Consider the following 55,115-nt stretch of genomic DNA (forward strand, 5'->3'; position numbering starts at 1 on the left):
TTGCCGAGCGTTTGCTCGAGGCTGCGATCTGGATTCAGGCTGAGCCGGACATTGCCGATCTACCGTTGGGGCTGTTCGGTGCGAGCACCGGCGCCGGGGCGGCAATGTTGGCAGCTGCCGAACTTCAAGGCCGCGTGGCAGCGGTAGTCTCGCGCGGCGGGCGCCCTGATCTCGCCGGGCCGCGTCTGGCCGAGGTCGAAGCACCGACCCTGCTCATTGTCGGCGGCGATGATCGGGAGGTTCTTACCCTGAACCACAAGGCACTAAATGCACTCGCATGTGAGAAGCTGCTCAAAATCGTTCCTGGAGCCACGCATCTGTTCGAAGAACCTGGTGCGCTTGAAGCGGTGACCGACTTGGCAAGTGCCTGGTTCGAGCATTACCTGTTGACGCCCAACCAGCCAGCCTCCGCGATACCTCAGTCAATCTCACAGACATCGGCAGTGGCCGTGTTGCGGACTGCGGCCGAGCCACTGCCTTCGCTGGAGGACGCGAATTTCGCAGCCGTCTTTGACCGGTTCGCTCAAGCAAGGGTCGTGTTGCTTGGCGAAGCCTCCCACGGTACTTCGGAATTTTATCGGGCTCGCGCCGCTATCACGCGCCGTCTGATCGAGCGGCACGGCTTCACGATTGTCGCTGTGGAGGCTGACTGGCCCGATGCCGCCGCAATCGACCGCTATGTTCGGCAAAGCCCGCATCGGCCAATGCACTCAACACCGTTCGCGCGATTCCCCACCTGGATGTGGCGCAACAAGGATGTCGACGCCTTCATCAGTTTCCTGCGCGATCACAACGCCACGAAACTCCAAGGTGAAAAGGTCGGTTTCTATGGCCTGGATCTTTACAACATGACGGCGTCGATCGCCGCCGTGCTCGCCTATCTAGACCGCGTGGATCCCAAGGCCGCGCAAATTGCGCGTGAACGGTATGCCTGCCTGTCGCCGTGGTCGCGGGAGCCGGCTGCCTATGGCCGCGCATCGCTGACTGAAGGTTATGCACTGTGCGAACGGCCGGTGACACGCATTCTCATCGACCTGCTGCAGAAGGAGCTCCAATACGCCAAGAACGATGGCGCTGAGTTCTTCGACGCGATGCAGAATGCCCGTCTTGTGGCTGACGCGGAACGCTACTATCGGGCCATGTATTACGGGGCCCATGAATCATGGAACCACCGCGACCAGCACATGTTCAACGCGCTGCAGAATATCCTCGCATGGACAGGTCCAAAAGCGAAAGCGGTTATCTGGGCACACAATTCCCACATCGGAGACGCGCGGTTCACCGAAATGGGTATGGAGCGCGGCGAGCTGAACATCGGCCAGTTGTGCAGACAGGCGTATGGACGCGATGCAGCGCTGATCGGCTTTGGCACACATTCCGGTACCGTCGCGGCGGCATCGGAATGGGATGGGCCGATGGAAATCAAGGCCATACGATCGTCTCGCCCAGGCAGTTACGAGGACTTGTTCCACAACGTCGGCGCCGACCGCTTCCTGGTAGATTTTCGCGCAAAGGAGCACGACAATCTCCGCCGCGTCATCGCTGCCCCGCGGCTTGAACGCTACATTGGTGTCATCTATCGGCCCGAGACGGAGCGATGGAGTCACTACAGTTACGCGTCGTTGTCCGACCAGTACGATGCGTTCGTGTGGTTCGATCAGACCTGCGCAGTAACTCCCTTGCCGACTGAGGTGGCCGCCGGAGAGGATGAGACTTATCCCTTCGGTCTATGAAGCGCCGCTATCCTTCAGTTTTTCTCACGCCACTTCAGGAGGCTGTTCAAGTCTATGTCCCAGCCTCAAAACCGTGGACGCGACGAGTCCGTCACATAAGGCGTCACCACGTCAAGATCCAATGACAGCCATCCGGATCTAAAGGCGAAGCATTTTTGCCAGGCATCCGAAACGAAAAAGGGTCGCCACATCGGCCCATTGGGAAGAGCCAAAGCTCTCACGGCACCCCTTCCGATTCATCTCAAATTGCCTCGACACCATGCCTGCCCGAAATCTCTTCAACCCAAATTCCAAAGAAAATCGGCTCGCGTGGCTTTGCGGCGGTCCCATCTTCAGGGGTGAGCGCGCCAGGCTCCCACCACCCGCTGTCCTTCTGCAGAACACTCCAGGCGTGCTGACGTTCACTGGCAAAGCCATTCTTATCTGGAAATTCTTCGAAGCGTCCGGAGGCAATCACGGAACGCCATGAGCCACGGGATGTATGTTCGTGGACCAGCACGCAAACTTGGGGATTTGCGCGCATCCAGTCGATTTTCTTTCCCTCGAGCGAGAAGGCGTAGATCTTTCGTTCCTCGCAGGCAAAGGAGATCGGCACGAGATAGGGTTTGTTCTCATGGCTACATGCCAATATTCCCGTTTTCGCGTGGCGAAGCATATCGAAGCAATCGTCTGTGTTCATTTCCTTAATCGTCACGCTCATCGTCGTCGCCTCCAGCCGAGTATTGAGACAATGCCACACTGCTCGCCACAAGACCTTGCGATAGCTCAATTCGCCACAGATTTCAGGAACAACGCACCAGGCGGGTTCCGTTAGAATCTGATCTCGTTTGAGAGAGGAGGCGCCGCGACAGTTTGCCAACGCAGGAGTTTTCGAGCGCGCACGAGCAAGTCTTCGACAGTGCAAGGCCAATTCTCACGGGCCGGAGCGTTTGATCTGTCGCAATGTTCTCCAGCCGTCCGACATCTATAGTTCGTTAGATCTTTGCTCCTCATTGCAGCGGGAGGGCAAGCGGTGTGAGCGACTTTACGGTAGCGCCGGCTCAGGAGTGCGATTGGCCGGACCTCGAGCGGTTTCTGGATGCGGGAGGCGCAATGCCGCCGCCGGCTGTGTGGCAGGAACTCAAGCAGCTGACCGTCGAATATCCAGCGGGCATGACCCATCGGGGCTCAAACCAAATGCTCATCGCCGTCGATAGAGTTGGCATGATCAGAGGCTTTTGTTTGCTCCAACGCACGCAACAGTGGCCTTATCACGAGGTGCTGGACGTGCCGGTTCTTATTGTTGAAGAAGGCGCAAACCAGAATGCCATCTGCCGCGCGCTGTATGACTACGCAACCGAGATTGCGAGAAAGTACGCGGTTCGTACTGTACATTTTCGCAGATTGGCAAAGGATTGCTGGTGGTCTGCTCCACAATGCCAGCCGGCCTCGAAAGGCAGCGTGATTGTACCAATTGCGGGAAGCTCGCTTGCAGGCCGCTGACAACGAAAGGCGCATTATATTTGTGGCCGAGTCTGCTGCGAATACGCACCTGTTGCCGTAACGGGATGATCTGGAGGCATGGACCTTATTATCCCGCCGTCGAACGGGCCCCGCCGGACCCATCTGCTCGACAAGCCGTTGCCTGTTACCAACTGTTACAAATTCGCACCATCTTTAACACGCGCGGCATCGGCGTGTCACCGGCGGCTGGTCAATTGTCGTCATCAACAGCACGGAGGGATGGACATGCTGCAGGTCGCCAATTTTCACCACGCAGAAGGCGTCACGAGCGCGACCTTTCCTGGCTCCGCGCCGACCGGCCTTCAGGCACTTTTCCAAAAACAGCCCGTCGAACGCGTCGCCGCGGGCCAATCGCTGTTCTTCGAGGGGGATGCCGCCACGCATCTCTTCGAGGTTATCGAGGGCAGCCTGCGGATCTTCAAGATCATCTCCGATGGCCGCCGCGTCATCACCGGTTTCCTGCATGACGGCGACATTATCGGCGTATCGCTAAAGAGCCACTATCTCTACAGCGCCGAAGCGGTCACCGATATCAAGGTCCGCCGCATCTCACGCAGGGCTTTCGAGACAGCGGTCGACAAATCACCGGATCTGCGGCCTGAGGTCTTTGTCCATCTCTGCGACGAGATGGCAGCCGCCCAGGATCAGATGGTGCTCCTCTCCCGCAAGAATGCCGAGGAGCGCGTTTGCAGCTTTCTATTGAAGGAACTCCTTCGCGATGCCGACCGCCGCCAGTGCGATGCCATCATCGAGCTGCCGATGACCCGGCTCGATATTGCGGATTATCTCGGCCTGACCATCGAGACGGTTTCGCGGACGATGACGAAGCTGACGAACAAGGGCGTCGTCGCCCCCGCCGGTCGTCATTCAGTCAGGATCGTCAAGCGCTCCGCTCTGGTGCTACTGGCGGGCAATGACGACGAATACGTCGACAACATGGTGGAATTTGCCAGCTATGCAAGGGGGGCGCACCACTGAACGCCAGCGGCGGGAAATAGATGTGACAACGAACATACATCATGGAAGCTGACCATAGCTAAAACGAGCTATTGATCTGGGCGGGCGTGAGACTAAAATGGGCGTTCCCGCTGTCCGGAACAGGTCTAAGACCATGGACCCTTATGTCATCCAGCAGAACATCAGGCGATTTCAGGACATGCTCGAACTGGTGCGAGATCCTGTAGAGCGTGAAAAACTAAGTCGGATGATCGACCAAGAGCAAGCGCAGTTGGAACAGGCGATTGAGAAAAAGGCTGACAGCTTCAAGAGGTCCTGACTATCGCTATCCTTGGTGTGGTTTGAACCGGCGGCTCTTCGCCGGCGCACGGCTAAGCTTTGCAACGTACCTTCCGTTGCACTGGTGCCTCTACAATTTGCCTTCCATTGCGGCAGCCGAGCTCTCTCCGAACTGGTCGAGCGCCTCTTCGAGGTAGTCCGGCAGCAGCGGCAGGCCAAGAAGGTAGGCAGCCGTGCGATTGTTATGCGCTTCGGCAGCCTGATGGCGCAGATCGTCCCATTCGCTGGCGTCGCCATCACCGCGACCGAGCCAGGCAAGAGCGACAAGATCAATCTGCTCGTCTTCGTTGAGCGCCCAGATCGCGCTTTCCAGCTCCTTTTCGACGACGTCATCCGGATGCTCTTCCAGGATTTCAATCATATTGTTCATCGCGGCTCTTCTGCTCCTTGTCGCCCACTCCCGCGGCCGGTTTATCCCCAGACGGATGTTGTCCTGGCCGCCTATCGCGAGAACTGCGGACATGCTAGCCAAAGTCAGGCGCGACTTGCTGAGCGACGGTACCGTTCTGGCTCAGGCAACGGCCTTACAGGCAGCGATCTTTCTTCTCGACGCTGCAACGTTATGGCTCGCGCTACGGGCAATTGGCGTGCACATCGAGCTGTCGAACGCCCTGGTCTGTTTCATTCTGGCCTCCGTCGTCGCGACACTTTCGCCGCTACCACTTGGTCTCGGTCCCTTCGAAGGAAGCTGCGTCGCTCTCCTTCACCTGCTCGGGGTGCAGGTCGAAATGGGACTCGCGGCGACACTTATGCTGCGAGGCTTCACGTTCTGGCTGCCGATGCTGCCTGGCCTCTGGCTTATTCGCCGAGAAGCCCGGGGGAAGCAGACATCCTAATCGCGATGGGTTCAGCCAGGAGAAGACGCCAGTAGTGAAATTCCATGGTGCCTGTCGCGGAGGTCGCCGTGGCAATGTCGGCATACACGAGACCAAACACTTAAAACGCGTCGCATGAATCGATGCGACGCGTGAGGCCCGATCTGCGGCATTCGGTCATACACGGCGGCTCGACTTCAGCCAGGCCGATATGCTGCTTGAGCAGACGCCGAGCCGTCGCCTGACGATTCCCTTCCCTTCCCTTCCCTTCCCTTCAGTGCACCGCGATGCGGTTGTCTACCTTGGTCACGCCGGGAACAGACCAGGCAGCGCGTTCAGCGGCGCGACGCTCGTTCAAGGAATGGACATCGCCATTGAGGACAACGCTGCCGCCGGCCACGTCAGCGCGAATGCCGGACGCCTCGATCTCGGCATTGCGGCGCAATGCACTCTCGATACGCTCCCGAACGTCAGCCGCGCTTGCGGTCGGCCGAATGGTCACACGATTGACGATCGCCAGAACCCCGCCCAGTTTGCGGACGGCATTTTCCGCCGCGACGCGCTGGAAGTGCCACGGCACCTCGCCCGTCAGCGTAACGCAGCCGCGCTGGACGGTCACGCCGATAGCGGCATCTGGAAGTGCTGTATCCCAACTGATGATCTTCACCGCCCGGGCAGCAATTTCGTCGTCGGCATGCTTCTTCCGCTCCGGATAGCGAATCTCGATTTCCTCGGCAATTGCCCGTACACCTCTCACACGTCGCGCCGCTGCTTCGGCAGCGGCCTTTTCCGCATAACTCTCGACGTGGCCTGACAGGGTGACGATCCCATTTTCGACCGCGACGCCGATATTGGCAGCATCAATGCTTGGCTCGAACTCAAGTTCGTCCAGAACGTCCTGTTGTATGGTACTGTCGTGCATCTGATCTCTCCACTTTTGAAGATGATAGAGGGGGACCCTCGGAGGCAACTCTGTCCCTTTCCCGGCAGGACTGCATTGCGGTCGATCAAAGAAAGCTTGCGACTGCGCGTTTGATATCCGATTGCAATTTCCCTCATGAACTCTTCCGCAGGCGCCTGATTTGACCGATCTCAAGGAAAGGCGTCGCCAAAACTCCGATAAACTCAAGAAATCATGCATGTGGATGCTGAGATCGAGCCCGACCGCTGATGAAGGTTTGCGTCACATAGGGCGCCAAAAAGAGATTGTTCGGCAGATGGACGATGAGAGCCACACGATCATTTTGAAAGTCGATTGCGCCGCGCGCCTATTCAACTCCCTCGACCCCACGCCATTTCGTGAGCGGGACCTTGATCCAGACGCGGAGCGCTTCATCGTCGAATGGGCACAGGAAGCACCGAGAAGCGCTCGGCTGGAGATCGTCGTTCAGCTGCCAGTTCAAGAACTCGCAACCGACTCGGCTGCAATGATATGCGAGGCAATTCAACATAACTTCGGCGATCGAGCCGTTCAAACTCGCCGCGAATTGCGGGAGCTCCTACGGGAAGGGCGACGTGAACTGATCGTTGGCATTCCGACCCTGGCGTTGAGCATCGTTTGCAGCCAACTCATCATCAACGTGATGGGATCGGACACCCTTGGAAAGGTCCTGAGCGAAAGTCTGCTTATTTTCGGCTGGGTTGCGAATTGGCGCCCGCTCGAGATCTTCCTTTATGATTGGTGGTCCATCGCCCTTAAACGCCGCTTCTATCAAGGACTCGCGGCAGCCGATGTGAAAGTCGTTGCAGCATGATTATCCAGATCCGGCCCGCTCCTCCCCGCAATCACCCACGCAACAGGTTTTCCCGCGTGGCAGCACCGACGAGAAGTTTCGGGAACCCCAGCGAAAGGCGAAGTCAATCGAGGAGCTCACGGAGCCGGAACGCCAACTCACGGGCGGTATAAGGCTTCTTCAGCCAGCTCCCGGAAAGGGCCAGCTCCCGGCCTGCGATTGCCGGCTCCGCGTACCCAGACGTGAACAGGATCTTGATCCCGGGCTTCCGCGCCCTCACTTCGTTGGCGAGCTCATCGCCGGTCATGCCGCCTGGCATGACGATATCGGTGAAGAGCAAGGCGATATCATCATGTTCGTCCAGCCGCTCCAGCGCTTCCCCACCATTCGCGGCCGAGACGACCGTGTAACCTGCGGCTGCCAGACGGGAGACAGCGACGCGGCGCACGCGCGGATCGTCCTCGACGACGAGGATTTTTTCGACGCCGCCCGGAATGCTCGGTTGGAGGCGCTCTTTCGCTCCCTCTTCGCCGGCGCCTTCTGCCGCCGCGCGCGCGGCTGGAAGGAAGACGCGCACACTCGTACCCCGGTCGATCTCGCTGTAAAGCTGGATAAAACCGCCGGATTGCTTGGCGAAGCCATAAACCATCGAAAGGCCGAGCCCGGTTCCGGCGCCGACGCCCTTGGTGGTGAAGAAGGGTTCGAAGGCCCGCTGCTTGACCTCGGCCGTCATGCCGCCGCCGGTGTCGGTGACCGAGATCAGCACGTAATCGCCGGTGCGCACCTCGGGATACATCTTGGCATAGTCGACATCGAGCTTGACACGCGAGATCTCGATCGAAACCTGCCCGCCGCGGGGCATCGCGTCCCTGCCATTGAGCACGAGGTTCAAAAGCGCATTTTGGAGTTGCGAGCTGTCGACGAGCGCCTTGTTGTCTACGCCGGTGACGATGGTACGGAACTCGATCGCCTCGCCCACAGTGCGCCGCAGCAGCTCGGAAAAGCCTGAAACCAATTGCGCGACATCAACGAGCTTCGGGTTCAGCGGCTGCCGGCGGCCAAAGGCGAGCAACTGGCCCGTAAGTTTGGCGCCATCGTCAGCAGCATTCTGCGCCTCACGCAGGAGCGGCCGCAGCCTTTCGTCGGTCAACTTATCCTCGATCATCTCGAGATTGCCGATGACGACGGTCAGAAGATTGTTGAAGTCGTGCGCCAGTCCTCCGGTCAACTGACCAATCGCTTCCATCTTCTGCGATTGGCGCAGTTCCTCGTCGATCCTCTGGCGGCTCGTCAGATCACGGATGAAACCGGTGAATAGCTGCTTGCCATTGGCAATGGCCTCGCCGACAGCGAGCTCCATGGGAAAGACGGAGCCGTCCTTGCGCTGCCCGGTCACTACCCGGCCATAGCCGATGATGCGCCGTTCGCCAGTCGTCATGTAGCGAGAGAGATAGCCATCATGCGCGTCGCGATCAGGCTGCGGCATCAACATCTTGACGTTCCGGCCAAAGACTTCCTCGGAGGAATAGCCGAAAAGTCGCTCGGCCGCGGCGCTGAAAGAGGAGATGGTGCCGGTACTGTCGATGACGATCATCGCCTCGGGAACGGTATCGAGGATGGAGCGCAAATGCGCCTCCCGTCCTGCGAGATCATCCTGCACCCTCTTCATACTGGTCACATCATTGTTGGTCTGGACGATCATGCCCTTGGAGGAAGATGGGTCGATCCCAATCCAGCGAGTAGCGATGAAGAGGGTGCGCCCGTCCTTGTGGCGATGCAGCACCTCGCCTTCCCAGGCGCCTTCGCTTCGCACCGCTTCGCGGATTTCTTCCACCGGCCGGGGGAAATGCGTTGCCAGAAGCTCATGTACGACCTTGCCGAGAGCCTCTTCCCGCGACCAGCCGTAAAGTGCTTCGCAGCCGCCGGTCCACCGGCTGATGACGCCATCGAAACCATGGATGATGAGATTAGCTCCATCGAGCAGGCGCGCGAGCTCGACGAGCTGGGTTTCGCTGGTGGATCTGGTCGTCATGTCGCCGTTCATGGCACTTCTTCATCAAAAGACAGGTGGCGCGGCTTCGATCGTAAGATCATCCGACATTCGCCGCCATCAAGAATGCACTATCGTGCCACATTTTGCGAGACAGCGTCGGGTGCCGGCCGACAACAGGTTATCCCACGGCCGCCTACCGGCTACGAGAGCGTCTCGCTTTCGGGTCAAGACTGCGGCAACCGCTCAAGGCGTCAGAACGGCGGCCCCGTTCACCCGGCCTAGCCGAAGATCCTCAAGCGCTCTGTTGGCATCGACAAGCGCATAGACAGACGTATGGGTCCTGACCCTGGCCTTGCGAGCGACCGGAAAGAATTCCTCCGCGTCGGCGCGCGTGAGATTAGCGACCGAGACCACGCTTCGCTCGCCCCAAATAAGGGCATAGGGCATCGCCGGGAGATCGGTCATGTGGATACCGCCGCAAACGACCCTGCCCCCCTTCCGCACTGCCTTCAAGGCAGCCGGCACGAGCTCGCCGACAGGCGCGAAGATGATCGCCGCGTCGAGTGGGACCGGCGGACTTTCGTCCGAACCTCCCGCCCAGACGGAGCCGAGGCCGAGCGCGAAATCTTGCGCCGCCTCGTCGCCGGGGCGTGAGAAGGCATAGACCTCGCGACCCTGCCAGCGACAGATCTGGGCGATGATATGAGCGGCCGCGCCAAATCCGTAAAGACCGATCTTGCCGGCATCGCCGGCCTTCTTCAGCGAACGCCATCCTATAAGGCCGGCGCACAGCAGCGGCGCAAGCGCAACGGGGTCGGCATCGTTCTCCAGCGCAAAGGCATAATCCGCATCTGCAACGACATGTGTGGCAAAACCGCCATCGCGCGTGTAGCCGGTGAATTCAGGACGGTCGCAAAGGTTCTCCCGTCCGGCGCGGCAGAAGGAGCAGGACCCGCAAGTGTGTCCCAGCCACGGCACGCCGACCCTTTGCCCGAGCCGCGACGAAGCGACACCCCCGCCGACGGCCTCGACGATGCCGACGATCTCATGGCCCGGAACGAGCGGAAGCTTTGGATCGGCCAGATCGCCGTCACAGACGTGAAGATCGGTTCTGCAGATGGCGCACGCCTCCATCCTCAGCATTAGTTGCCCATATCCCGGCGCGGGATCGGGCCGCTCTTCCGAGCGCAGCGGAGAGCCCACCCTTTCGAGGACCATTGCCTTCATCAACGCCTCCTCACCTCTGTGACGCGACTCTGGTCGACGAACATCACTTAGCCGGCATTGATCGCCCGGAGTAAGACGGGATCGGATTGGACCGGCATGCGGCGCGCGATGACATGAGCCTCGGTGGCGTGCCGTCGAGATTGTCGCCGAGCGAGGCACCGATCATCAGTGTGATCTTCAGCGGATCGCGTCTTGTCCGTTCCGCCAGCGCCAGCGGCACGGCCTTGGCCTCGCCGGCTCTGGTGAAGCCGCTCATGCCGACGATCATGCCATCGGTGATCAGCTGCGCGGCCTCCGCGGCATCGACGATACGATCCCACAGCCGATCGTTCAGAAGCCGGTCCTTGAACGTCATGCACAGGCCCCTTTTATTTACCGGTCCTGCCTATTGCCGCCAGAACGCCTGCATCTCCTCGGGCGTGACCTTGCCGTCTTTGTTGGCATCCACGCTGTCGAAAATCCGCTTATGGATGGCCGTGACCTCCTCGAATGACAGCGCACCATCCCCGTCCACGTCGGCAATTGCGAACATGATCTTCATCATCTGACCGCGCATGCCCATCTGGGGCATGCCTCCCATCATGCCGGGCTGCATCATCATACCCTGCCCCATCATTCCGCCGGGCATCATGCCGGAGCCGGGCATGGACTCCTGGCCCTGTCCGTTCGTCTGTGCGACCGCGAATCCCGCAGCGCCGAGGGCGATCGTTGCGGCCAAAACGAGAGTGTTTGGAATTCTTGTCTTTCTCATGTCCTTCCCCTTTGGTGGATCTGTCTACTCGCCTGTTTCCGAAGTGGAGCAGGACGATTTCGAATGCCGGATCCGTCGGATCCGGCGCCGGGTCATCCAGTTGACAACTTGCCGATGCTGACCCGAGGCCATGACACTGCGTCCGTCGCAGTGATCGGCGACAGGCGCAGTCCGAAAGCCCGGATAACGCACGCCTGCGGTAATAGAAACGCCAGCCTCAGATGAAAACAGAAGCAGGTTCTGGCGAAATTGCTCACGTAAGCTGAGGTTGCGCCCAAGCTCCACAGATCGCCTTCATCAGCCAAAACGTCGGCTGATGAAGTTGAAGATAATAGCGATCAATGCTCCCGCGTAGCCGCCGAAGATAACGCTTTGAATCGTCCCCAGGGCCAGGCTTCGAAGATCAAAGCCGGTCAGACCCGAAAAGAACTGCAGCCAAGGCCGATGCAGCCCCCAGTCGGGAGCTACGAAGCCGAGAACCATGCAGAGCAGGAATGAGATGGTTACGAAGGCGGCCAGTGTCGTGCCAAGCACCAGCACGGAGACATGAATCGGCATTGCAGAGTAGGTTGACGGTTGCGCATGCAAGGTAGTGTTCGCCATTGAATGATCCTCCGCATATGACCGCGAAGCCGCGGCCATGACGATAGAGCCATCATCTGTCTATCGGGCGTGAGCCCCATTGATTCAGGTCAACAATGGCAACGCTTTTGCTTTCAGGGAGCTTAACGTCTCGCCCCTCTTACGAACGGTTCAGCAGGAAATCTGCGGCATCCGGATGCTTGGTTGAAGCCCCTCAGCAAGACGGTGGCCAGTTTCCAGATTCTCAGCCTGGTTGCGCCGCGGCCTTGACGAAGCGCAATGCAGACTCCCTCTGCGGCAGGCATCATGACGGCTGTTTAACCTCAGGAGGCCAGCATGCACCCGCAGTTCCATCTTCCGTTGTCGACCTATCCCGACGCAAGTTCCTTCACCATAATCGACAATGCAATTGACCTGGCTCGGCAGAATGACGCCCATCTGGTCGCCAGCATCCCGCAAGTTCGCATCCCCCAGGTCCACCAGCCCTTTCCGACAGTGATCGATGTCGACACATGGCGGGGGCAAGCAGAGCAGTATAGCCGGGACAGCGGGACTGCGCTGCGGGAACATCTCACCCACGCTGTTTCGGAGACTGACGTCCGAATACGAATCCATGGATTCGAGGCCACGGAGCCGTTCGTATATGAACGACTTTCCGAAATTGCCAGGTGCCACGACCTGTCCATCATCGAGTCCTCGGAGCTCTCCCGCCAGCTTTCCGAGACGCTGCTGTTCGGAAGCGGCCGTCCCCTCGTTCTATTTCCCGCCACCAGCGTCTGCTCTCGCGTAGACACGATCGCCGTTGCCTGGGACGGCAGCGCCACCGCCGCGCGTGCCCTATCCTGCGCCCGCATTTTCTTCGAGCGGGCGACCAAGGTGCAGGTCATCTCGATCACCGACGACAAGCAGACCGACGAGGTGAACCGCGCCCTTCTCATCTCGTCTTTGAAGCACTCTGGATTGGATGTGGAAGACGTATCGATCCAGGCAGGTGGAGAGACCGCGACCGCGGCCATCCAATCGGCTGCGCTGGAACGAAAAGCAGACCTCCTGGTTGCGGGCGGTTTCGGCCATTCCCGGCTTCGTGAATTCATCCTCGGCGGCGTTACTCGCGAATTGCTCGTCCACGCTGAGCTCCCGGTGCTTCTCGCCCATTAGAGGAACCGAAGAGCGTTGCGGATGACCGCCACGTCGACCGCCTCCTGAGGCAACACCCCGCCGCCGGGCTGAAACTGACGAGGTCCTGAGGCAGCATGCGACGGATGAGATTGCCGATTTGATCGTCATGGGCGCATACAATCACGCTCGTTGGCGGCAGACGCTGTTCAAGGCGTGACGCACAACATGATAGGGCAAAGCAGCATGCCAGTTTTCCTGGCGCATTAACCGAGGGCGGAACATGACCGCGCCCCGTCCCTCTGCTTTGCGCCTTACCCCGACACCAGCGTCCCCCGGTTCCGATGCAAAATGTAAGCAGCAACCACGAAGATGAGCGCTGCGAAGAGGCGGTTGAGGATGTTCTTGTAGGCGCTGAGCCGCGTGGCGAGCAGCATGCCAAAAACGCCGCCGACAATGCCGCCGCCGATGAACTCGGCGGCAAGCCACCAGTCCACAAGGCCCGAACTGGCATAGTTCAGGGCGGTCGCCAGTCCGAACGCACCGACGGAGAGGAGAGATGTGCCGATCGCGTTGATCATCGGCATGCCCGTCGCCAGCATGAGGCCGGGCACGATCAGGAAGCCCCCGCCGATCCCGAAGAAACCGGATGCGGCGCCGGCGGCGAGTGCCACGGCCGCGGTGGCGAGGCACATCCTGAGGTCGACCGGGCGGCCGTCGACGGCCACCGCCTTCCGGGGTTTCAGCATCAGAGCGCCAACGACCACCATCACGATCCCGAAGAAAAAGATCAGGCGATCTCCGTCTATCGCCTTGCCGAGGCTGGAGCCGCCTACGGCGCCGGCGATGCCGAGTGCAGAGAAGACGGCCGCGCAGCGCCACCAAACGTGACCCTTGATCGCGTGGCTGGCAAAATTTGCGAATGCGTTCGCCGAAACAGCGAGCGCTCCCGTGCCGATGGCAATGTGCGGCTGGGCCACTCCCACCACATAGAGCAGAAGGGGCGTTGCCAAGATCGATCCGCCTCCACCCAGGAGACCGAGCATGAAGCCGACGAGTCCGCCGGAGCCGACTGCCGAAACGATAGGATAGTTCACGCCCGTCCGCCCCATACTCTGTCATACAAGGTCATCCCGCCCAGCATCGCGACGACGAACAGGATTGTCGGAGGAAGACCCATTGACAGGGATGCGACTGCCGGACCTGGACAGAAGCCGCCGATCCCCCAGCCAAGGCCGAACAAGACGGAGCCGATAACCAGCGGCGCATCGATCCGGCGGCTCGCCGGCACATGGAAGCTGTCGTCAAAGGCTGGGTGCCGCATCCGCTTCATCACCTGCACGCCGATGGCCGCGACCGCAACTGCACCGCCGAGAACGAAGGCGAGGCTCGGATCCCAGGCGCCGAAGACGTCGAGGAAGCCCTGGATGCGGACGGGGTTCAGCATGCCGGACAAGGATAGCCCGAAGCCGAAGACGACGCCCGCGGCGAGCGCCGCGACGATTTGGTAGACTTTCCTGTTCATGACCCGACACCTCGCAAAATTGCGACGCCGATCACACCGGCGGTCAGGAACGTGGCGACCGCCACCATCGATCGTGTAGAAAGGCGGGCAAGCCCAAGCACGCCGTGTCCGCTGGTGCAGCCCGAGCCCATGCGTGAGCCGAAGCCGACAAGCAGTCCCGCCACGATGAGCAGCGGCCAGCCGGCGGTGATCTGCACGACCGGCCAGCCGCCGAACACGAGGAGATAGGTGAGCGGCCCGAGCATCAGCCCGAGCACAAAGGCAAGGTTGGTCGTCAAGCCGATCCCTTGCGCGAGACGCCCGACGATCCCGCTGATCCCGGCAATCCGGCCGTTGAGGAGCAGAAGCATGACGGCCGATGTCCCGATCAGCATGCCGCCGAGCAGAGATGGGAGATAGGCGCTCATTTTTCTTCCTTCACGCAGAAGATGTCATAGAGGGCGGCAACCAGTTGCGCGGCCTTTTCTTCCGTCAGACGGTAGAAGATCTGTTTCCCCACCCGCCGCGTTTCGACGATGCCGGAGCCACGCAGTACCGTCAGGTGCTGCGACAGATGCGGCTGGTGGACGTCGACTTTCTCTTCAAGCTCCCCGACCGAATACTCGTCTTCCACCAGGGTGCAGACGACCATCAGACGCGCCGGATGGGACAGCGTCTTCAGAAGGTTCGCCACTTCGCCCGCGCGGAGAGAAAGCTCCGCAGGAGACAGCCCAGCCTTCATCATTGCCTTCAGATCGGCGGTCATCCCCATGCTGCTCCCTGTAACGCATCGAGCGGAAACTTGAGGTAGCGCTTGCCGTTGGCTTCCGGCTCCGGCAGGCGCCCACTGCGGATGTTTACCTGCAGGGCATGGAGGATGAGCTTCGGCATCGGCAGCGTCTTGTCGCGCTTCGTCCTCAGCGCCACGAATTCTTCTTCCGTCACAGCAAGATGCGGGTTGAACTTCTTCTGATCAGCGACGCTGCTTTCCCAGCGAGGTGCCCGCCCGTCTGGCTGGTAGTCGTGGCCGGTGAAGATCCGCATCTCATCCGGGAGCGTGAGGATGTCCTGTATCGACTTCCACAGGACGCGTGCGTCACCACCGGGGAAGTCGGCTCGTGCGGTCCCGCTGTCGGGCATGAAGAGCGTGTCGTGCACGAAAGCCGCATCGCCGATCACATAGGTGATGGAGGCGAGGGTGTGTCCCGGCGAGAACAGCACCTTGGCATCCATGGAGCCGACCTTGAAGGTCTCACCATGGGCGAACAGCCGGTCCCATTGCGAACCGTCGGTCGCGAGCTCTGGCCAGTTGTAAATGCCCTTCCACAGCTTCTGGACATCCACGACGCGCTCGCCGATGGCCGTTTTCGCCCCCGTCTTCTCCTTCAGATACTGCGCCGCCGAGAAGTGGTCGGCGTGCGGATGGGTGTCGAGGATCCACTCGACGCTCAGCCCCTGGTCGCGGACGTAGTCGAGGATGGCGTCGGCATTGATGGTCGCTGTCGCCCCTGACTTCTCGTCGAAGTCGAGCACAGGGTCGATGATGACGCACTCGCTGCTCGCGGGATCTGAAACCACGTACTGAACGCTCCAGGTACGCTTGTCGAAGAAGCCCTTTACCTGTGGACGGCGCGCGGCTTGCTTCTCAAGCCAGCGTGCGGCGGCGCTGGTGTCGTAGCCGCGGCTGCGTCCGAACTCGACGACCTCATCGGCAGACATGCGGCCGTCAAGGACCTCACCGATCAAGTAGAGGCTCAGCGAGCGAGTGCCGGTCTTGCAGTGGCCGAACACAGGCCCCTCGGATTCGTCGACCGCGCGCTGGAACGCACGCACGTCCGCCTCGGTGATCGTGCTGGCCGTGACCGGGATGAACGCATAGGACAGGCCGCAGTGCTTCGCTTCCTGGCTTTCCGCTTGCGTGCCGGGTTGTGCAGGATCCTCGTCTTCCGGTCGGTTGTTGATGAGTGTCTTGAATCCTTTGTCGCGGAGTGACTGGATGTCCTCAATGCTCGGCTGCGTCGAGACGGAAAGCTTCTCGGATATTGCTGTAATGGGCATGACTGGCTCCGTGCTTAATTATTATATGTTCTAATATAATATATATCGATATCTCATCAAGATCGGGCATGCAACTTTGTGCTTAGCCTGCGGCTCCCCGAAGAGGAGGAACCGCCATGGCCATGACAAAAAAACCGGGTCAGCGCGCCCAGACATCCGACGAGATCAACCGGCGACCTGCGCTGGCAGATGGAGGAGAGGCTCACATCCCGACCAGATAGAATCCAGGCTGACGGAGCTCGATCGGAAGTGGAACATCGAGCGGACGCTCGAGGCGAATGCTTTCACGTTGGTCTTCACGGGAACAGTCCTGGCGGCCGCGTTGGATCGCCGGTGGCTGATCGCCACGGGGTCGTCGACCAGAATTGGCGCTACCTACGACCGTCCTGAATGATCGCTGACTGGCACAATAAGATTAGGCTCTTACGTGATAGGCAAGCGCACGCGCACTTCGACGCCCTCGCTTTTTCCTGAGCGGGGAGACACGACGTCGACAGCTGCTTCGACACGATCTGCGATCGCCTTGACGATGGCGAGTCCAAGCCCCGATCCATCAATCTTGACGTTGCCGCGCTCGAACTGGCGCATCAGGCGATCCATTGCCTCTGTAGGAAGCGTCGCTCCATCATTGGCAACACAAAGAACCCCTTCAGGTTCTAGAACCACTTCGACCGGGCTTCCTCGTGCTCCGTGCTTCAATGCGTTTTCGATGAGATTACGGGAGAGGATTCCGACCGCATCTGGATCGAGCGGCGATAGAACAGGCCCTTCCGGCATAGTCAGCTCAATTTGCCGCTCTCCGGCACGTTCGAAGTCCTCTACGATCATGCGGATCACCGTCCTCAGATCGGACGGTTCGTCGGCGCGCAGCCGACCGCCTTCGGCTCGGGCGAGTTGCATCAGCTTTTCCGACATGCGCATCAGCCGCTTGAGCGTGGCTTCGATCTCATTTGTGCGCTGTGCCGTCAGCCTTTCCTTCGTCTCGGAGCGGATGCGTTGCGCCTGCGCTATCGCGCCGGCAACCGGTGTGCGGAGTTCATGCGCCGCGTTTGCAGCAAAGGCCCGCTCCGCCTCGAACGCGGCCCTCAGGCGGTCGAGAAGCTGATTGATTCCGGCGGAAATCGGCCGCAGTTCACTTGGCAAGCCGCTGTCCGGCAAAGGTGACAGATCCTGCGCTCCCCGACGGGAAAGTCCCTGCCGAAGAGCACGGACCGGACGCAGAGAATAGCGGACCGCGAACAGGATCACCACAAGGCTCAGCGGAATGACAACCAGCAGCGGCAACAACAGCCCGAGCAGCATGCTCTGCGACAGTTCCCGACGACGATCCAGTGGTTCGGCCACAGCGATGACCAGGTTTCCGTTAGCGCTTGCCGCATAATAGAGTTGATGCGTCCTGGTGCGGGAAAACCCCTGTCTCTCGAACGGAGGAAAGATCGAGGCGTCCGCACCCGCCGAACCAAGCAGCACACGGCCTTGTCTGTCGCGCAGGATGAAGGTGACATCCTCGCCGTAGCGAGCCTTTCGTTCTTGTCGCGGATCACGCCCGACGTTGTCGTCCTCCTCATCATCGACGCTTTCACGTCTCTGGTGTCCTTCGCGCAGGTCATGTTGGGCGATCGGCAGGATGCGCTCGGCAGTCGCTTTCAACCCGTCGTTATAGACTTCTTCCATGTCTTGTCCGAGGCGGTGCGCGGTGGCTATGGCGGCCGCGAGCCACAATATGGTCACTGAAACACCGACCGCGACTGCCAGCCGCGCCTGAAGCGAAGACATCATCTTGATGGCCGTCCCAGCCGATAGCCTAGACCGCGCTCCGTCTCGATCACATGAGCCCCCAGCTTCTTGCGCAGCCGGCTCACATGAACCTCGATCGCATTGCTGCCGACTTCCTGGTCGAACGAATAGAGCCGCTCCTCGAGTTGTGCCTTGGAAAGCAATTGGCCAGGACGCTGGACGAAAACCTCGAACAGCACCCATTCGCGCGCCGTCAGAGCGACCGGCTTGCCGTTAAGCCTGACGCTGCGGGCGGCTAGGTCGACCTCCAATGGTCCAAGCGTAACGATCGGGTTCGGGTTGCCCGTATAGCGACGCGCCACAGAACCGATACGTGCGGAAAGTTCGTCTAGGTCGAAGGGCTTGACCATATAATCGTCCGCGCCGGCGTTCAGCCCGGCAATTCGGTCGGAAACCTGATCCAGCGCAGTCAGTATGATCACGGGCGTCGCGTCTCCGCGCGCCCTCAGGCCCTTGAGGAAGGGAATGCCGAGGCCGTCCGGCAACATCAGGTCGAGCAGTACGAGATCGTAGGCGGCCGAGCAGAACGCATCTCGCGCCTCGTCGAGGCGGCTCATCCAATCGACGGAATGACCGTCCGCGGCGATCTGGTCACGAATAGCCGTCCCCAGTGCCCTATCGTCCTCTATCAGCAGAACCCTCATGCAGGAATTCTCCCTTCGCCCTCTCTGTAGTCCATCCGCCAGCTTACCGGAAGCTGAAGCAAGATCTTGGCGTCCGTCAGGTGGCGGTCAGTCTGCGGCCTGAATTATCGGTTCGACACCGAGAGGAAACGATGATGAAGACCGGCATCCCCGTGACGCTCGATGTCGTCGGAATCGAGGAACCCACGATCACGTGGTGATCCCTCGCTCTCGCCAATTCTCAAAGGAGACACACGCATGAAACACCGCAAGCTCCTTCTTACCGCGATTGTCGCTACCGGCATTCTCGCCGCCTTCGCCGGTATGGCCCTACCGCTTAATCCATTGAGGCTCAGTGGTACCGACGTCGTGAAAGCGGATTATCGCGAACATGAGAGCAAAGGCCACAGCGAGGAACAACGCCGGCGTGAACACGAGGATGACCGCTACGCTGCCAACGGCTGTGGCGGCCGAGGTGATGACGACGATGATGACGATGGCAAGGCTGGGTGCGACGCTCGCAATCCTCCCATGCAAGAGAAAGCGAATCCCCCGAGCAACAGCCTGTTTACGCCCGGCAGCAAGCCGCGCGCCCAGATGAACTGACCGCACCCGGAAAGGAGATAAACAATGAGGATGAAGTCGTATTTGGCCACGCTGGCCGTCACGACGGCGTTGACAGTACCCGGTCTGGCGCTCGCAACCGAAGTGACCTTCACCACCAGCATGCGCAACTATGGTGGAGACGGAGCCTATCTTGCCTACTACGTGACCGACGCGCAGGGAAAATATGCCGGCAGCTTGTGGATGGCAGGAGGCAAGGCGCGCTACCACGAGCATCTGAGCGGCTGGTATCGGGCCACAGGCGGCGACACAGGCGAAATCAACGGCATCACCGGAGCCAGCGTCGGGGCCGGCCGCTCGCTCAAGATCACACTTGACCTCGCCGATACCCTCTTTGATGCCGGCTATAAGCTGCACATCGACTCCGCCGTCGAAGACATGCGCGACAGCCCCAACGAAATCGTCGTGCCGCTAACCTCGGCCGGATCGGGTCAAGCGGCTAAAGGTAGTCACTACATCGCCGACTTCATCTATACGCGTTAATCTGCAAGGAAATTGCCATGATCCGGTCACTCCACCGCTGGTTCGGGCTGGTCGCCGCTGTGCTTATCGCCGTCATCGCCCTGAGCGGTACGGCACTCTCCATCTTCCCGGCCATTGAGGGGCTCACCACCCCTGTCACTCAAGACATCAGTGTCGCGGAACTCGCGGCACGGATCCAGACAACGGAACCCTCAGTAGAGCTGATCAGGCGCGCGCCATCCGGCCGGATCACGGCACACTATTTCGACGGCGACCAGCCGGCGTCTTCCATCATCGACCCGGCGACCGGCTCGCCCGCTGGCAGCGCCGACACGTCGACCGTCGAGCGTTGGCTCATCGAGCTTCATCGCGCGCTGCTCCTCGACGATAGTGGCCGTCTCATCGTCGCTAGCGGCGCGGCATCCCTGCTGACGCTGACCCTGTCCGGCCTATTCCTGCTGGCGCGCCGTGCCGGCGGCTGGCGCCATATGCTGAAGCCTGCAAAAGGCACGGGCGACAGACGCTTCCATGCCGTCATCTCGCGGATTGCGCTGCCCGGCCTGCTCCTGTCGTCGCTAAGCGCACTCTGGATGACCGCCTCAACATTCGGCTATCTGCCGGAGGGGGCCGGCGCTCCGCCCTTCCCATCGCAGGTCAGTGGCGCCATCGGTGCTCAGATCGCCTCCATAACCCTACTGCAGGAGACCCCGGTCGAAACATTTCGCTCCCTCAGCTTTCCGGCTGCCGGCGATGCAAGCGACGTATTTACCCTCAAGACGGCTGCCGGCGAAGGCTATATCGACCAGGGTAGCGGCGAACTGCTCGCCTGGAAGGATTCAAACTGGGTCAATCGCCTGACCGACCTCCTCGCCATGCTGCATACCGGTCAGGGAATGGCGTGGCTCGGCCTGCTTCTCGGTGTTTCCGCACTTGCCGTTCCTGTCCTCAGTTGGACCGGTCTCGCCGTCTGGTTCAGGGGGCGTGGCGAGAAGAAAGGCAGTTCCGTTTCCGCAGACGAGGCCGACACCATAATCCTCGTCGGCAGCGAGGGCGGGACGACCTGGGGCTTTGCCGAAACCCTGAGAAAATCGCTCGCGGCGCATGGCATGCATGTTCATGTCGGTCCAATGTCGAGCTTCCAACCCGCACGCTGGCCCATCGCGCAACGGCTCATCCTTCTTGCCGCAACCTATGGCGACGCCGAAGCCCCGGCGTCCGCGCAAGGTTTTCTGGAACGCTTTCGGCGCACGCCTGCAGAGAAGGGGCTTTCGCTTGCCGTTCTCGGCTTCGGCGACCGGAGCTTCCCTGCCTATTGCGGTTTCGCGGTCGACATCGCGCAACTGGCGGAAGAGAAGGGCTGGGATAGGCTGCTGCCTTACGACACCGTGGACCGTCAGTCGTCGCCGGATTTTGCTCGCTGGGGCCGTGATCTCGCGGAGATGCTCGGGCTCACCTTCGAACTCGATCACCGGCCCACCAGACCCAAGACCTGGGAGCTTTCACTGGTCTCGCGACGCGCCTATGGCGCAAGCGTTCAGGCCACGACTGTGATCCTGCGCTTCACTCCGCCGATGCCGTCCGTCTGGCAGCGTCTGGCCGGCAACGCATTTCCGCGGTTCGAAGCCGGCGACCTGGTCGGCATCCTGCCGGAAGGTTCGGAAGTGCCGCGCTTCTACTCGATCGCTTCGGGCACGAAGGACGGGTTCCTCGAAATCTGCGTCCGCAAGCAGCCGGGCGGCCTCTGCTCCGGACAACTGACAGCTCTGGAACCCGGGCAGACGGTGACGGCCTTCGTTCGCTCCAATCCGAGCTTTCGGCCTTTACACAGCGGCAGGCCCGTCATCCTGATCGGCGCAGGCACCGGTATCGGACCTCTTGCGGGATTCGCCCGCGCGAATAGGGCCCGCCACCCCATGTATCTTTATTTCGGAACACGTCATCCGGCGAGCGATGCTCTCTATGCGGAGGAATTGTCGGACTGGAGGCAGGACGGCCGGCTGGCAGGCGTCTCCACCGCTTTCTCGCGCACCGCAAATCCGGCCTACGTCCAGGACATCTTGCGCAAGGATGCCGCCAAGATCGGTAGACTCATCGCGGCAGGCAGCCAGATCCTCGTCTGCGGCGGCCGTGACATGGCGGCAGGTGTGGCCGCCGCTCTCTCTGATATCCTAATTCCGCAGGGCATAAGTCTTGCAGCACTCAAGGCAGAGGGCCGTTATGCCGAAGACGTTTACTGATCTCGCCCGCCATGCCCTGAACGGTCCCACCATGGGCACACGCTGGTCTGCCCTCTTCCACATGCCAGACGACTTTGAAACCGCTGGGGTCCACGCCGCGATGGCGGGTGCCGTCGCAGAGGTCGATCGGCAGATGTCCACCTGGAAGCCCGAAAGCGATCTCAATCGCCTGAACGCGGCCCGTCCCGGCGAATGGGTCGCCCTTCCCGAGCAATTGGTGAAGGTGCTTCAGGCAGGCCTTGCCGTCGGCGTGGCTTCAGGCGGAGCCTTCGACATCGGCATAGGCGATGCCGTCGCCGCGTGGGGATTCAGCGTTGGAGAAGCCGACGCACAGGCAATAAAGGCTGCTCGCCGCTTACGCCGTAACCCGGCTCATGACATCCTGGAGCTCGACGCAGCTCACGGGAGGGTGCGAAAGCATGCCGACATGCGCTTCGACTTAAACGGCATCGCCAAGGGCTACGGTGTCGATCGGCTGGCGGAAGCCGCCGCTCTGCACGGCATAGAAGCGGGCCTTTTTGCCATTGACGGCGAGCTACGCGCCCGCGGCGCGCAGCCTGACGGCACGGGCTGGGCGGTTGCGGTCGAGAAACCTCATCGTCATCAACGCGCGCCGCATTCCATCATCGAACTTGAGGATGCAGCCGTCGCAACCTCCGGGGATTATCGCCATTGGGTGGATGTCGGCGGACACCGCCTCTCCCACACCATCGATCCATGCCGCGGCATTCCGCTTGAGGATTCGCCCGCCTCGGCGACCGTGATCGCTCACGATTGCATGAGTGCGGACGCTTGGGCGACGGCAATGATGGTTCTTGGCGAGCACAGAGGGCTGAAATTGGCGAAGAGGCTGGGCCTCTCCGTGGTCTTCCTGTTTCACGGCCGTGAGGGCGGGGCAGGATGTGGCGTGTTCGCCAGTTGCTGAATGCGCATGCCCACCCGAAAGATTGCTGCTCGCGGATAGCGGTATCTTACATCCTGCGATAGCGAATTGAACGAGACGTTCCGCGAAATCAATTGCCGGTCACGCACGTGAACCGAGGCTCAAAGTGGTATCCACGGTGCTCCGCGACGGTGTCCCGAGCCTGAGGGAGAGGCGCCCGAATCCTCGTGTCGAAGATGATCGTCAGCGACAATGGCAGCGAGTTCACCAGCAACGCGATCCTGCAGCGGAGGCGCAATTCGCGGTCGGCGAGGACCACGATGTCCCGCCTCATCTGAACTTGATATCACTCGCTTTCTGGGAAACGCGGACGTTCCAATCCCGTAGAGCATCGCACGCCTCTGCTCGCGTGGGTGCGCCGATGCGTCCGCCGAACACCTGGCATTTGAGAGCCGCCGCCATCGATGACAATCGCATCGTCTCTTCGATCGGCAGGCCTTCTGCGATTGCCAGCGCGAAGGCGCCGTGGAAGATGTCACCGGCCGCAAGCGTGTCGATGGTTCTCACTTTCGGCGCGGCGAGGTGACGGATGTCGCCGCTTGGGTCGTCGAACCACAGGGACCCGTTTTCGCCAGCCGTAACGCTGATGAAGGCATGTTCGAATTTCCGTTTTAGCAGGCCGACGGTCTCGACGAGATCCGCCGTCCCGGCAAGCCGCTCGGCCGCAGGCTGTGAAAACACGATGTGGCTGGCGGCCGGCGCCAGCATCTCGATGACGCCCTCGCCGGCAACGTCGCCGTCCAGTATGGCGGGTTTGCCCGCCTTGCCAGCTGCGATCAGCGCCCGCAGTGCAAGCTTCGGCCATCGGACATCGACAAGCACCGCATCGAAAGCAGACATCTCCTGCTCGGTGACCAGCCTCACTGTATTGTGGAGCCGCTCGTCGTAGAAAGGCACGATCAGGCGTTCGCCCTGATCATCGATGAGGATCGTCGAGACGGCCGAGCGGGCGCCCTGCACAACCGTCATGCCGCTCGTGTCTATGCCGTCATTCCCGAGGTCGGAAAGGATGCGTTCGCCCGTCGTATCGTTGCCAACCGCGCCCCAGAGGCTGGCATAGCCGCCAAGCCGGGCGACTGCGAATGCCGCACTCGACGCCATGCCTTCGGCGACTTGCAGCATCTCATAGGGCAAGATCTTGCCCTGGCCCGTGGGCAATGAGCGAACGCGGAACAGGGTGTCGAGCACCGCTGCGCCGATGCAGAGCACGCGGCGTGGTGGACCGGGCGGCGGGCCGAAGGCAGAGGAAGTCATCGGCGGTCGTCTCACATGCTCACTTGACGGCGCCTGCCGTCAGACCGGCGACGATCTGCCGTTGCGCAAACACGGTCAGGATCAGCACCGGCAAGGTGACGATCAGCGCGGCTGCCGCGAGCGGTCCCCAACTGACCTGTTCGAAAGACAGCATATTGTAGACGGCGACCGGCAGCGTGCGTGTCTCGCGGCTGGCGAGCACGATGCCGAAGACGAAATTGTTCCAGGAGAAGATCACCGACAGGATGAAGGCGACGACGATGCCGGGCCTCGCAATCGGCAGGGCGACCAGGCGGAAAACCTGCCAGGGCGTCGCGCCGTCGATGCTTGCCGCCTCCTCCAGCTCCATCGGCGTCGTCTCGAAATATCCGATCATGATCCATACGACGATCGGCACGGTGACGACGAGATGGATGATGATCTGCGGCATCAGCGTACCGAGCAGGTTCAGCCATTGGAACAGCAGGAAGAGCGGAATGAGGAAGGACAGGCCCGGCGTCATGCGCGCGATCATGATCACCATCGCCGACTTCTCCGCCTTCAGACGCGCGATGCCGTATCCGGCCGGCACGCCGATCAACAGCGCCAGAAGCGTAGCGGCACCCGTCACCAGCAGTGAATTCCAGAGATAGAGGAAGAAGTTGTTCTCCTCGAAGACCTTCACATAGTTCGACCAGGCGAAACGTTCCGGGATGAAGATCGGCGGATAGGCGCCGTTGTCGATCTCATATTTCAGCGACAGCGAGATCATCCAGAGGAAGAACAGCACGACCGGCGAGATCATCACCAGCGCGACGAACAGCAGTCCGATGCGGTCGAGCGTCTTGCGCTTCATCAGCGTGCCTCCCCGTCGGACCAGTTGACGCGCTGCCGGATCATCATCAGGACGAAGGAGAGCAGCACGATGAGGATGAAGAAGACGACCGCCATGGCGGAGCCATAGCCGATGTCGTAATAGGCGAACGCCGTATTGTAGAGATAGATGTTAATCGTTTCCGATGCCGTTCCGGGACCGCCCTGGGTCATGGCATAGATGATGTCGAAGCTCTTCACCGCATCGATGCTGCGGATGATCACGGCGATCATCAGGAACGGCGCGATCATCGGCAGCGTCAGATAGCGGAATTTCTGCCAGACATTGGCGCCGTCGATCTCAGCGCTCTCGTAAGGTTCGCGCGGAACCGCGGCCAGGCCGCCGAGCACGATCAGCATGACGAGCGGCGTCCACTGCCAGCTTTCGACCAGGACCAGCGAGGGAATGACGCTGCGCTGATTGTAGATCCACTCCTGCGGGCCGATGCCGACGAAAGAGAGGAGATAGTTGAGCACGCCGAGTTGCGGATGGTACATCATCGTCCAGACGAGCGCGATGGCGACGGGCGTCGCCATCATCGGCATCACGAATATGCCTCGAATGAGACCGCGCAGCGGGAATTGGGCATCGAAGATCAGCGCGGCGAGCGTCCCCAGGAAAAGGGGAACCACCACGGAAAGCGTCGTATAGAGCACCGTATGCCACAGTGACTCCCAGAAGCGCACGTCGGTGGCGAGTCTGATATAATTGTCCAGCCCCGCAAAGACCTGCGACTGACCGAGCGTCCAGCTGTTGACGCTCATCCACACCGTAAACACCCATGGAAAGACGATGACGGCTGAGATGACGATGAGCGCCGGGATGACGAATGGCCAGTAGTTGGGAGCAAACCGATCCGGTTTGCTCCTTCCTTTCGACGCCTTGGCCATAGCGGCCGTTTCGATGCCTGCCGAGGCCATTATCCCTCGCTTTTCGCCAGGACGGGTTCGAATTGTGCCGTCGCCGTCTTCAGTTCGGTTTCAGGATCGGCGCCGCCGATCATGTTGGTGAGACCGACGCCATAGATGTCGCGGAACTCGGTGACCGGAATGATGACCGGTAGGGCGAGCTGCGAGATCTTGCCGGAGCCGGCAACGGCATCCAGCCATGTGCCCGGCATCTTGACGCCTTCGCGGACCTTGGCGTCCTCAAGTACGGACTGGCGGAACGGAACGCCGGCACCGGCCTGCAGCAGGCGAGCGCCCATGTCGTGCGAAATCGCCCATTGGCAGAACAGGTAGGCGGCTTCCTTTTTCTGGCTTGCCGCGACCACACCGAGGCCGTCGCCGAACGTGCCTGCGGCTTGCGCCTTCGGTCCTTTCGGCATGATGCCGTAACCGACCTGGCCGACGACGCGCGACTTTTCCGGATTCTCGATCGGCGGGGCGAAACCGACGCCATCGAGCCACATGCCGATCTTGCCTTGCAGGAAGGCCGACTGCGCCTCGGCCCAGTTGAAGCCGGAGACGCCGGGAGGGGCGGTCTTGGTCATCAGCCTCTGGTAAAGCTTGGCCGCATCGATCGCTTCGGGTGACGTCGTGCGCAGCTTGCCGTCCGGGCCGAGCGGGCTCGAGCCATAACCGAGCAGCAGCGTCGTCCAGACCGGCGTGTTGGCGTTCTTCAGGCCTCGGGCGACGAAGCCGTAGGTGTTGGTCGACGAGTCGGTAAGCGCTTCGGCCGCACTTGCCAGTTCTTCGAAGCTCTGGGGATAGGCAAGCCCCTTCTTCTCGAACAGCGCCTTGTTCCAGTAGATGATCCAGTAATCGACCGAGAAGGGAAGGGAGCGCAGAACGCCGTCGCTATCCTTGGCGAAGGCGAGGCCTGCTTCGGCGAAGTCGCTTTCCGTGAGAGACGGTTCGGTCAGCGAGGCGTCCTTGAGGAAGCCGCTGATATCGGCAAGCCAGCCGCCTTTCTCGAACTGCCGCTTCTGGACGTGGTAGCTGAGGTGCACGACGTCGAAGCTCGGCTTGCCGGAGCTGAGCTCGATCGTCGTCTTCTGGCGCTGCTGCTGTTCGGGCGTTGCCTCGGCATTGAGCTTGATGCCGGTGAGTTCCTCGAACTCGGACAGGTACTTGGTCAGGATTTCGCTACGCGGGCTCTTGACCAGATTGACCTCAAGCGTGGTTCCGGCAAAGCGCTTCCAGTCGACCGCGGCGGCGGCCGGGCGCATACCGAGCATGCTGCTCGCCCCGAGCGCGGCCGTACCCGCCAGAAATTCTCTGCGCGACGGATTGAAGAATGATGGCATGTGAGTCCTCCTCCTTTTGCGCCGGCGATCTCCTCACCTCCGGCTGCTTATTCCCGATTAGATCCTCAGCGCACGATCCCTTGCACCGTTGATGTGTGCGACAAGGCTGTTGACGGCGTCCTCCACCGACCGGCGCTCGATCGCCTCGAGCACCTTCAGGTGCTCGCCCATCACGGGTCCGACGTGACCGTCGATGCGAAACCGGTCCTGGCTGATCAGGCGCATCTTGATCGAGTTCACGCGGTAGGCGTTCGAGATGATGGTATTTCCAAGCGCATCGATAAAGGCGTCGTGCATGCCCCAGTCGACGGCCTGCGCGTGCAGCTCCAGTTCATGCGACGCGTTGCCGCTTCGAATGGCGTCGGCGATATCCCGGTGCTGTTTCAGGAGATTTGCGATCGTCTCGTCCGAGGCGGATTTGGTAAACAGCGCCACGGCCTCCTTCTCCAGGAAGACGCGCAGCTGGAACGCCTCGCGAATGAGGTTGAGATCGATGTGAGCGATCTGCAAACCGCGCTGCGGCACGGTCTTGATCAGCCCCTCCGCCTCAAGCCTCGGGATGAGCTCCCGGATGGCGCCAAGCGTCAGCCCGGTCAGCTCGACGAGCCGGCGCTGCGACACGAACTGGCCGGGACGCACGTCACGGGCCAGCAGGTGGCGCGTGAAACTTGCATAGGCCTTTTCCCGCAGTGTCGGCTGCTCTTCCGTTTCGTTCATCGCCTCCCCCGCAAACATGGCTGACCTATGCGGCTTTCGATTGAAAAAGACGGTCAAAAGCAAGGGCAAGCTGTGCCTGCGCTTCGCCGGATAATGAAACGAGCGGCGGACGAACCGCAACCCAAATCTCCTCCAAGGTCGTACGCGCGATCATCGTCTTCACGGCCGGAATGACTGGGTGTTTCAGCAATTCAAGGACGAAATCGGCAACGCGAGTATCGTCCCTGCCCTCTTCGGCCACCGGCTTGAGTTCGCGGGGCACAAAATTCGCCATGCCCGATATGGCGCCCTGGCCGCCAAGCCGCACGGCCCTTGCGAGGTGCCGCTCGTCCCCGACCAGGATGATGAGATCACTATGCGCTTTAAGAAGCGCCTCCGTATAGGGCCAGTCGCCGGAGGAATCCTTGACGCCTGTGACGATATGGGGAAAGGCGGTCCGCAGTCGGCCGATCAGCGATACGCTCAGCGGCACCATGGTCACGGAGGGAAGATTGTAGACGATGATATCGCGGGCCTTGTCGCCCAACAGGGCGAATACGGCTGAGAACCACTGGAAGACGCCGTCGTCGCTGACGTTCTTGAAATAGGACGGCGGGGCAAGAAGGATGTTGCGGGCGCCCAGGGAAAGAGCCTGACCGGCCTGCATCGCCGCATCCTCTGCGGCATCGACCAACACGCCGACGATGATGTTGCCCGGTGCGATGCCGGCATCGAGAAAGGCTGCCACTATGCGTTCCCGTTCGCCATTCCCGATGGAAGACCCCTCACCTGTCGTCCCGAACAGCGTCACGCTGGAGCACCCGGCGGCAAGACAGCGCCGCGCTTGCGCGATCATCGCCTCGATCGCAATATTGCCATCGCTATCGAACGGCGTGGCGAGAGCGACGGACAGCCCGAATCTTGATGTCAACTTTGTTCCTCCCGGCTAATGAGTCAGGTGTAGCAGACTGACATGTTAGTTGTAAAGAGTTGATCGTATCGGTCGTTGCGGAGACTCTCTTGGCACAATATTGCCCGTGGCTGTAAAGCAGACGAAACTCGTTTCTCTGGAAAGTGCGGTTTTAGTAGCAAAAACGGCCAATGGTGGGGCCTGCCTTCAATGACGACAGATGAAAGCTTTCGTCACGTCGACAAATGTGCTACTGAGTAGCAAACTCGGCTCGATGGAGATAAACCGATGAGTGTCAAATCGTCGATCTCGCTGACCGACCAGCAGGACGCGTTTGCCCGGTCGCTGGTGGAGAGCGGCCGGTATTCCAGCATGAGTTCCGTTCTTCAGCAGGGCCTAGAGCTTCTCCGCGTAAAGACGGAAAGCGAGACCGTCGAAACGGCAGCGCTTCACGAATTAATCCAGCGGCGTTTGAACGGCCCGAGGATTTCCACGACGGAAATGGAAAGCCGCGTCGAGACAATGATCGACCGGAAGCGGCGGGCTGATCGTGTGGACCCTTGAATATTCCGAGGATGTCGAACGCGATTTTGAGTTGATTTGTGATCATCTCTTCGACTCCTATGTCGAACTCGGAGACTCGCCTGACGAGGCTTTGGAGCGTACCGCTGAACGAATCCGTAAATCGCGTGTCGAAATCGACCGTCTCGTCGATACGCCTTATATCGGGACATTGCGCCCCGACATTTACCCTGGCATCCGTTTTCTTCGGAGGGACAAGACGGCGGTCTGGTTCTTGCCCGTAGAAAATAATCGCAAGATCGTTATTGCTGCGATTTTCTACGGTGCTCAGGACCATATCAGACATATGCTTGCGCGTATGCTGGCGAGATAAGGTTGAAGGGTTCAGATCACTCCTTCACCGCGCCTGTCATCGAAGACACATAATAGTCGACGAAGAACGAATAGAGGATAACGACCGGCAGCGAGCCGAAAAGCGCACCCGCCATCAGCGATCCCCATTCGAAGACGTCGCCGCGCACCAGTTCGGTCAGGACGCCGACCGGAATGGTCTTGTTCTCAGAGGACTGGATGAATGTCAGCGCGTAGATAAACTCGTTCCAGGAGAGCGTGAAGGCGAAGATGCCGGCCGAGATCAGGCCCGGCACGGCAAGCGGCAGGATGATCTTGACCAGGATCTGCCAGCGGTTGGCACCGTCCACCAGCGCGCTTTCCTCGAGCTCGAACGGGATCGAGCGGAAATAGCCCATCAGCAGCCAGGTGCAGAAGGGAATGAGGAACGTCGGATAGGTGAAGATCAGCGCCAGCCGCGAATCGTAGATGCCGAGCTTGAAGACGATGAAGGCGAGCGGGATGAACAGGATCGACGGCGGAATAAGATAGGCGAGAAAGATGACGAGGCCGATCTGGCGCGAGCCGGTGAAGCGCACACGCTCGATCGCATAGGCGCCGAACACCGAGGCGACCAGCGACAGCGCCGTCGACCCCACGGCCACCAGCATCGTGTTCCACAGCCACCCGGGATAGGATGTCTCGAGGAAGAGGTACTTGATGTGGTCGAGCGTCGGCCCGACCACCCAGAAGGGGCTGTAATTGTTGTAGTCGGTCAGCTGTTCGTTCGGCTTCACGGCGGTGATCGCCATCCAGTAGAAGGGAAAGAGCAGCACGAAGACGAAGACGGCCATCGGCAGGTAGAGCATCGCCACGCGCCGCGGCAGGCGGTTCAGATAGCTCATGCCCTCGGCATTGTCGGTCAGGACCTCATCGGCGGGTTTGAGATTGGTCGACATGGTTTGCTCCTCAATCCTGTCCGCCCTGCTGCCATTTGCGGCGTTGCAGACCGAAGAAACTGAACATGATGGCGCCGAGCAGGAAGGGTATCATGGCGACGGCGATGGCCGCCCCCTCGCCGAGCTGCCCGCCCGGAATGCCGCGCTGGAAGGAGAGTGTGGCCATCAGATGCGTGGCGTTAACAGGCCCGCCCTTGGTCAGCACGTAGATCAGCTGGAAATCCGTGAAGGTGAAGAGCACTGAGAAGGTCATGACGACGGCGATGATCGGTGTCAGCATCGGCAGCGTCACATAGCGGAAGCGCTGCCAGCTCGTGGCGCCGTCGAGCGAGGCCGCCTCCTGCAGCGAGGCCGGAATGGTCTGCAGGCCGGCAAGCAGCGAGATCGCCACGAAGGGGATGCCGCGCCAGACATTGGCGACGATGACCGATATCCGCGCATTGGTGGGATCACCGAGGAAGTTGATCGGCGCGCTGATCAGCCCGAGCTTCATCAGCGACCACGAGATGATCGAGAACTGGGAATCGTAGATCCACCAGAAGGCCAGCGCCGAAAGCACCGTCGGCACCACCCACGGCAACAGCACGATCGCTCGAAAGAAGGATTTGAACGGAAGGTGCTGGTTCAGGAGCAGCGCCAGCCAGAGGCCGAGCGCGAATTTCAGCGCCGAGGCGATGACCGTGTAAAGAATGGTGTTGAAGACCGACAGCCAGAAAACCGCGTCATCGGCCAGGAACTCATAGTTCTCCAGGCCGACGAAGATGCCGTCCCGGCCGATCCGCGTGTCGGTAAAACCAAGCCAGACGCCGAGCCCCAGGGGATAGGTGAGAAAGCAAACAAGGAACACCGCAGCCGGCAGCATGAAGAGGAAGCCGAGCACGTTGTTGTTCTGCATCAGCGAGGGGCCGCGCTTATCCCCCGAGTTCAAGGTCGACATTGCTTATCTCCAGATTGCATTCAGTCCTTGAGGAGCTCGCGGCATGCCGGATACCAGGCATGCCGCATGTCCCGGCTCCGGATCAGACGCGGTAGTAGCGATTTGCCCGGCGCTCGGCTTCCTTCATCGCGTCCTCGGGCGACTTCTGGCCGGTGACGGCGGCGGCATACATGTCGACCAGCACGTAGTCCGCCATGGTCGCCGCCGAGGCGTAGCCGAGCGGGCCGGCATAACCGTTCGGGCGCAGTTTTTCCGAGGCGAGCGCATAGGGCGCGTGGACCGGGTCGGCAGTCCAGATCGGGTTCTTGGCGAAGGCCTTGAGCGGCTGGCAGCAATAGGCGCTGGAGCCCTGGATCCAGGCATTCATCTGATCGGCTTCCATCATGAACTTGATGTAGGCCTTGGCGGCTTCCGGATATTTGCTGTGCTTGAAGAGCAGGAGCGAGCTCGTCTGGAAAAGCTCGACGCTCTTGCCGACCGGTCCGATCGGGAAATTCGTCGTGCGGATGTCCTTGGCGATCTCGGCGAGCTTCGGATCGTTCTTGGCCGTGTAATAGACCGAGACGCCGTTGGCGATCAGCGATACCTGGCCGGCGAGGAAGGCGCGGTTGTTGTTGACATCCAGCCAGCTTTCCGTGCCCGGAATGAAGGTCGCGTAGAGTTCCTTGGCATAGTTGATCGAGGCGAGCGTTTCCGGGCTGTTGATCGTCACCGTGCCGCTTTCGTCGACCATTTTGCCGCCATGGCTCCAGAGCAGCCAATGGGCATAGTTGTTGCCGTCGCCGACCGCCTTGCCGTGCGGGAAACCGGCGGGCGTGCCCTTTGCCTTCATCGCCTTGCAAAGCTCGAGGAAGCCTGCGGTATCGTTCGGGAATTCGTTGAAGCCGGCCGCCTTGACATGGCTGTCGCGATAGACCACGGCATTGCCGATCGTCGTCAGCGGCATGGCGATGAACTTGTCGTCACGGGTGGCGTAACCCTTCAGGCCGTCGTACCAGCCTTCGTACTTGTTGCCGAGATAGTTGCCGAGTTCCGTGAGATCGACCAGCTTGTCCGGATATTGATGCGCGTCGTCGAACCAGCACATGATGAGATCCGGACCGGAGCCGACATTGGCGGCAACGGCGGCTTTCGGACGGATGTCCTCCCAGCTCTCCTTGTCGATGCGCACTTCCACGCCGGTGGCTTCAGTGAACTTCTTGGTATTGGCAAGCCAGGCCTCCTCATCGCCCTTCACGAAAGGCGTCCAGCGCAGCAACCGCAGGCTGGCGCCGCTTTCCGGCGTGTAGGTCGGTTCGGCCTGCGCAAAGGACGGCTTGATGCCGAGACCTGCGACACCGGCAACGGCTGCCGATGCAGCAAGAAATTCACGTCTCTTGATCGTCATGAGATTCCTCCTCATTGAAACAGCGGGAGCAATTCTCCGGCATTCACCTCCCGCTTGGTGAACGGCGGCCTGGCATCCGCGATACGGAAAGCTTGTGCTCCCGTGGGGGCTCACCCCTCGAATGCTTGCGCTCCGGCGGAACGGGAGACTCCTCCTCTCCCCTTGTCCCGCCGGCGTCAGTCGGTCAATCGCATGCCGCCTTCGGCGTCGAAGAGATGGACATGCTTGGCGTCGATCGCCACCCGGATGGCTTCGCCCGGGCGGGCATCGACACGTTCGCGGAAGACGCAGCTGACATCGCTGCCGCCGAGGCGGACGGTCAGATGCGTCTCGTAGCCGGTCGGTTCGATCACCACGATCTCGGCCGGCAGTCCGTTGGGATCGAGCGAGATGTATTCGGGGCGCAGCCCGTAGACGAGGTCGCGGCCGATAGCGCTCGCCGGTGGATTGGCGACAGGCAGCCGCGTGCCGTTGGCGGCGACGAACTGGCTGGGGTTCTCCGGATCGAGTCTGCCGTGGATCATGTTCATCGCCGGCGAGCCGATGAAGCCGCCGACAAAGAGATTGGCGGGGCGGTCGTAGAGCTCGAGCGGGCTGCCGATCTGCTCGACGATGCCGTCATGCATGACGACGATCTTGTCGGCCATCGTCATCGCCTCGATCTGATCATGGGTGACGTAGACGGTCGTCGTTTTCAGGCGCTGATGCAGTTCCTTGATCTCGGCGCGCATGGCGACGCGCAGTTTCGCATCGAGGTTGGACAGCGGCTCATCGAACAGGAAGACCTCCGGATTGCGCACGATGGCGCGGCCCATGGCGACGCGCTGGCGCTGACCGCCGGAAAGCTGGCGCGGATAACGGTCGAGCAACTTGTCGAGGCCGAGGATGCCAGCGGCATATTTCACCCGCTTTTCGGCCTCCGCCTTCGGCGATTTGTTGAGCATGAGCGAGAAGCCCATGTTCTGCTCCACCGTCATATGCGGGTAGAGCGCATAATTCTGGAACACCATGGCAATGTCGCGGTCCTTCGGCGGCAGCGTGTTGACCACGCGCCCGCCGATCTTGATCTCGCCGCCGGAAATGTTCTCGAGCCCTGCCAGCATCCTCAGAAGCGTGGACTTGCCGCAGCCCGAAGGGCCGACGAGGATGACGAATTCGCCGTCGGCGATATCGATGTCCACTCCCTTGATGACAGGATGCGCACCGAACGATTTCCGGACATCCGCGAATTGAACGTTTGCCATACTCCCTCCTCCCAGATCATGAGCACTGCATATATGTCGTTTTCAGCCGGCGGCAGCCCGCCGATTCACCCCCGTCCGACAAAGGGCATTTTCGTCGCCATGACAGTCATGGTCAGTACATTGGCGCTGAGCGGCAGGCTGGCCATGTAGACGACCGCGTCGGCAATATGGGCCGGATCGATCGTCGCCTCCGCGGCGATGCTGCCGTTCGCCTGCAGCACGCCGGCCGCAATTTTCGTCGTCATGTCACTGGCGGCATTGCCAATATCGATCTGGCCGCAGGCGATGTCGAATTCGCGCCCGTCAAGGGCGGTGGATTTGGTCAGGCCCGTGATGGCGTGCTTCGTGGCGGTGTAAGGCGCGGAATTCGGGCGCGGTGTCGTGGCCGAGACCGAGCCGTTGTTGATGATGCGCCCGCCGCGCGGGGTCTGGTTCTTCATCAGCCGGAAGGCCTGCTGGGTGCAGAGAAAGGCGCCGGTGAGATTGGCGGCGACGATGGCGCTCCACTGCTCGAAGGAAACCTCTTCGAGGGCCACGCCGGGCACGGTGACGCCGGCATTGTTGACCAGGAGGTCGAGCCGTCCGTATCTCTCCGAGATCGCATCGAACAGAGTCCGCACCGAAGCGGGGTCGCCGACATCGGCGGGAGCTGCGAAAAACTCGGCCCCCGTTTCGCTGCCTAGCTCACTCGCGGCCTTTTCAAGCACATCGGCCCGTCGTCCTGAAATCACGACCCTGTAGCCGGCAGCGCCGAGTCCCCTCGATATGGCGCGCCCGACGCCGGTGCCACCGCCAGTGACAAGCGCGATCCTTGCTTCTCCGCTCGCCGCTGTGCTCACGCAATCCTCCCGCCGAGTTCATCCTCGATATGCACCTGCAGAATTTCGTCGAAGCTCGTTTCCGCCGTAAAACCGAGCGCAGAAGCCCTCGTCGCATCGAACTGCGTCGGCCAGCCGGCGACAATGCGTTCGATCACCGGATCGGGCACGCGTTTGATGAGGGCGACCGCCTTGTCGCCGGCCATTCGGCGCAGTGCGTCAATCTCTTCGGAGACCAGCGCGGAAAGGCCCGGCATGGTCAGGTTGCGGCGCGCGCCGATCCTCGTCGTATCGATCGTCGCGGCATGGACGAAAAAGCCGACGGCCGCGCGCGGACTGGCAAACCAGTGCCGCACGCTGTCGCTGACCGGCAATACGGCTTCCCTGCCGACGAGCGGCTCGCGCAGAATGTTGGAGAAGAACCCGGAGGCCGCCTTGTTCGGTGCGCCGGGGCGCACGCAGATGGTCGGCAGCCGGATGCCAATGCCGTCGAAGATGCCACGGCGGGAATAATCGGCAAGCAGCAGTTCGGCAATCGCCTTCTGGGTGCCGTAGCTCGTCAGCGGCGTGGTGAAGAATTCGTCGGGAATGACCTCCGGAAACGGCGTGCCGAAGACGGCGATCGAAGAGGCGAAGACGACGCGCGGGACGTAGGTGGTCTTGAGGCCGAGCTGGCGGATTGCATCGAACAGGGCGCGCGTGCCGTCGAGATTGACCGCGTAGCCCTTGTCGAAATCCGCTTCGGCCTCACCCGATACGATGGCGGCCAGATGGAAGATCAGTTCCGGCTGGCCCTCGATCAGCCGGTCGGCCGCGCCGGCGCCGGCGAGATCCACCGTCAGCGCGGTGGTCACGGACCGGAGCGCTTCCGGCACCGGCGGCGGAAAAGCGTCTGCCAGGGTCAGCCGGGTGACAGGCCGGCCGAAAGTGAGCGGCTCACGCTCAATCCTCTCAACCAGCTTACGGCCAACCATGCCGGCGGCGCCCAGAATCATCACATGCATATCGGCTCTTCCTCCCGTCGGCCGGTGTATTCGATCAAGATCGCGCTGCGCGTCCTATGGTTCGTGCGCTCACTCCTGGCCAGTGTCACGGCGATCCGGGACCGGCCTGATCGGACTATGCCCGATCGAATTCAGATAGATTTGCAACCTGCGGGTCAAGTCCTTGACCGATCCGGAGGCACCAGCAATCGTACATGTGTCGGATATCAGACCCTCAGGTGCCCTGCCCGCTCAGCGCATCGGACATGATCCGAGACAGCGGTCTTGTCATTCGTCCGCATGGCTTCTCCTCCCGTTTCCGATAGCTGTTATCGATACCGGTATCGGTAACAACGCCCATTTTTGCGTTTCCTGTCAAGTAGTGAGTGTTTTCCTTTTTTTGAAAAAGGCCTATGAATTTGACGTTGCCCGCTGGCGAGGCAGTTCGACGATGGGGTCGGTGCAATGCATAAATCGACACTGGAAGAAGTTGCCGCTGCGGCCGGCGTCAGCAAGATGACGGCATCGCGCGCTCTTCGCGGCGCCGCCGACGTCTCCAAGGAGACCCGCGAAAAAGTGCTTGAGCAGGCCGAGCGGTTAAATTACGTCGGCAACCGGCTGGCGCTCTCACTGTCGTCGCAGCGCACCAATCTTGTCGCCGTCGTCGTTCCCAGCATGTCCAACATCGTCTTTCCCGAAATGCTGGCGGGCATTTCGGCCGGGCTGCGAGGATCAGGCATGCAGGCGGTGTTCGGCATCTCCGATTATGATATGGCGAAGGAGCGCGAGATCATTCGCGACATGCTCTCCTGGCGCCCTGCCGCCATCATCGTGACGGGTCTCGATCAGCCGGCAGAAACGGTGAGAATGCTGCAGAATGCCGCGATTCCCGTCATCCAACTGATGGACCTCGACGGTACCCCCATCGATTTCAACGTCGGTCTATCTCATGGCAAGGCCGGAGAAGAGATGGCAAAAGCGCTGTTGGCGGCCGGCCGGCGGCGGTTCGGGTATATCGGCAGCGCGATCGACAGGGATCTGCGCGCCGGCAAGCGGAAAGCCGGCTTCGAGAAAGTGCTGCGCGAGAGCGGCCTTTCTTTCGTGGACGAGCGGTTCAACGCCGCCTATTCCTCGGTGGCGCACGGCAAGCGGCTGTCGATGTCGATGCTCGCGGCGACGAGAGATCTCGACTGCATCTATTATTCCAACGACGACATGGCAACCGGCGGCGTCTTTGCGTGCCTGGAACTCGGCATTTCCAGCCCTGCGGAAATCCTGATCGCCGGATTCAATGGGCTGGATGTCGCCAGCGCCCTCCCCGTCAGGATCGCGACTTCGATTTCGCCACGGCGTCAGATGGGCGAAGTCGCTGCTGCGCTTCTGCTCGCTGCGAGCAGCGGCGACGGAAGTCAGATATCCGAAAAAATTATCGCCTTCACTCCCGAGATCACCGGGGTCGATTGAGGCATTTGCAGCCTCGGCTTGTCGAAGCAGAATCATGGCTGAGACTCCGGTTCACTGGTCTCGACCGAGCTGCGTAACGAGATCGGCAAGCATGGGGAGCTGGCCCTTGAGAATTTTGATCTCAGCTTCTGGGGTAGGAAACCATCCCGCGCGATCGACCTCGGGAAAAGCCTGGATGCGGCCCGATCGTGGTGGCCATTCGATCTGAAACTCCGAACTCCGCACCGTCTCGACATCAAGCGCCGCGTTCGCCTCCACCGACCAGACGACCACCACTTTTCCGCCGGGTTGGCGATATTCACCGAGCGGGGCGAAGCTTCCTTGAATTTCGACGCCGAGCTCCTCCTGCGCCTCCCGGATCGCTGCCGACAATTCGTCTTCGCCGGCTTCGATCAAACCTTTCGGAATAGACCATGCGCCCTCGTCCTTCTTCGCCCAGAAGGGACCGCCGGGATGGACGAGCAGGACCTCCAGCCTCGTCTCGCAAAGGCGGTAGATGAGAAGCCCGGCGCTACGGACCGGCATCGACGCCCCCCTCAATGATCATGGTCTTTCCTCGATGACAACTTTCCACGCGGTGGCGCGTTAGAGGTGACAGCCACACAGACGCGCGGAGAATATCATGCCCAAAGAATTTCGTTTCGACCTGCTTGCCAAGAGCGGCTATGTGGCGCGCGGCGTCGTATTCCTCCTTGTGGCGGGCCTCGCCCTCTTTTCCGGCGTCGCCGGGGGGAAGCCGGAAACGAAGTCGGCACTTTCGACGCTTCTCGCACAGCCCTTCGGCCGCGTCTGGGTTGGGCTCATCGGCATCGGACTTCTCGGTTTCGTCGCCTGGCGACTGGCGCAGTCGCTCGCCGACAGCGACGGCCATGGCCGCGACGCCAAGGCCATCGCCATCCGCACGGTTTTCTTCGGCAGCGCCGTCGTCTATCTCGGCCTTGCCGGTTATGCGCTGGGTCACGCACTCTTCAGCGGCGGCGGGAGCCAGCAATCTGGTGAGAAAGGGTTGGCAGAATGGATCATGTCGCAGCCGTTCGGCGCCTATCTTGCCGTAGCCGTCGGCCTCGGCTTCATCATCGGCGGGGTCGTGACGGCAGCCAAGGGCATCAGCAAGAAATTCGAGCGCTATCTCAGACTTGCGGACGTCAGCGGCGTGGTGACCTCGGTCTGCGTATACGGCCTCGTCGCCCGCGGCGTCGTCTTCGTGATCAGCGGAATCTTCTTCGCCTATGCAGGGTTTCGCGTTGATCCTCAGCAGGCAGGCAGCATGGCGGACGCGCTCGAATGGGTGAGACAGCTTCCTTTCGGCTCGATCCTCTATATCGCCGTCGCAATCGGACTGGCGGCCTTCGGGATCTATAACCTCGTCGAAGCGCGCTATCGCGTCGTGCACAGCCCGTCCTTTGATGACGTCAAGCAATCGATCCCCACCCCTGGCCATTAGCAAACGGCTTCCCAAGCGGGCGGGCTGCGCCATCTCTGTCAAATGATCTACTTCACCGGCGATACCCATTTCGCAGATCCCCGCGTCCTTCGCATCGACCGACGCCCCTTTCCCGACATGACGTCGCATGACGTGACCCTGATCCGCAACTGGAACGAGATTATTGGTCCGCAGGACGACATCTGGCATCTCGGTGACTTCATGTCGTCTCGCGGCGGGGACTGTGACCAGCTCCTTTCGATGCTGAACGGGCGAAAGCACCTGATCATTGGGAATAATGATCCCGCGACGACGACCGCGGCGAAGGGATGGACAAGCATTCAGCACTACAGCGAGATGACGCTGGACGATCATCTGCTGATCCTGTGCCATTATCCGTTCCGCACCTGGAACAAGATGGGTAAGAAGTCGATCAATCTGCACGGACATTCCCACGGTCGCCTCAAGCCCCTGCCCCGCCAGTACGATGTGGGCGTCGATGCGCAGGGCCTCAGGCCGGTGTCGCTGCAAGCCCTGTTGTCAACGAAGGCGGGGTCATGATGCCGCTGAAGAGCGCTAAGCGACAGGACGAAATGACAGCCTGGTTTTCCTCGCTGCCGCCGGTCCAGCCGACCGAGATGCTCGGCCTGTGGCGAGGTGCGGGCATCCCATCGGATCACCCGCTCGACGGCGTCCTCGAGAACCTCGGCTGGTTCGGGAAGCGGTTTCACGTCGACATGCGCGCGGACGCCCTCCTCTTTCAGTGGCGGTCGGATCGGCTGGTGGCGATCGACCCCGGCATTTTTCCGATCAGCCTGGCCATCAAGGCGGCGCCGTTCGGCCGCACTCGGATCGCCCGGAACTGGTTCTCCTATCTGCAGAAGGCGCTCCGGGCGCGGGGTACGACCGCGTCGCTGAAGCTTCGGACCTTCGATAACCTCACCACAGCTGCTATGATCTACGACAGGCAGCCAATCGCCGACTATTTCCGCAGGACGGGAGACGACGAGGTCGCTGGTATGATGTTCGTCGACGGCGATGCCCGTCGTTATTTCTTCAAGCTCCGGAGAATCGATGCCGCGTCGAGGCGAGGGAGTGAATGAGGCGAGAAAGCAGGCTGCCGCCGCAATGGTTGCACGAAGCCTGCGGCGGGGAACAATCTGCTCCGCTCAGGTGTTAGGCCATGCAACCCGGGGGGATCTCATGCGTGCAGCTCTGATCGCGACTTTGCTCTCGCTCTCCTGCCTGCCGGCCAGGGCAACTGCCTCGGAGGCGGGATTTCTACAGTCGTTGGATGGGGACTGGAGGGGAACCGGAATGGTGCTGACCAAAATAGGCGGCCCGAATCTCAAAGTCTCCTGCACCCTTCGATCCGACGCAGACACATCGGCCGTATCGATGAGCGGGAAGTGTCGCGGCCTTGCGGTTTTCACCAGAACCTTCTCGGCGACGGTAAAGGCCGCCGGGGATGGTTATACCGGCAATTACGTAGGACCATCAGGACTGCCGTCGAAGCTTGCGGGGAACAGGAAAGGCACCGCCCTCAACCTGCGGGTGACTTGGGCGCGGCTGGTCAACGGCGACCGAGACGCAATGCTACTGATCGAAAAAATCGGGCAGAACAGGCTTCGACTGCAGACTGTCGACAAAGACCCTGCTTCCGGCCAGCCGGTCATCACCAGCCGCATCGATTTGCAGCGGCCTTCCATGGCAGAAAGATAGTCGGTCAGCCGCTGCGCTCAGCGGAGTGACGACTCGATCGTCGCCTTCAGTGCTTCTTGGCGCGATGATCGCCGCGGTCGCCCTCTCCGGGCTTCGCATCATTTTTCGCCCGGCGTCGCTTGTCTGCCGAGAGCGAGCGGCTGACCTCGACCGACTCGGTGAAACGACCCTGATCATCGCGACGGACGTAGCGCTTGTCGGTGCCTGTATCGATGAGTTCGCGTTTGGACATGGTGGTCTCCTTGTTGAAGCAGGGAAAACGCGCGAGATTCCAAAAGGATGCATCGACCAGCACCATTTCCAGTCGCGCAGCCGATGCCGCGGCCCGAAGCCCTAGGCGGCCATGCTGACAAGCGCATTGGTAAGCTGCCTGGTATCATAGGGCTTGGAGAAGAAGATGCCGCGCTCGGGCAAAGCATCCGCCTCCGGCTGCTTCATGCCGGAGACGATGATGATTTCCACGGGCGGCCAGCGATCACGGACCGCCTTTGCCAGCATCAAGCCATCCATGCTTCCCGGCATGTCGATATCGGTAAACAGGATCCGTATGCCGGGCACTCTTTCGAAAAGCATGAGCGCCTCGTCGGCATTGTGTGCCTCGAGCGCCTCAAGGCCTGCCTCCTCGACGATGGCGACCGCCATCATCAGCAGCAGAGCTTCGTCCTCGACCACGACTACCTTGTTTTTCATGTCTAGCTCGTATGCTTTACGTCCGGGCTCAGAGGGTCAACTTCGCCTTTGGCAACCGGTTCCGCGATCGAAAATATTACTTGGAAGACGAGGCCTTCGCTCCGGTAGTCCGCGCGGGATCGCGCCTGCGCCTTTGACGGGAAGGCACGTTCTATCAGCACCGAGCCGAAGCCTTTTTTCGTCGGCGTCGAGACCGGCGGTCCGCCGGCTTCCGTCCACAGAAGCAGGACGCGTCCATCCTCGTGCTTCCATTCGATGCTGACCGTTCCATTTTCGCTTCCGAGGCTTCCATATTTGGTTGCATTGGTCGCCAGCTCATGAATCACGAGCGAGAGCGGCAGGGCGGTGTCCGCCGGGAGAACCACATCCGGTCCGTCGAGATGAATGCGCTCGGCTTGCGAGGCGACATGCGCTCGCAGGGCTGCGGAAAGGATATCCCGAATGGGCGAAGCCGACCCCTCCCGCGACAGGATGAGGTCATAGGTGCCGGCGAGGGCTGCGAGCCTCTCGGCGAAGGAACCGTATCTCTCCGGATCGGACCGCGAAAAGGTTTGTCTGGCAATCGCCTGCACGAGCGTAAAGCCATTCTTGACGCGATGCGCCAGTTCGCGGACGAGAAGGCTCCGCTCCTCCTCCGCCTGCTGATTTTGCCGCCTGCGCTCTTCGAGTTCGTCGAGCAGCCGATCGAAGGTTGCGCCGACGAGCCCCAGCTCGTCCGGTCCCGTCATGCCGGTCCGCGCCGTCGTTTGGCCGCTGCGCCAGCTTTCCATCACATCGGCGATCCTCGAGATCGGTATCAGGATGAAGCGGTTACCGATAAAGATCGCGGCGACGAAGGCGAAAAGCGCACCGCCGATGATGGCGAGCGTATTCATCAGTGTCGCCCGGTCGATCGGGGCGAAGACCTCCGTTTTCGAGAAGCCGGCGCTGACATAGAGGGGGTTGGAAGGCAAGGCTATCGGGCGATAACCGAGGATGCGCGCTGTTCCGTCCCGGCCGGTGGTCTCGATGACATCAGGCTGTTCGGCGTGGATCAGCCGTTGGTATTCCTCCACCAAGATCGTACCGACGAACTGTTCGGGAGAGGGAACGTGGGCAATGATCACTCCCTTGGCGTCGGCGATCGTCACCGCATTGCCGGGAGCAATCCCGCGCTCGGTGATGCGATTCTGCAGCCAGTCCAGCCGGATTCCGCTGATGACGATGGCCTTGATGGTATCGCCTTCCATCAGTGGCATCGCGAGCGGCAGCACAGGGCGATCGGAAAGGCGGCTCTGCGTATAGGTGCCGACGACGAAGTCCTTGGTCTCCAGAGTCTGCCGGAAGTAATCGCGGTCGGAAAACATCACACCCTGTGGAAACGCCATGCTTCCGCAGATGGGATGCCCATCGAGGCCGGCGACGAAGATGGTGCGGATGTTGGGGATGCTTTCGACAACCGATTTCAGTGCATCGTTGCAAGCCTGGACGTCGAGATGCCGGACGGAAGGCATGGCGGATACGGCGACGAGAAGGGCGTGCAGACCCTCGATAATCCGCTCGACTTCCGACGAGGCTTGCCTCGCCGCCTGCGCCGCGGAGGCACGCACTTCCTCGTTGCGCTGATGGCGAAGCGCGACTTCGTTGTAGACGAGCATCGCAACCACCGGCGCCAGCGCCGCGACCGCAACTGCAACCAGTTTGAGCCTCATCCTGCCCCCTCTCGGAAAAGAGTTGGTAGCATGATCGAGACGATCCGGCCCAGACCGCGCGCGCAATCTTGTTTACAAAATATCAACATACGAATCCCGATGCGAGTGCGTAAGCCTTGCCGAGCTTTGCATCGCGGCTAGTTAAACCAGAGATGAGTGATGCCAAAAGCACTTCCTCTGAAACCTCTGCAGCCGGGTCTGTGCCGCCACGGCCGTTGACCGGCGCAATGGTGGATGAGGTCGAACGTCTTTTATCGGGCCGAACCCGCGATATCCGCCTGACGGGCGAACTGCGCCGCCGTTTTGATGAAAGGCTGTGGCGGCAGACGGCGAAGGTCATCCGCTCCTGGATGATTTGGGTCGCATTTGTCGATGTTCTAACGCTGGCGCTGAACGCCCTCCTGCTTCCCCGGCAGATCGTTCTGTCGATGATTGCGCCCGCCTGCCTTTTGCCGCCGGCAGCAATCTTCACCGCGGTCGTCTGGAACAAGCCGCGGCCGGCGGCCGTTCAGCGGGCGTCGCTGCTTGTGGGAATGTCCCTCATTCTCCTCTCGGTCGGGCTCGTCGGCGTTTTTGCCGGCGGCGAATTTTACGAGCGGCATTTGAGCATCATGTTGTTCGTCGCGACGAGCGCAATCACCATCTTCAGCGTGCCGCTGGCCTGGACGACCGCAATCGCCTGTTATGCCCTTTGTCTCTACTTCATCCTTCAATGGCACAACCCGCTTTTGGAAGCGGGCAGCGTCGTCGCCGCGACCCTTTTCTTTTCCTGTGGGATCATCGCGACGGTGGTCGCCAGGCGAACGATGAACATCCTGGCGCAGAAGACATTTCTCCTGGACTGCAGGGATCAGCGCCGCGTCGCGGAGCTTGCCGATGCGAACGCCCGATTGGAGCGGCTGGCCAGAACCGATCCGTTGACCGGAATCGCCAATCGCCGTTGGATGATGGAAACGCTCGAGGGCCTGTGGCGCAACGGCCGCGAAACCGGCGTCATCGCGGCCATGCTGATGTGCGACATCGATCACTTCAAAGCCCTGAACGATCGGCTTGGCCACAGCGAAGGCGATCGCTGCCTCGTCAAGGTTGCCGGCATCATCCAGAGCTGCGTGCGCGCCGATCGCGATCTCGTCTCGCGACATGGCGGCGAGGAGTTTCTCATCGTGCTTCCGGATGTCGATGAAGAAGAGGCCGTCGCAGTCGCCAGGCGAATACGCGAGAGCGTGGAAGCGGCTGCCCTGCCGAACCCGGCCTCCAGCGTTGGGCCCTCGGTGACGCTGAGCGTCGGCGTGGCGTTCAAGTCGGCTGTCGACACAGATGTTTCGTTGGCCAGTCTCCAGCACGAAGCCGACATGGCGCTTTATCGCGCCAAGGAAGCCGGACGCAACCAGGTCTCGATCTTTCGTCGTCCGCCTGCTGTCGGGCAGGCCGCCGCACGACGCCAGGGGTAGCGGATAGGCAGATCGATCAGAGCTCCTTCTCCCGAACAATCATCCAGCCCGCAGCCGACATAATCGACGATCGCGGGAAGGCCGGGTCTATGGCCACTCGGGTGATCGAGATCATCGGATCACCAGGATCAATACCATTGCGAAGGCGCAGATGAAGCCGGTGACGCTCAAGCCGAGCGTCAAATATTCGGCTGCCTTTTGCCCGTGAGGACCAAGCTCCACGTTTCCAAGCACCGCCGCGAAGCCTCCGGCTAACCAGCTCGCCAACGTCAATATGCCGAGGAGAAGCGCCCAATGTGTTGCTGTGTCAATCGTCTTGCTCCCGTTACGGCTAGTTTTCCTCGCAAGGGAAACGCTCCTGCGCGTCTGATCAGTAACCACGTAGCCGCCGTTTTGTTTCCGTGCGGTATCTGCATTTCGTCCAAAGCCGCCAACCAGTTCTTCGGCCAGGCAGCGATCGTCTCAAAACCACGCCCGTTGATCGCCAGCGGCCGAGAAACGAAATTTCGCCCCCCGGGCGTCAGGCCTCCTCCGGCTAGCTGATGCGGTCAAGCGCGGAAAACTGGCCCGCGTTCAACGTAGACATGGGAATTCTCCTGGGTGAGATCCGATAGGTGCGACCCGGCGCCCAACGCGCCGGGTCGCTGTGTTAGGCTGTCTTCAGGGCCGGAACCGCGCGACGGTCGAGAGCGCTGCTCCACATGGTCAGCAACAGAGCGATGACAACCAGGATGGCACCCACCCAAGGGGTCGCACCTAGCCCAAGCGGGGATTCCACGACCAGACCGCCCAGCCATGCGCCGATCGCGATGCCTAGATTGAAGGCGGCAATATTGAGAGCCGATGCGACATCCACGGCACCCGGACGGTGTTCTTTGGCCAGTTTGACGACATAGAGCTGGAGGCCCGGCACGTTGCCGAACTGAAGGAACCCGAGCGCAGCAAGGGTGACGATCGCCAGAACCGGCGAGGCCGCGGTAAAGGTCAAGATGACAAGGACAATGGCCTGCAAGATGAACAGACCGATCAATGCCTTGACCGGGTTAAGGTTGGCGATCCTGCCGCCGGCAATGTTGCCGATTGCGATTGCGATGCCGTAGAGAACCAGAATAAGGCTGACGCTCTCCTCGGAGAAGCCGGTGATTTCCTGCAGGATTGGCGCCAGGAAGGTGAAGGCGACGAAGGTGCCGCCGTAGCCAAGCGCTGTCATTGCGAAGACGATCAGCAGACGGCCGGAGCCAAGAACGCGAAGCTGATCGAGCAGGCTTGCCGGCGGCGCCTTTTTGAGCGTGTGCGGCAATAGGGCTGCAATGGCGAGGAAGGCGATGACGCCGAGTGCGGCAACGGCCCAGAAGGTCGCGCGCCAACCGAGGATCTGGCCAATATAGGTGCCGAGTGGCACGCCGGTGACGATGGCAACTGTCAGGCCCATGAACATCATGGCAATGGCCGAAGCGCGGCGGTTCTCCTGCACGAGATCGGCGGCAATGGTCGAGCCGACCGAGAAGAACACGCCATGGGCGAAGGCGGCGATCACCCGGGCCACAAGCAGCAGATCGTAGCCCGGCGACAACGCCGCGATTGTATTGCCAACGATGAACAAGGCCATCAGGCCGAGCAGCAACGGCTTTCTCTCGATTTTGCCGGTGAGCGCCGTCAGGATCGGCGCGCCAAAGGTGACGCCGAGCGCATAGACGCTGACGATAAGCCCGGCAAGCGGCAGGGTAATGTTGAGGTCTGTGGCAACGGTCGGCAAAAGACCGACAATCACGAATTCTGTGGTACCGATCGCATAGGCCGCGATCGTCAAGGCGAAGATTGCTAAAGGCATAATAAATTCCTCTCCGCTCGCCGTTAAGGTGGCGGTTGCAAAGACAGCAGCGCTGTCAGACGAAGTTGTTGACCGCAATATGATTGAAGGGGACTCTCGTGATAATTGGCACTATTGAACAATCAGATTTGAATTGAATTCACAGGACAGAACGATGGATAATCGCGCTGGTGAAATGGAAGTATTTGTAAGTGCGGCGGAATTGCAGAGTTTTTCGGCGGCCGGACGGCGCCTGAAGCTTTCGCCCTCGGCGGTGAGCAAGCTTGTCACCAGAATTGAGGACCGGCTCGGGACCCGACTGCTCGTCCGCTCAACCCGCACGATGACGCTCACGCCGGAAGGCGAAGTTTATCTGGAGAGAGCCCGGCGAATCCTGGGCGACATTGCGGAGACTGAACGGATCGTCGCGTCTGGCGGAAAAATGGCGCCGCGAGGGATCCTCAGGGTCAATGCCTCCGTTGGCTTTGGCGAACGCTATCTCCTCCCGCTCGTCCCGAAGTTCCTCAAACTCTATTCCGAAGTGCAACTCGACATATCACTTACGGACGGCGTCATTGGCTTGATCGAAGAGCGGACCGATGTTGCGATCCGTTCAGGCCCCATGGAAGATTCATCACTGAAAGCCCGAAAACTCCTTGAGAGCCGGCGCGTCATTGTTGCATCTCACGCCTATCTGGATGCCCATGGCAGACCAAAGACACCGGCCGATCTCGCTGGCCACAATTGCCTGACTTTCAATTTCCGCCGAACACTCAACGAGTGGCCGTTCCGAGCGCCGGGATCGACCGAGATGTATCGGTTGCCCGTATCCGGCAACAGCGCGGTCAACAGCGGAATGGCCATACGCAGGCTGTGCCTTGCCGGCGTTGGTTTGGCCCGGATCGGCCAATTCCATGTGGAGCCAGAGATCGACGCTGGGTTACTCGTTCCCGTGCTGGAAGACTACAATCCTGAAGACATCGAATTGATCCACGCAGTATTCGTCGGGTACGAGCACCTCGCAGCCCGCATTCGCGCTTTCATAGATTTCCTTGCGGAAAATGTCGGCAAAGATCGTTCGCCGGAATAGATCATCTGAAACTCGCGAAAGGTAAGTTTCAAATACATGGTCTACCCTAAAATACGGCATCAAGCCTGACCGCTTTTGCCCAGCTGCCGAGTGGCGACGTCCGCCAGTCTGTTCTGGCGGATCTCGGCCGACCCAATCTCAGGCCTATGCCGAAGCAAGTCGGTTGTGCATTCTCGAGCGGCTAATATTCCCACCGCCGCCCATCTGTCGCTTGCCCTAAACCCTGACCATACGCTTGCCGGGATTTGGACCCCGTTTCCGGCGTGGGCGTCTTTCTGTTGATTGGCGCCTCTACTGCCCTATTCAAGCGAGGGGAAGACAACGACCGGCAATCGGTTGTCCTGTCACGGTACGGGCGATCCTCTCGAGTGTCCGACCTACTGCACGTCAGCGGCTTGGCCCCCGGCTTTCTGCCTAGGTTGCGGGCATTCCTTACACCGCAGATTTCAAGGGCGCCCGTCAACGTGGACATAGACTCGAGGGAGTTGGTCGGAGCCTCGGCGATGTCCTCAATGGCCGCGTTCTTAGGGTAAAACCCGTCAATGCAGTACGAAGTCAAGCCGATCAAATCGCTGGCCGATGGCGGTGGAAGGACTTGAGCGGCCCCGCCGCTTTAAAGTGGCTGATCCCTCACGGCAGGATGGGTGCCATGGCTAACAGAACGGACACATAGGCCCTGGTGGATCAAGCAAAATCGCCCGAATGTGCGAAGCGCCAAGGGCGGGCATCGGACAGGCAGCCGGTTGACGCTCGCCGCTTCCGGCCCCATCTGCTCAGGTATGCCCAACACGAAGACGAAAAATAAGAGCGATGATCCCGAGCTGATCAGGGAGTGGTCACTCCCCGTGGCGGCGACGCTCGGATCGGCTGTCAGGGTGAAGGGAATCCTGCAAGAGGTCCGGTCTCGCCTGCCTCCCGCGGTCAGAAAGTCGCTGAATATGCAGTCGGGCGAGCTCACCCTGGTCATGGCGGAGTCTTCGAAGACAGCGTTTCGCGCGACCTCGTCGATTGTAACCGAAGCGCTGCAGGATATCGCCAAGCTTCCGATCATTCCTCGCGAGATCGAGGACATCCTGGGGATAACGACCTCTGAAAGGAAGCGTTGGTTGGAGGACGGGCGTCTTCCAAGCGCTGGAACGAGAACCGTCCGGCTTCAGGGTCGAGCGCGGCGGATCACCTTCCACGTATTCAACCCACGGATTGTCGAAGACCTGCTCGACCGCGGGGCCGTGGACGAATGGCGTGAAGAAGACGCAAGGACGAAGGCAGAAAACCGCAGACGCGCCGACTATCATGCGAAGCTGACGCGTTCACTGAAGAAACAAGAAAAAGTCAAACAGGCTGATGCGAACGCTGACGACGCCGCGACCGGGCTGAGCGGTTGGGACGAGTTCGGCAGCGAAGGCCTGCTTTGGTAGGATTGGCGGCAATCGCAGCGGCAATTGACCGCTGCGGTTGCCTAGCTTGCCAATCGATCTGGCGGCGGCCGCCGTAGCTGCCACCTCCATACCGCTGTGTCATGCCGCCGCGGACCGGTTGATTGCCAAGAAGTGCCGGACGACGGGTTTCTCAGGACCGGCATGGTAAGCCAGAACCTTCCCCTGCAGATCGGCGTCGGCGTTCGAGACCCGCTTGTGCTGACGAAGATGTTCAGCCCAGGATTCCACCATGAACCACTCGACGATCTTCTCAGGGTTCGCCGAGTCCTCAGTGACACCCCATCCGTAGGCACCATCGCGGCGCCGCTCCCTGGAAAGATGTTCGATTGCGTGCAGGAAGGCTGTGCGGTGCTGTTTCTCGACCTTGTACTCGATCAGGATCAGCACCGGGCCGCGGTCATGGGCGATCGGTTCGGCAACAAGCGGCTCCGGCCAGTGGTTGGACGGCACCAGGTCGGCATCGCCTGAGGGAAGCTTAACTCGGTGCATGATGGACCCGGCGATGAGCAAGCCGGCAGCTCCGATGAGCAAGGTCGACTGGATGCCGACAGCTTCGCCGACAGCACCCCAGCCGAGGCTTCCTACAGTCATCGCACCGTTGAAGACGGTCAGATAGACAGCAAGACCACGACCACGCACCCAGTTCGGGAGCACAGCCTGGGCGGTGCCGTTGAGCGTCGTCAGCGCCGTGATCCACGCTCCCCCGAGGAAAAGGAGGACGATGATCGCAACCCACTTTGGTGGAGCGAGAGCAAGCAGACCCATGACGGCTGCTGTGACAAGCGCGGCGCCGAGAAGCAGTCCGTCCGAGCTCAAGCGTTCACGCAGCTTCGGCATCACCAAGGCTCCGCCGATCGCACCAGCACCGACCGCACCGAGCAGGATGCCGTAGAAGCTCGCATCACCACCGAGGAGTTGGCGGGCAACAAGCGGAAGTAGAGCCCAGACTGCGCTGGCGAAGGCAAAGAAGATCGCCGCCCGCATAAGCACGACATGCAGCGGCTCGCTCGCGCGGGTGTAACGGAGGCCAGCTCGGAACGCACCGAAGAAGTTCTCCTGAAGCGCATCGTTGGAGTTCGTTGCCCGCGGCCACCAGACAAGAGCTGCGATCACGACGATATAGCTGACCACGTCCGCACCATAGGTGATCCCGGCTCCAAAGGCTGCGAGAAGCAGGCCGCCCGCGGCAGGGCCAATCGAGCGGGCGATGTTGATGCCCAGCGAGTTCAGCGCCACTGCGCTCTTCACGTCGCCGCGCTTCACGAGTTCCGGCACTATCGCCTGCCAGGTGGGCCCCATCAGCGCAGCACCGATCCCGCCGAGGAATGTGAGACCGATCAGCGCGCTGACGGAAAGCATGCCCGTCTGAGAGAGAACCATCAGCGCCATGCTGACAGAGGCGAGTAGCACCTGCACGGCAATCAGGAACTTGCGGCGATCGAGGATGTCGGTCAGAACGCCTGCGGGGATGGCAAGCAGGAAGATCGGCAGGGTTCCAGCAGCCTGGACCATCGCGACCGCAGCCGGCGATGCGGACAGATCCGTCATCAACCAGGAGCTTGCGACATCGCGCATGAAGCTTCCGGTGTTACCAATAACGGTCGCGATCCAGAGGACAGCGAACACAGGCTGTGCGAGGGGCGCGAAGGTTCCCCCGGGTGACTTTGCGGCGCTCATTTGCCTGCTCCCTTGGTGAGGTCGAATGCTGTAACGAAGACGAATGCGCCTGCGAGGCCGAGGTGCTCGAAGAAGGCATTGGTGGCCATGATGCGGTCAATCCCAGGCGCCATCTCCCAGAAGCGAAGGGCGATGAAGGTTGCAAGTAGGGTGAAGCCTGAAAGCGCAAGCGCGCCCGCCCAGCGCAGGAAACCCGAGATCACCATGGCGGAGGCAATCAGCTCGAATACGATCACGGCGATCGCGAAGAACGCGGCGGGATGCAGACCGAAATGATCCATCTCAGCCAGTGCACCGTTGAAGTCGAAGATCTTGGTGAGCGGACCCTGGATGTAGGCTGCGCAAAGAGCCAGCAGCGACGCCGTCCGCACCACAGGCGATCCGACGACGCCTGCGACGCGGCTCCGGATTGGATTGGATGATTGAGATTGGTATGTCATGTCGGCTCCTGTATGTTCGCCGCGAGCGGCTGTGTTGGTTGGAGCGATATTTGCTGGTTTTGGCATTGCCAACAATTGCAGCAATAGTTTCGATTTAATTGCAAAAACAGCAATTATAAAGCGACTCTCGGGCGGCAGTTGGCCACCCGAGCTGAATGTTCGTCAGACTGCCCAGCAGGAGCAGCCGAGAGCGCCGAAGAAGCCCTTGAGGTCGGTTATCGGGAGCTTGGATGTCCAGGCTCCGGCATGGTCGTGGCCGTGAACGCTGCAATCGTTGGCGCATCCGCATGTAGAGATAGCGGTGCGGCGCAGCGAACGAGCGCCCGCGCCTTCCGGTTCGCCCCAGGCCGCATAACCGCCGAACTTGCGGACAGGCGACCAGTCGGGCATCGCGGGCGGGATATCGTTCTCGTCAAGCGTCTTGAACTCGCCCGCGCCGTAGACGATCTTGCCGCCGACCATTGTCAGCTCCGAAACAAGGAAGGAGATCTCGTCCTCGGCGCAGGAGAAGAAATCCTTGTCCGGCACCACGAGATCAGCGAACTGACCCTTCTCGATGCGGCCTTTCTTGCCTTCCTCGTTGGAGAACCAGGTCACTTTCTCGGTCCACATCCTGAGCGCCGTCTCGCGGTCGAGGCAATTGGCGCGCGGATAGAGCTGCATGCCGCCGACGGTGTTGCCAGTCACCATCCACGACAGCGAGACCCACGGATTATAGGAGGCGACGCGGGTGGCATCGGTGCCGGCCGAGACGTTCACGCCTTTGTCGAGCATCTTCCTGATCGGCGGTGTCGCTTCCGCCACGCCGTGCCCGTAGCGCTCAACGAAGTATTCGCCCTGATATGCCATGCGGTGTTGTGTGGCGATGCCACCGCCGAGGGCGGCGATACGGTCGATCGAGCGATCCGAGATAGTCTCGGCATGGTCGAAGAACCAGTTCAATCCTTCGAGTGGAATGTCCCTGTCGACCTTCTCGAACACGTCGAGGGCACGGGAGATCGTCTCGTCATAGGTGGCGTGCAGACGCCACGGCCAACGGTTTTCCGCCAGGACGCGGACAACCTCTTCCAGCTCACCTTCCATTTCCGGAGCCATCTCCGGACGGGGCTGGCGGAAATCCTCGAAGTCGGCGGCCGAGAACACAAGCATCTCGCCCGCACCATTGTGCCGGAAGTAGTCGTTACCCTGCTTGTATTTGACCGACTGGGTCCATTTCAGGAAGTCCTGCTTCTCTTCCTTCGGCTTCTGGGTGAAGAGATTGTAGGCCAGCCGAACCGTCATCTGGTTCTCGTCGGACAGCTTCTGGATGACCTCATAGTCGTCAGGATAGTTCTGGAAACCACCACCCGCGTCGATCACACCTGTCACGCCAAGGCGGTTCAACTCGCGCATGAAGTGGCGGGTAGAGTTGACCTGGTAGTCCAGCGGAAGCTTAGGCCCCTTGGCAAGCGTCGAATAGAGAATGCCTGCATTCGGCTTGGCCAGCAGCATACCGGTCGGATTGCCGTTGGCATCGCGGGTGATCTCGCCTCCGGGCGGGTTCGGGGTGTCACGGGTGTAGCCGACAGCGCGGAGAGCCGCACCGTTGAGCAGCGCACGATCATAGAGGTGCAGAAGGAACACGGGTGTGTCAGGCGAGACAGCGTTGATCTCGTCGAGAGTGGGCAGCCGCTTTTCGGCGAACTGATGTTCCGTGAACCCGCCGACGACGCGAACCCACTGCGGCGCGGGCGTGATCGCCACCTGGCGCTTCAGCATGTCCATCGCGTCGGCGAGCGAGCGCACGCCGTCCCAGCGCAGTTCCATGTTGTAGTTCAGGCCACCGCGAACGACATGGGTATGATTGTCGATAAGGCCGGGCAGGACGCGCTTGCCCTTGAGGTCGATGATCTTAGTGCTGGAACCGGCCAGCGCCATGATCTCGCTGTCGGATCCGACTTCCAGGAACAGCCCGTCCTTGATGGCGATTGCCGTCGCATTCGGATTGGTCCGGTCAAGGGTCGTCACGCGGCCATTGTGGAGGATCAGGTCGGGATGCATAGTGTCTACTCCGGTCTGTCTGGGATCGGCAGCTTTCGCTGGTGAGAAGAGGTTCGAGAAGGCCAAGCTCGATGCACCTCCGAGAAAGGATCGACGCGTGGTCATCAGCCCCGCTCCTCTACACTCGCCTTTGCCTTATGAGCAATGTTGATACGGTCCCCGCCCCTCGGAAGGTGACCGAAGATGTGCGGCTTGATCTGATGAATCCATGAGATCGCCGCCGGCTCGTTTCTCCAAAGCGTCTTCGCGAACGGAATAATTTGTTCGCCGACAAGGATTCCGAGAAGGCCGACCAGGGCAATGACAGGCGGTGCTGGTGATCGGACGTTGAGAAGGCTGTAGACGGTCCCGACGAGCAGGCCAGCGCCAAGCGACATTAGATAGATTTTCATGAGATGTTCTCCAATCAATGAACGGACCGCTCCGATGGGGTGATCGGAGCGGTCTGATCAGACTGTTACTTCGCGGGGTTCGGGCCGATGCGCTTGCCGTGCTTGACGCGTTCTTCTGCGCCATGAACCATCGTGTAGGCGTAGTCGATGCCCATTCCGTACGCGCCCGAATGCTCCTTTACGAGGGCTGTGACCGCATCGTAGGTCTCCTTGCGGGCCCAGTCGCGCTGCCACTCGAGCAGGACCTGCTGCCAGGTGACCGGAATAACACCTGCCTGCACCATGCGATCCATCGCGTATTTGTGTGCGTCCGCGGACGTGCCGCCGGAAGCATCCGCGACCATGTAGATCTCGTATTCCGGGACATCATGGAGAGCCGAGAGCGCGAACGTCGTGTTGCAAACCTCGGTCCACAGACCGGAGACGACGATCTTCTTGCGGTCCTCGGCGGCGTTCTTCGCCAGCGCCTCGCGGACGTTCTGGTCATCCCAGGAGTTCATCGAGGTGCGTTCGAGAAGGTCGTTCTCCGGGAAGACAGCAAGCAGTTCCGGATACGTGTTGCCCGAGAAGGATTGCGTCTCGACCGTCGTGATCGTGGTCGGGATGTTGAAGATCTTGGCGGCCTTGGCGAGGCCGACGACATTGTTCTTCAGCGTCTGACGATCGATCGATTGGACCCCGAATGCCATCTGCGGCTGCTGGTCAATAAAGATGAGCTGGCTGTTTGCGGGGGTCAGGACTTCGAGCTTGGACATGGTCACTTCCTCTTCCGTTGTTTGGACCGCCTGTTGCGGAGTTATAAATGTGCAGCAGCAATCGATCGGCCGCCGTGCGACGTTCGTTCTGCAATCCTTGAAGTGTTGCTGGATCCTTATCGGAGCCGCTCACTCGTTGTCTTGGCTGCTGGAAAGACACTTACCGCGCAGATGGTGCACAAGGAATTGCAATAAGAATTGCTATTGAATTGCGACTTCTGCAACAATCGCGAACGCCAGTGCTGCTGAATGGAAAGCGCCGCGGCCCTTTCGGAACGCGGCGGTCTTTATCGCGGTTTTGCCTGGAGATTGCTGCTCATGCCGTCAGCGGCACAAGGTTGGATTGGATCTCATCGCGGTAGTCCTCGTATCGGCTCGGGAGCTTGAGCGCCTCGCCAAGGTGCGCCGTGTCCTCGTCCCGGTTGAAGCCAGGCTCGTTCGTGGCGACTTCGAACAGTATCCCGCCCGGCGTGCGGAAGTAGATCGCCCAGAAATAGTCGCGGTCGATGACGGGCGTCACCTGATAGCCTGTATCCATGAGAGCTTTGCGCACTTCGAGCTGCTTCTCGCGGTTTTCGACGGCGAACGCGATGTGGTGCACCGAACCTGCGCCCGGACGCGCAAAAGGCGTCTTCGGCAACGCTGCCAAATCGATCGTGTCCGCCCCATTGCCGTCGGGGATATTGAAGCGGGTCACGTCGCCCTCTTTGTCAGCGCGCTGGTAGCCCATGAAGCCGAGCAGTTCTTCGGTCGCAGCGGTGTCGTGCAGACTGAATCTTGCGCCGGCGAAACCGCGAATTGCCGCACCGTCGGGAATTCCATCGGCAACCCAGGGTGCCCGCTTGTCGTCGGAGGATTCAATGAGAGCAAGGGCGTCGCCGTCCGGGCCCATG

At 60.8% G+C, this 55,115-nt stretch carries 58 protein-coding genes and 2 pseudogenes (2 of these 60 cut by a window edge); 22 read left to right on the forward strand and 38 right to left on the reverse strand.

The window, feature by feature from the left end:
* Window positions 1–1,733, forward strand: the 3' portion of a protein-coding gene (locus NL154_RS23325) for an erythromycin esterase family protein (RefSeq protein ID WP_434734290.1). The gene continues 913 nt to the left of window position 1, outside the view; 1,733 of the gene's 2,646 nt are visible here — the last part of the coding sequence; its start codon lies beyond the left edge, outside the window; it ends in the stop codon at window positions 1,731–1,733.
* Window positions 1,734–1,974: 241 nt separating this feature from the next.
* On the opposite strand, the gene NL154_RS23330 is transcribed toward NL154_RS23325, so the two are convergent.
* Window positions 1,975–2,433, reverse strand: a complete 459-nt coding sequence (locus tag NL154_RS23330; protein WP_210631972.1) for a pyridoxamine 5'-phosphate oxidase family protein — start codon at window positions 2,431–2,433, stop codon at window positions 1,975–1,977.
* Between the two features lie 314 nt (window positions 2,434–2,747).
* Between NL154_RS23330 and NL154_RS23335 the strand changes: the two genes are divergently transcribed.
* The 3 genes from NL154_RS23335 (at window position 2,748) to NL154_RS23345 (ending at window position 4,512) form a co-directional block, all read left to right on the forward strand.
* Window positions 2,748–3,215 (forward strand): hypothetical protein, encoded by a 468-nt coding sequence (locus NL154_RS23335; RefSeq protein ID WP_210631973.1) that lies wholly within the window; start codon window positions 2,748–2,750, stop codon window positions 3,213–3,215.
* A 246-nt stretch (window positions 3,216–3,461) separates the two neighbouring features.
* Window positions 3,462–4,214 (forward strand): helix-turn-helix domain-containing protein, encoded by a 753-nt coding sequence (locus tag NL154_RS23340; protein WP_434734291.1) that lies wholly within the window; start codon window positions 3,462–3,464, stop codon window positions 4,212–4,214.
* 133 nt (window positions 4,215–4,347) lie between these two features.
* Window positions 4,348–4,512, forward strand: coding sequence for a hypothetical protein (locus NL154_RS23345; protein ID WP_221164046.1), 165 nt, complete (start codon window positions 4,348–4,350; stop codon window positions 4,510–4,512).
* Window positions 4,513–4,602: 90 nt separating this feature from the next.
* Here NL154_RS23345 and NL154_RS23350 read toward each other — a convergent pair whose 3' ends face one another.
* The gene (locus NL154_RS23350; protein WP_434734292.1) at window positions 4,603–4,995 is read right to left on the reverse strand and encodes a DUF3775 domain-containing protein; all 393 of its coding nucleotides are present in this window, start codon (window positions 4,993–4,995) and stop codon (window positions 4,603–4,605) included.
* Between NL154_RS23350 and NL154_RS23355 the strand changes: the two genes are divergently transcribed.
* Window positions 4,895–5,368 (forward strand): lysylphosphatidylglycerol synthase transmembrane domain-containing protein, encoded by a 474-nt coding sequence (locus tag NL154_RS23355; RefSeq protein WP_434734293.1) that lies wholly within the window; start codon window positions 4,895–4,897, stop codon window positions 5,366–5,368. The two genes, NL154_RS23350 and NL154_RS23355, sit on opposite strands and share 101 nt — an antisense overlap.
* Window positions 5,369–5,621: 253 nt before the next feature.
* Here the strand turns inward: NL154_RS23355 and NL154_RS23360 are convergent, their stop codons facing one another.
* Window positions 5,622–6,269 carry a BON domain-containing protein gene (locus NL154_RS23360; RefSeq protein ID WP_210631979.1) on the reverse strand — a complete coding sequence of 216 codons (648 nt, stop codon included), beginning with the start codon at window positions 6,267–6,269 and terminating at the stop codon, window positions 5,622–5,624.
* 160 nt (window positions 6,270–6,429) lie between these two features.
* Here NL154_RS23360 and NL154_RS23365 point away from each other — a divergent pair, with 160 nt between their 5' ends.
* Window positions 6,430–7,101 carry a hypothetical protein gene (locus NL154_RS23365; protein WP_247241771.1) on the forward strand — a complete coding sequence of 224 codons (672 nt, stop codon included), beginning with the start codon at window positions 6,430–6,432 and terminating at the stop codon, window positions 7,099–7,101.
* A 103-nt stretch (window positions 7,102–7,204) separates the two neighbouring features.
* On the opposite strand, the gene NL154_RS23370 is transcribed toward NL154_RS23365, so the two are convergent.
* The 5 genes and pseudogenes from NL154_RS23370 to NL154_RS23390 all read right to left on the reverse strand — a co-directional run bounded on the left by NL154_RS23370 (window position 7,205) and on the right by NL154_RS23390 (window position 11,654).
* Entirely contained in the window at window positions 7,205–9,112 is a 1,908-nt protein-coding gene (locus tag NL154_RS23370) for a PAS domain S-box protein (protein WP_434734294.1), read from the reverse strand.
* Between the two features lie 204 nt (window positions 9,113–9,316).
* Window positions 9,317–10,300: a zinc-dependent alcohol dehydrogenase family protein gene (locus tag NL154_RS23375; RefSeq protein ID WP_210631981.1), complete on the reverse strand. Its 984-nt coding sequence runs from the start codon at window positions 10,298–10,300 to the stop codon at window positions 9,317–9,319.
* A 50-nt stretch (window positions 10,301–10,350) separates the two neighbouring features.
* Window positions 10,351–10,655, reverse strand: a pseudogene (locus tag NL154_RS23380) (propionyl-CoA--succinate CoA transferase); the annotation flags it as partial.
* 30 nt (window positions 10,656–10,685) lie between these two features.
* Window positions 10,686–11,051 carry an EF-hand domain-containing protein gene (locus tag NL154_RS23385; protein ID WP_210631982.1) on the reverse strand — a complete coding sequence of 122 codons (366 nt, stop codon included), beginning with the start codon at window positions 11,049–11,051 and terminating at the stop codon, window positions 10,686–10,688.
* A gap of 297 nt (window positions 11,052–11,348) precedes the next feature.
* Window positions 11,349–11,654 carry a hypothetical protein gene (locus tag NL154_RS23390; RefSeq protein ID WP_210631983.1) on the reverse strand — a complete coding sequence of 102 codons (306 nt, stop codon included), beginning with the start codon at window positions 11,652–11,654 and terminating at the stop codon, window positions 11,349–11,351.
* Between the two features lie 315 nt (window positions 11,655–11,969).
* Here NL154_RS23390 and NL154_RS23395 point away from each other — a divergent pair, with 315 nt between their 5' ends.
* Entirely contained in the window at window positions 11,970–12,791 is an 822-nt protein-coding gene (locus NL154_RS23395) for a universal stress protein (protein WP_221147019.1), read from the forward strand.
* 76 nt (window positions 12,792–12,867) lie between these two features.
* Window positions 12,868–13,019 (forward strand): annotated as a pseudogene (locus NL154_RS23400) (universal stress protein); the annotation flags it as partial.
* Between the two features lie 44 nt (window positions 13,020–13,063).
* On the opposite strand, the gene NL154_RS23405 reads toward NL154_RS23400, so the two are convergent.
* The 7 genes from NL154_RS23405 to NL154_RS23435 all read right to left on the reverse strand — a co-directional run bounded on the left by NL154_RS23405 (window position 13,064) and on the right by NL154_RS23435 (window position 18,752).
* Window positions 13,064–13,795: a sulfite exporter TauE/SafE family protein gene (locus NL154_RS23405; RefSeq protein ID WP_434734353.1), complete on the reverse strand. Its 732-nt coding sequence runs from the start codon at window positions 13,793–13,795 to the stop codon at window positions 13,064–13,066.
* Window positions 13,796–13,842: 47 nt separating this feature from the next.
* Window positions 13,843–14,274 (reverse strand): YeeE/YedE family protein, encoded by a 432-nt coding sequence (locus NL154_RS23410; RefSeq protein ID WP_210631986.1) that lies wholly within the window; start codon window positions 14,272–14,274, stop codon window positions 13,843–13,845.
* Window positions 14,271–14,681 (reverse strand): YeeE/YedE family protein, encoded by a 411-nt coding sequence (locus tag NL154_RS23415; protein WP_210631987.1) that lies wholly within the window; start codon window positions 14,679–14,681, stop codon window positions 14,271–14,273. Before NL154_RS23415 ends, NL154_RS23410 begins: the two co-directional genes overlap by 4 nt.
* The gene (bigR, locus tag NL154_RS23420) at window positions 14,678–15,025 is read right to left on the reverse strand and encodes a sulfite-sensing transcriptional repressor BigR (RefSeq protein ID WP_210631988.1); all 348 of its coding nucleotides are present in this window, start codon (window positions 15,023–15,025) and stop codon (window positions 14,678–14,680) included. Before bigR ends, NL154_RS23415 begins: the two co-directional genes overlap by 4 nt.
* A complete protein-coding gene (gene blh / locus NL154_RS23425; protein WP_434734295.1) occupies window positions 15,016–16,311 on the reverse strand; it encodes a bifunctional sulfur transferase/dioxygenase Blh in 1,296 nt (431 codons plus the stop codon). Before blh ends, bigR begins: the two co-directional genes overlap by 10 nt.
* A gap of 423 nt (window positions 16,312–16,734) precedes the next feature.
* A complete protein-coding gene (locus NL154_RS23430) occupies window positions 16,735–18,087 on the reverse strand; it encodes an ATP-binding protein (protein WP_434734354.1) in 1,353 nt (450 codons plus the stop codon).
* Window positions 18,087–18,752: a response regulator transcription factor gene (locus NL154_RS23435; protein ID WP_210631990.1), complete on the reverse strand. Its 666-nt coding sequence runs from the start codon at window positions 18,750–18,752 to the stop codon at window positions 18,087–18,089. The genes NL154_RS23430 and NL154_RS23435 overlap by 1 nt, the downstream gene beginning before the upstream one ends.
* Window positions 18,753–18,989: 237 nt before the next feature.
* Between NL154_RS23435 and NL154_RS23440 the strand changes: the two genes are divergently transcribed.
* From NL154_RS23440 to NL154_RS23455, 4 genes are read left to right on the forward strand one after another with little or no spacing between them, the layout of a single operon-like run.
* Complete coding sequence (locus NL154_RS23440; RefSeq protein WP_221147023.1) at window positions 18,990–19,337, forward strand: hypothetical protein; 348 nt, start codon at window positions 18,990–18,992, stop codon at window positions 19,335–19,337.
* 30 nt (window positions 19,338–19,367) lie between these two features.
* On the forward strand, window positions 19,368–19,838 hold the full coding sequence (locus NL154_RS23445; protein ID WP_221147024.1) for a DUF2271 domain-containing protein: 471 nt from the start codon (window positions 19,368–19,370) through the stop codon (window positions 19,836–19,838).
* Window positions 19,839–19,855: 17 nt separating this feature from the next.
* Window positions 19,856–22,054, forward strand: a complete 2,199-nt coding sequence (locus NL154_RS23450) for a PepSY domain-containing protein (RefSeq protein ID WP_434734296.1) — start codon at window positions 19,856–19,858, stop codon at window positions 22,052–22,054.
* Window positions 22,035–22,979, forward strand: coding sequence for an FAD:protein FMN transferase (locus tag NL154_RS23455; RefSeq protein ID WP_434734297.1), 945 nt, complete (start codon window positions 22,035–22,037; stop codon window positions 22,977–22,979). The genes NL154_RS23450 and NL154_RS23455 overlap by 20 nt, the downstream gene beginning before the upstream one ends.
* Before the next feature lie 288 nt (window positions 22,980–23,267).
* On the opposite strand, the gene NL154_RS23460 is transcribed toward NL154_RS23455, so the two are convergent.
* Genes NL154_RS23460 through NL154_RS23485 form a run of 6 tightly spaced genes read right to left on the reverse strand, consistent with a single transcriptional unit; the run spans window position 23,268 to window position 28,979 of the window.
* Window positions 23,268–24,251, reverse strand: coding sequence for a sugar kinase (locus NL154_RS23460; RefSeq protein ID WP_221147027.1), 984 nt, complete (start codon window positions 24,249–24,251; stop codon window positions 23,268–23,270).
* Between the two features lie 19 nt (window positions 24,252–24,270).
* Complete coding sequence (locus NL154_RS23465; RefSeq protein WP_210631996.1) at window positions 24,271–25,086, reverse strand: carbohydrate ABC transporter permease; 816 nt, start codon at window positions 25,084–25,086, stop codon at window positions 24,271–24,273.
* Window positions 25,086–26,024 (reverse strand): carbohydrate ABC transporter permease, encoded by a 939-nt coding sequence (locus tag NL154_RS23470; RefSeq protein ID WP_221147028.1) that lies wholly within the window; start codon window positions 26,022–26,024, stop codon window positions 25,086–25,088. The genes NL154_RS23465 and NL154_RS23470 overlap by 1 nt, the downstream gene beginning before the upstream one ends.
* On the reverse strand, window positions 26,024–27,352 hold the full coding sequence (locus NL154_RS23475; protein WP_434734298.1) for an ABC transporter substrate-binding protein: 1,329 nt from the start codon (window positions 27,350–27,352) through the stop codon (window positions 26,024–26,026). The genes NL154_RS23470 and NL154_RS23475 overlap by 1 nt, the downstream gene beginning before the upstream one ends.
* A gap of 57 nt (window positions 27,353–27,409) precedes the next feature.
* Complete coding sequence (locus NL154_RS23480; protein ID WP_210631999.1) at window positions 27,410–28,087, reverse strand: GntR family transcriptional regulator; 678 nt, start codon at window positions 28,085–28,087, stop codon at window positions 27,410–27,412.
* A gap of 7 nt (window positions 28,088–28,094) precedes the next feature.
* Window positions 28,095–28,979: a dihydrodipicolinate synthase family protein gene (locus NL154_RS23485; RefSeq protein WP_221155160.1), complete on the reverse strand. Its 885-nt coding sequence runs from the start codon at window positions 28,977–28,979 to the stop codon at window positions 28,095–28,097.
* A gap of 267 nt (window positions 28,980–29,246) precedes the next feature.
* On the opposite strand from NL154_RS23485, the gene NL154_RS23490 reads away from it, so the two are divergent.
* The gene (locus NL154_RS23490) at window positions 29,247–29,522 is read left to right on the forward strand and encodes a type II toxin-antitoxin system ParD family antitoxin (RefSeq protein WP_221147031.1); all 276 of its coding nucleotides are present in this window, start codon (window positions 29,247–29,249) and stop codon (window positions 29,520–29,522) included.
* Window positions 29,503–29,853 (forward strand): type II toxin-antitoxin system RelE/ParE family toxin, encoded by a 351-nt coding sequence (locus NL154_RS23495; RefSeq protein WP_434734355.1) that lies wholly within the window; start codon window positions 29,503–29,505, stop codon window positions 29,851–29,853. The genes NL154_RS23490 and NL154_RS23495 overlap by 20 nt, the downstream gene beginning before the upstream one ends.
* Window positions 29,854–29,869: 16 nt before the next feature.
* On the opposite strand, the gene NL154_RS23500 is transcribed toward NL154_RS23495, so the two are convergent.
* From NL154_RS23500 to denD, 6 genes are all read right to left on the reverse strand, one after another.
* Window positions 29,870–30,769, reverse strand: a complete 900-nt coding sequence (locus NL154_RS23500; protein WP_221123496.1) for a carbohydrate ABC transporter permease — start codon at window positions 30,767–30,769, stop codon at window positions 29,870–29,872.
* 10 nt (window positions 30,770–30,779) lie between these two features.
* Window positions 30,780–31,706 carry a carbohydrate ABC transporter permease gene (locus NL154_RS23505; RefSeq protein ID WP_210632003.1) on the reverse strand — a complete coding sequence of 309 codons (927 nt, stop codon included), beginning with the start codon at window positions 31,704–31,706 and terminating at the stop codon, window positions 30,780–30,782.
* Between the two features lie 82 nt (window positions 31,707–31,788).
* Window positions 31,789–33,093 (reverse strand): ABC transporter substrate-binding protein, encoded by a 1,305-nt coding sequence (locus NL154_RS23510; RefSeq protein WP_221147032.1) that lies wholly within the window; start codon window positions 33,091–33,093, stop codon window positions 31,789–31,791.
* A gap of 176 nt (window positions 33,094–33,269) precedes the next feature.
* Window positions 33,270–34,337, reverse strand: coding sequence for an ABC transporter ATP-binding protein (locus tag NL154_RS23515; protein WP_210632005.1), 1,068 nt, complete (start codon window positions 34,335–34,337; stop codon window positions 33,270–33,272).
* Between the two features lie 65 nt (window positions 34,338–34,402).
* Window positions 34,403–35,176, reverse strand: coding sequence for an SDR family oxidoreductase (locus NL154_RS23520; RefSeq protein WP_434734299.1), 774 nt, complete (start codon window positions 35,174–35,176; stop codon window positions 34,403–34,405).
* The gene (gene denD, locus NL154_RS23525) at window positions 35,173–36,159 is read right to left on the reverse strand and encodes a D-erythronate dehydrogenase (RefSeq protein WP_434734300.1); all 987 of its coding nucleotides are present in this window, start codon (window positions 36,157–36,159) and stop codon (window positions 35,173–35,175) included. Before denD ends, NL154_RS23520 begins: the two co-directional genes overlap by 4 nt.
* A gap of 444 nt (window positions 36,160–36,603) precedes the next feature.
* On the opposite strand from denD, the gene NL154_RS23530 reads away from it, so the two are divergent.
* A complete protein-coding gene (locus NL154_RS23530) occupies window positions 36,604–37,602 on the forward strand; it encodes a LacI family DNA-binding transcriptional regulator (protein WP_210632008.1) in 999 nt (332 codons plus the stop codon).
* A gap of 51 nt (window positions 37,603–37,653) precedes the next feature.
* Here NL154_RS23530 and NL154_RS23535 read toward each other — a convergent pair whose 3' ends face one another.
* Window positions 37,654–38,127, reverse strand: a complete 474-nt coding sequence (locus tag NL154_RS23535; RefSeq protein ID WP_221147035.1) for an NUDIX domain-containing protein — start codon at window positions 38,125–38,127, stop codon at window positions 37,654–37,656.
* 97 nt (window positions 38,128–38,224) lie between these two features.
* Here NL154_RS23535 and NL154_RS23540 point away from each other — a divergent pair, with 97 nt between their 5' ends.
* From NL154_RS23540 to NL154_RS23555, 4 genes are all read left to right on the forward strand, one after another.
* Window positions 38,225–39,046, forward strand: a complete 822-nt coding sequence (locus NL154_RS23540; protein ID WP_221164055.1) for a DUF1206 domain-containing protein — start codon at window positions 38,225–38,227, stop codon at window positions 39,044–39,046.
* A 42-nt stretch (window positions 39,047–39,088) separates the two neighbouring features.
* Window positions 39,089–39,586 (forward strand): metallophosphoesterase family protein, encoded by a 498-nt coding sequence (locus tag NL154_RS23545; protein ID WP_221164056.1) that lies wholly within the window; start codon window positions 39,089–39,091, stop codon window positions 39,584–39,586.
* Window positions 39,586–40,128 (forward strand): GXWXG domain-containing protein, encoded by a 543-nt coding sequence (locus NL154_RS23550; protein ID WP_434734356.1) that lies wholly within the window; start codon window positions 39,586–39,588, stop codon window positions 40,126–40,128. Before NL154_RS23545 ends, NL154_RS23550 begins: the two co-directional genes overlap by 1 nt.
* Before the next feature lie 100 nt (window positions 40,129–40,228).
* Window positions 40,229–40,747 (forward strand): hypothetical protein, encoded by a 519-nt coding sequence (locus NL154_RS23555; protein WP_434734357.1) that lies wholly within the window; start codon window positions 40,229–40,231, stop codon window positions 40,745–40,747.
* A 46-nt stretch (window positions 40,748–40,793) separates the two neighbouring features.
* Here NL154_RS23555 and NL154_RS23560 read toward each other — a convergent pair whose 3' ends face one another.
* The 3 genes from NL154_RS23560 to NL154_RS23570 form a co-directional block, all read right to left on the reverse strand.
* Window positions 40,794–40,979, reverse strand: a complete 186-nt coding sequence (locus tag NL154_RS23560) for a hypothetical protein (RefSeq protein ID WP_221147161.1) — start codon at window positions 40,977–40,979, stop codon at window positions 40,794–40,796.
* Between the two features lie 101 nt (window positions 40,980–41,080).
* The gene (locus NL154_RS23565; protein ID WP_434734301.1) at window positions 41,081–41,437 is read right to left on the reverse strand and encodes a response regulator; all 357 of its coding nucleotides are present in this window, start codon (window positions 41,435–41,437) and stop codon (window positions 41,081–41,083) included.
* 2 nt (window positions 41,438–41,439) lie between these two features.
* Window positions 41,440–43,128, reverse strand: a complete 1,689-nt coding sequence (locus NL154_RS23570) for a sensor histidine kinase (RefSeq protein WP_434734302.1) — start codon at window positions 43,126–43,128, stop codon at window positions 41,440–41,442.
* 152 nt (window positions 43,129–43,280) lie between these two features.
* On the opposite strand from NL154_RS23570, the gene NL154_RS23575 reads away from it, so the two are divergent.
* On the forward strand, window positions 43,281–44,579 hold the full coding sequence (locus NL154_RS23575; protein ID WP_221164061.1) for a GGDEF domain-containing protein: 1,299 nt from the start codon (window positions 43,281–43,283) through the stop codon (window positions 44,577–44,579).
* Between the two features lie 649 nt (window positions 44,580–45,228).
* On the opposite strand, the gene NL154_RS23580 is transcribed toward NL154_RS23575, so the two are convergent.
* A complete protein-coding gene (locus NL154_RS23580; RefSeq protein WP_210632017.1) occupies window positions 45,229–46,410 on the reverse strand; it encodes an MFS transporter in 1,182 nt (393 codons plus the stop codon).
* A gap of 154 nt (window positions 46,411–46,564) precedes the next feature.
* Here NL154_RS23580 and NL154_RS23585 point away from each other — a divergent pair, with 154 nt between their 5' ends.
* Entirely contained in the window at window positions 46,565–47,479 is a 915-nt protein-coding gene (locus NL154_RS23585; protein ID WP_434734303.1) for a LysR family transcriptional regulator, read from the forward strand.
* A gap of 779 nt (window positions 47,480–48,258) precedes the next feature.
* Complete coding sequence (locus NL154_RS23590; protein ID WP_434734358.1) at window positions 48,259–48,897, forward strand: hypothetical protein; 639 nt, start codon at window positions 48,259–48,261, stop codon at window positions 48,895–48,897.
* Between the two features lie 99 nt (window positions 48,898–48,996).
* Here the strand turns inward: NL154_RS23590 and NL154_RS23595 are convergent, their stop codons facing one another.
* The 6 genes from NL154_RS23595 to NL154_RS23620 form a co-directional block, all read right to left on the reverse strand.
* Window positions 48,997–50,595 (reverse strand): MFS transporter, encoded by a 1,599-nt coding sequence (locus NL154_RS23595; RefSeq protein WP_434734304.1) that lies wholly within the window; start codon window positions 50,593–50,595, stop codon window positions 48,997–48,999.
* Window positions 50,592–51,035 (reverse strand): DoxX family protein, encoded by a 444-nt coding sequence (locus NL154_RS23600; protein WP_434734305.1) that lies wholly within the window; start codon window positions 51,033–51,035, stop codon window positions 50,592–50,594. The genes NL154_RS23595 and NL154_RS23600 overlap by 4 nt, the downstream gene beginning before the upstream one ends.
* A gap of 162 nt (window positions 51,036–51,197) precedes the next feature.
* Window positions 51,198–53,180 (reverse strand): amidohydrolase, encoded by a 1,983-nt coding sequence (locus NL154_RS23605; protein ID WP_434734306.1) that lies wholly within the window; start codon window positions 53,178–53,180, stop codon window positions 51,198–51,200.
* Entirely contained in the window at window positions 53,180–53,467 is a 288-nt protein-coding gene (locus NL154_RS23610) for a XapX domain-containing protein (protein ID WP_434734307.1), read from the reverse strand. Before NL154_RS23610 ends, NL154_RS23605 begins: the two co-directional genes overlap by 1 nt.
* Window positions 53,468–53,532: 65 nt before the next feature.
* Window positions 53,533–54,222 (reverse strand): hydrolase, encoded by a 690-nt coding sequence (locus NL154_RS23615; protein WP_221123497.1) that lies wholly within the window; start codon window positions 54,220–54,222, stop codon window positions 53,533–53,535.
* Window positions 54,223–54,538: 316 nt separating this feature from the next.
* Window positions 54,539–55,115: the 3' portion of a VOC family protein gene (locus NL154_RS23620; protein ID WP_434734308.1), read on the reverse strand. Its footprint extends 356 nt past the window's final position; the window shows 577 of its 933 coding nt (coding positions 357–933); the start codon falls outside the window, past its right edge; the stop codon is at window positions 54,539–54,541.

This window comes from Rhizobium sp. YTUHZ044 (assembly GCF_051123975.1).
In the GTDB taxonomy this organism is placed as follows: domain Bacteria; phylum Pseudomonadota; class Alphaproteobacteria; order Rhizobiales; family Rhizobiaceae; genus Rhizobium.

Excerpts from the sequence above, each read along its gene's own strand:
- NL154_RS23540 (WP_221164055.1), top strand. The coding sequence starts at position 38,225 with ATGCCCAAAGAATTTCGTTTCGACCTGCTTGCCAAGAGCGGCTATGTG.
- NL154_RS23510 (WP_221147032.1), bottom strand. The coding sequence starts at position 33,093 with ATGACGATCAAGAGACGTGAATTTCTTGCTGCATCGGCAGCCGTTGCC.
- NL154_RS23590 (WP_434734358.1), top strand. The coding sequence starts at position 48,259 with ATGCCCAACACGAAGACGAAAAATAAGAGCGATGATCCCGAGCTGATC.
- NL154_RS23410 (WP_210631986.1), bottom strand. The coding sequence starts at position 14,274 with ATGAACAGGAAAGTCTACCAAATCGTCGCGGCGCTCGCCGCGGGCGTC.
- NL154_RS23560 (WP_221147161.1), bottom strand. The coding sequence starts at position 40,979 with ATGTCCAAACGCGAACTCATCGATACAGGCACCGACAAGCGCTACGTC.
- NL154_RS23500 (WP_221123496.1), bottom strand. The coding sequence starts at position 30,769 with ATGTCGACCAATCTCAAACCCGCCGATGAGGTCCTGACCGACAATGCC.
- blh (WP_434734295.1), bottom strand. The coding sequence starts at position 16,311 with ATGCCCATTACAGCAATATCCGAGAAGCTTTCCGTCTCGACGCAGCCG.
- NL154_RS23340 (WP_434734291.1), top strand. The coding sequence starts at position 3,462 with ATGCTGCAGGTCGCCAATTTTCACCACGCAGAAGGCGTCACGAGCGCG.
- NL154_RS23575 (WP_221164061.1), top strand. The coding sequence starts at position 43,281 with ATGAGTGATGCCAAAAGCACTTCCTCTGAAACCTCTGCAGCCGGGTCT.
- NL154_RS23465 (WP_210631996.1), bottom strand. The coding sequence starts at position 25,086 with ATGAAGCGCAAGACGCTCGACCGCATCGGACTGCTGTTCGTCGCGCTG.
- NL154_RS23395 (WP_221147019.1), top strand. The coding sequence starts at position 11,970 with ATGCACCCGCAGTTCCATCTTCCGTTGTCGACCTATCCCGACGCAAGT.
- NL154_RS23360 (WP_210631979.1), bottom strand. The coding sequence starts at position 6,269 with ATGCACGACAGTACCATACAACAGGACGTTCTGGACGAACTTGAGTTC.
- NL154_RS23345 (WP_221164046.1), top strand. The coding sequence starts at position 4,348 with ATGGACCCTTATGTCATCCAGCAGAACATCAGGCGATTTCAGGACATG.
- NL154_RS23440 (WP_221147023.1), top strand. The coding sequence starts at position 18,990 with ATGAAACACCGCAAGCTCCTTCTTACCGCGATTGTCGCTACCGGCATT.
- NL154_RS23455 (WP_434734297.1), top strand. The coding sequence starts at position 22,035 with ATGCCGAAGACGTTTACTGATCTCGCCCGCCATGCCCTGAACGGTCCC.
- NL154_RS23530 (WP_210632008.1), top strand. The coding sequence starts at position 36,604 with ATGCATAAATCGACACTGGAAGAAGTTGCCGCTGCGGCCGGCGTCAGC.
- NL154_RS23565 (WP_434734301.1), bottom strand. The coding sequence starts at position 41,437 with ATGAAAAACAAGGTAGTCGTGGTCGAGGACGAAGCTCTGCTGCTGATG.
- NL154_RS23605 (WP_434734306.1), bottom strand. The coding sequence starts at position 53,180 with ATGACCACGCGTCGATCCTTTCTCGGAGGTGCATCGAGCTTGGCCTTC.
- NL154_RS23330 (WP_210631972.1), bottom strand. The coding sequence starts at position 2,433 with ATGAGCGTGACGATTAAGGAAATGAACACAGACGATTGCTTCGATATG.
- NL154_RS23585 (WP_434734303.1), top strand. The coding sequence starts at position 46,565 with ATGGATAATCGCGCTGGTGAAATGGAAGTATTTGTAAGTGCGGCGGAA.
- NL154_RS23490 (WP_221147031.1), top strand. The coding sequence starts at position 29,247 with ATGAGTGTCAAATCGTCGATCTCGCTGACCGACCAGCAGGACGCGTTT.
- NL154_RS23475 (WP_434734298.1), bottom strand. The coding sequence starts at position 27,352 with ATGCCATCATTCTTCAATCCGTCGCGCAGAGAATTTCTGGCGGGTACG.
- NL154_RS23450 (WP_434734296.1), top strand. The coding sequence starts at position 19,856 with ATGATCCGGTCACTCCACCGCTGGTTCGGGCTGGTCGCCGCTGTGCTT.
- NL154_RS23600 (WP_434734305.1), bottom strand. The coding sequence starts at position 51,035 with ATGACATACCAATCTCAATCATCCAATCCAATCCGGAGCCGCGTCGCA.
- NL154_RS23595 (WP_434734304.1), bottom strand. The coding sequence starts at position 50,595 with ATGAGCGCCGCAAAGTCACCCGGGGGAACCTTCGCGCCCCTCGCACAG.
- NL154_RS23550 (WP_434734356.1), top strand. The coding sequence starts at position 39,586 with ATGCCGCTGAAGAGCGCTAAGCGACAGGACGAAATGACAGCCTGGTTT.
- denD (WP_434734300.1), bottom strand. The coding sequence starts at position 36,159 with ATGCATGTGATGATTCTGGGCGCCGCCGGCATGGTTGGCCGTAAGCTG.
- NL154_RS23515 (WP_210632005.1), bottom strand. The coding sequence starts at position 34,337 with ATGGCAAACGTTCAATTCGCGGATGTCCGGAAATCGTTCGGTGCGCAT.
- NL154_RS23615 (WP_221123497.1), bottom strand. The coding sequence starts at position 54,222 with ATGTCCAAGCTCGAAGTCCTGACCCCCGCAAACAGCCAGCTCATCTTT.
- NL154_RS23405 (WP_434734353.1), bottom strand. The coding sequence starts at position 13,795 with ATGCTCGGTCTCCTGGGTGGAGGCGGATCGATCTTGGCAACGCCCCTT.
- NL154_RS23370 (WP_434734294.1), bottom strand. The coding sequence starts at position 9,112 with ATGACGACCAGATCCACCAGCGAAACCCAGCTCGTCGAGCTCGCGCGC.
- NL154_RS23610 (WP_434734307.1), bottom strand. The coding sequence starts at position 53,467 with ATGAAAATCTATCTAATGTCGCTTGGCGCTGGCCTGCTCGTCGGGACC.
- NL154_RS23350 (WP_434734292.1), bottom strand. The coding sequence starts at position 4,995 with ATGTCCGCAGTTCTCGCGATAGGCGGCCAGGACAACATCCGTCTGGGG.
- NL154_RS23385 (WP_210631982.1), bottom strand. The coding sequence starts at position 11,051 with ATGAGAAAGACAAGAATTCCAAACACTCTCGTTTTGGCCGCAACGATC.
- NL154_RS23430 (WP_434734354.1), bottom strand. The coding sequence starts at position 18,087 with ATGTCTTCGCTTCAGGCGCGGCTGGCAGTCGCGGTCGGTGTTTCAGTG.
- NL154_RS23480 (WP_210631999.1), bottom strand. The coding sequence starts at position 28,087 with ATGTTTGCGGGGGAGGCGATGAACGAAACGGAAGAGCAGCCGACACTG.
- bigR (WP_210631988.1), bottom strand. The coding sequence starts at position 15,025 with ATGGGGATGACCGCCGATCTGAAGGCAATGATGAAGGCTGGGCTGTCT.
- NL154_RS23435 (WP_210631990.1), bottom strand. The coding sequence starts at position 18,752 with ATGAGGGTTCTGCTGATAGAGGACGATAGGGCACTGGGGACGGCTATT.
- NL154_RS23375 (WP_210631981.1), bottom strand. The coding sequence starts at position 10,300 with ATGAAGGCAATGGTCCTCGAAAGGGTGGGCTCTCCGCTGCGCTCGGAA.
- NL154_RS23580 (WP_210632017.1), bottom strand. The coding sequence starts at position 46,410 with ATGCCTTTAGCAATCTTCGCCTTGACGATCGCGGCCTATGCGATCGGT.
- NL154_RS23445 (WP_221147024.1), top strand. The coding sequence starts at position 19,368 with ATGAAGTCGTATTTGGCCACGCTGGCCGTCACGACGGCGTTGACAGTA.
- NL154_RS23545 (WP_221164056.1), top strand. The coding sequence starts at position 39,089 with ATGATCTACTTCACCGGCGATACCCATTTCGCAGATCCCCGCGTCCTT.
- NL154_RS23470 (WP_221147028.1), bottom strand. The coding sequence starts at position 26,024 with ATGGCCTCGGCAGGCATCGAAACGGCCGCTATGGCCAAGGCGTCGAAA.
- NL154_RS23570 (WP_434734302.1), bottom strand. The coding sequence starts at position 43,128 with ATGAGGCTCAAACTGGTTGCAGTTGCGGTCGCGGCGCTGGCGCCGGTG.
- NL154_RS23505 (WP_210632003.1), bottom strand. The coding sequence starts at position 31,706 with ATGTCGACCTTGAACTCGGGGGATAAGCGCGGCCCCTCGCTGATGCAG.
- NL154_RS23415 (WP_210631987.1), bottom strand. The coding sequence starts at position 14,681 with ATGAGCGCCTATCTCCCATCTCTGCTCGGCGGCATGCTGATCGGGACA.
- NL154_RS23555 (WP_434734357.1), top strand. The coding sequence starts at position 40,229 with ATGCGTGCAGCTCTGATCGCGACTTTGCTCTCGCTCTCCTGCCTGCCG.
- NL154_RS23460 (WP_221147027.1), bottom strand. The coding sequence starts at position 24,251 with ATGACTTCCTCTGCCTTCGGCCCGCCGCCCGGTCCACCACGCCGCGTG.
- NL154_RS23390 (WP_210631983.1), bottom strand. The coding sequence starts at position 11,654 with ATGGCGAACACTACCTTGCATGCGCAACCGTCAACCTACTCTGCAATG.
- NL154_RS23535 (WP_221147035.1), bottom strand. The coding sequence starts at position 38,127 with ATGCCGGTCCGTAGCGCCGGGCTTCTCATCTACCGCCTTTGCGAGACG.